This window comes from Streptomyces inusitatus (assembly GCF_014651115.1).
Classification (GTDB): domain Bacteria; phylum Actinomycetota; class Actinomycetes; order Streptomycetales; family Streptomycetaceae; genus Streptomyces; species Streptomyces amakusaensis.
Map to the genome: position 1 here is coordinate 114663 of NZ_BMWG01000019.1, position 46078 is coordinate 160740.

Here is a 46078-nt window from a genome sequence, read left to right on the forward strand (position 1 = left end):
TCACCGTGATCCCGTCCCGCTCTCCGGCGAGCGCGAGTCGCACCTCCGCCATGACCGGTTCGCCGTAGCCGAAGACCTGTTTGCCGCCGAGGGTGAGGGTGAGCCCGGAGGGGTTGTCGCTCGGACGGAAGGAGGTCTCGGCAGCGGCGAGGGCACTGTCCTCAAGCGCGGAGTTGACCATCCAGCCGGAGCTGCCGCCGGGAATGATGTGCTGGTAGAAGCCGTGGCGCAGATGGCGCAGCTCGTTGTCGGTGAACTGGAAGCGGAAGTTGCGCCAGTACGCTTCCTCGCCCTGGCTGTAGTTCTGGGGGTAGTTCATCCAGGACAGGTCGCCGTAGCCCTGGTCGGGGCCGAGCGGGGCCGGGGGCTGGGCCAGGTGCTTCTGCCAGGAGTGCGCCAGGTTGAAGCCGTGGCCGATCTCGTGGACGTAGCAGAAGAGTTCGTTCGCGTTGCCGATCCAGCCGAAGCCCTGCATGGACTGGTGGAAGACGGCCATGCCCTGGCGCTGGACGCCCCCGAGGTAGTCGAACATGACCCCGGCGACGGTGGGTTTTGTGTAGCGGGTGGCGACGAACGCCCAGAACCGCCACTGCGGGACGTCCTGGTAGACGCTGGAACTGGCCGTCATCGCGGCATGCAGCTCGGCGTCGGACCAGGCGAGGTCGGCGCCGGCGGTGTCGGCCGTGATCGTGTTGGCGTTTCCGGCGTCGCGGATCTCGATCCCGGCCTCCGCGTAGGCGGAGGTGACGGTGAGGGTGCGGTTGCGGTAGCCGGGTGGGTTCCAGCCCTGGGCGGTGTCATACCTCTGGAAGACCTGTGTGCCCACCACCGAGTCCGTCTCCAGCTCGACGGTGCGCAGCCCGGTACTCGCGTACGAGCAGTCGAATTGCAGGACGCGGTTGTTGCCGGGGGCGTCGAGGACGAGGGCGGCGTTCGCCGCGTTCGCGGTGGCGGCGACGCGGGGGATGGTGAGGGCGAGACGGGTGACCCAGGTGTCGCTGGACCATTCCAGGCCGGTCTGGGCGAGGGTGTAGGCGTTGGCGGTCTGGTCGACGCTGAGTGCGGCTCCGGTACGGAAGGAGTTGACGCAGACACCGTTGGTGAAGAAGTCGCCGCTGATCGTGGCGAGGGAGCGTTCGCCCTCCAGGTCGACGCGCAGTTCGACACGGTCGGATCCACTGGCTCCGGTGTAGCGGCCGGTGACCGGCCGCAGCGGGGTCCGGTACTCGGCGGGGAGGGCCGCGAGTCCCGGCACCCCGAGCTGGTGCAGTTCCCCGGAGGCCAGTACGCCGGTCTTCCAGTTCAGCAGCAGGCCCTTGGCACCCTTGACCAGGAGGCTCTGCCGGGTTCCGTCGGCGGCGTTCTTGTAGGCGATCACATGGTCCAGGTCGGAGCGGAACTCCTCCGGCAGCGACGCCCAGCCCGCGCAGCCCGACGCGTCCGGCCCCTCGGTGATCAGGGCGTCGCGGACCACGCCGGTGATCCAGTGCAGGGTCAGCACCCGCGGGCCCTTGAAGAAGTACGTCTGCCAGTTCCCGTCGGCGGCGTTGGGTGCCTGTAACAGCGCGTCGATCTGGGAGCGGAATCCGGCCGGGAGGGCGCTGCCCCAGTTGTGCTCCTCCGTCCAGGCTCCCTCGCGCTGGACCCCGCGGTCCCAGTGGAGCCGTTCGGAGCGGTCGCCGCGGAAGAAGAGGGTCAGCCAGGAGCCGACCGAGACGGGCAGCATGAAGGCTCCGTCACTCGACTGCCGGTAGGGCGCGCTCCGGGCGGCGAACCCGGAGTGGAACGAGGTCAGCTGGCCCGAGGACACCACTCCCTGCTCACTGATCAGCACCCCGTCCGAGCCCCGGCCGAACAGGACCTTCCACTCCCCCGCCGGGTAGGTCACCGCCCACTGGTAGCCCGTCGTCTTGTACCGCATGAACGCCATCAGGCGTCCCCCCTTCTGACCGCGGAGCCCGGTGTGCTCCGTCGGCCCGGGAGTCTGGCAACGGGACACTCGACTAACCACACCACCGACCGGGAAATGTCCGGTTCCGCCAGCTCCGCCCCGCCGCTTCCCCGCGCGGCGCGTAACTCGCAACGCAGCAGGCCAGATACACGCGGGCCGCCCGGAAAGCCAGTGGCTCCGGCCACCGGAGAGCACCCTCGTCAGGGGCCGGATCCAGGGCTGCCGGCGGGCCCGTACCGTACCGCCTGCTCTCGCTCGATCCGGTCGGCGACCGGCTTCGGTGAGGTCTTCCGCCCGCCCTTGCGGCAGTGCTCCACCGAGCGTCGCCGGGCGACGCCGAGCCCTGCGCACGGCCTTGGGCGTGAACGACCCCGCGCGGGCGGAGACGACGGTGCCGGAGATACGGCGGTCGATGGTCGAGGGCGCGGTGCAGGTGCCCTTCTTCCATCCGGGCTGGGCCCACAGCCGCCACTCCATGAACACCACCGGGGTGCCCGGGGTGACGGCGAGCGGCGGCACGGTCGGCCTCGACCACTGGAACGTCCACGAGCGAGCTGCCCAGCTCACCACGAGCGTGGTCTACGACCGGGCCGGAACGGGCTGGAGCAGCGCAGTCGGGCTGCCCCGCAGCTCCGCGGAGGTGACCGACGAGCTATGTCAGCTGCTTCGGCAGGAGTGTGGGACCGCCGGCAAACTGTGAGCTCGGTGGTCTCCTTGACCAGAGGCAGGAGGTCCGGCGCCGAGGACGATCCGGGGGTGGAGGAGGACACGGTGGCCGCCCCCTCCGAATCGGCACGGGCGAGATGGGCCCCGCTCAGCCCGATGGCGGTGACGCCCGCGCCACCCGCGGCGAGAAGGGAACGACGGCTCATACGAGGTTTGTGGTCTGTCATGGGCCGCAAACTAGCGGCCGTTCCTGGGAGAACGCGGGGAGGTGCGGGGAGAGGTACGGGCGGTGGGGCGGGTTTCGGACCCCCGGTTCCTCCGTCCCGGCCGATGACGGGCGGCGAGGCGGTGTTGACGGTCCGTCTGCCGCGGGGACGCGGTTTCACCCCGGCCGGTGTCGGGGGAGTTCACGTCGGCTGGGGCCGGTCGTGCCGAAGCGGGTGCGGTACTCGGAGGGGGTGGTGCCCAGGTGACGGGCGAAGGCGCGGCGGAGGGTCTCGTCGCTGCCCAGGCCGCTGGTGCGGGCGGCTGAGGTGACGCTGTGCCCGTCGAGGAGGAGTTGTTGGGCGCGGTCGAGGCGGACGCGTTCGAGCCAGCGGGCGGGTGTGGTGCCGAGTTCGGCGCGGAAGAGCCGGCTCAGGTGGCGGGGGCTGACAGCGGCGCGCGCGGCCATCGTGGGGAGGCTGTGGTCGGCTCCGGGGTCGGCGAGGATGTCGGCGATCAGTGAGCGCAGGAGGTCGCCGCGGGCCGGCGGGGTGGCGAGGGCGGTGGAGAACTGCGATTGCCCGCCGGGGCGCTGCATGAAGACCACCAGCTCGCGGGCGACGGCTCGGGCGGTGTTCGGGCCGTGGTCCTCCTCCACCAGGGCGAGGGCGAGGTCGATTCCGGCGCTGATGCCGGCCGAGGTGAGAAGGCGTCCGTCGCGGATGTGGATGGCGTCGGGCTCGACGTGGGTCCGGGGGTAGCGGCGGGCGAGCGTCTCGGCGTGCCGCCAGTGGGTGGTCGCGCGGCATTCGTCGAGCAGGCCCAGCTCGGCGAGGACGAACGCGCCGGTGCAGACGGACGCGACCCGTTCGGCCCGCTCGGCGAGGGCGCGGACCGTGTCGAGCAGCTCGTGCTCGATCGGTTGCCGGGCGAGCCGGTCGCCCCCGGCGACGATGAGGGTGTGCGGCGCCCCGGCTTCGGCCGCCGTCACGGTACCGGTCAGCGTGAGTCCGGCGGAGGTGGTCACCGGGCCGCCGCCGGGCGAGACGAGTACGAGCTCATAGGGCGGGGCGAGACGGCCCGCCTGGTGGAGCACCTCGGAGGGGCCGCTGACGTCGAGCATCGTCACGCCGTCGAAGACGACGAAGGCGACCCGTCGCACTCCCGGCCTCATGTCCGGATCTGTGGGTCTTCTGGCTGTGAGGACATGGCATCAGCGTACGCCGCCGCAGGACAGTGGAGGCGTATCACCGATCCGGCGGAAGAGCCGTTCCGGCGAGCAGGCGGAGGTTTTCATGAGCGAGACGATCGCGGGAGTGCGGATCCCGGACAGCGCCCTGGCGCGCGAAGCGACCGAGCTGGTACGGGAGGCGGCTGAGCCGCTGCTGTTCCACCACTCGCGTCGGGTGTTCCTCTGGGGTGCGCTGCGCGGGCGCGAGCAGGGGCTCGGCTTCGACCCGGAACTGCTCTACGTGGGCGCGATGTTCCACGACCTCGGGCTCACCGGGCGCTACCGCCGCACCGATCAGCGCTTCGAGATCGACGGCGCCGACGAGGCCCGTCGGTTCCTGCGTGCCCACGGCATCACGGGCGAGCCGGCCGACCGGGTCTGGAGCGCCGTCGCCCTGCACACCACCCCGGAGGTCCCGCTGCACATGGCGCCGGAGATCGCCCTGGTCACGAGGGGAGTGGAGCTGGACGTCCTCGGTATCGGCCACACCGCGGTATCGGATGAGCAGCGGGCCGCCGTCGTGGCGGCCCATCCTCGCCCGGACTTCAAGAACCGGATACTCGCCGCCTTCGCCGAAGGCGTCCAGGACCGCCCGGACACCACTTTCGGCAACGTCAAGGCGGACGTGCTGGCACACTTCGTGCCCGGCTTCGTACGAGGCGACTTCGTCGAGGTGATCAAGGACTCCCCCTGGCCGGAGTGAGGGGCTCTTCTCGTCGCAGCTCCGGCGGGAGCGGGCGCGGACGCGGACGCGCTCTCGCCAACCGAGTCCCGGTGGGGCCAAAACTCAGTTTCGCGGAGTGATGAAGGCGTCGTTGACGACGTATCCGTCCAGCCCGTGGAGTTCGCCGTATGCGATCAGATCGCTGGTGCGGTTGATGAACCCGCGCCCCGAATAGTTGAGCGAGGTGTTGCAGAGGACGCTGAATCCGGTCAATTCGCCGAAGGCGGTGAGGAGACCGGCCATTCCCGGGTTCGCCGTCGGGTCGATGGTCTGGGTACGAGCCGTTCCGTCGACGTGGGTGACCGCCCGCAGTTCGCCGGACTCGACCTGGCTGAAGTAGAGCATGTAGGGATCGGGGACCCCTCCGCCGAACCAGCGGCCCGCGTCCCGCTCCAGACAGATGGGGGCGATGGGGCGGTAGCTCTCGCGTTGCTTGATCTTGTTGAGTCTGACTGTCGTCTCCTCGGTGAAGGGAGCGGCCAGGATCGAGCGGTTGCCGAGCGCGCGGGGGCCGATCTCCCAGCGGCCCCGCGCCCAGCCGATGATGTTGCCGTCGCGGAGATAGCGGGCGACCTCGCCGTGGCTCAGCGGGCGGACTGTGTAGCGCTGCGGGTCGAACTCCACGTCCTCGACGAATTCACCACCCGTGTAGACGTCCCAGTCCAGGTCGGCCGACCCGGTGTAGAAGTGCTGGGCGTCGATGGCGGTCCCGATCGCGGAGCCGCTGTCGTTGGGGCACGGTGGGACGAAGACCGCGGGGAAGAGCCCGCACTCGCGCCAGCGTCGATTCCACTCGCAATTGAGCCCGCAGCCTCCCGATATGAGCAGGGGGAGCCCCTCCGTCAAATGCTGTTGGGCGTATGCGTGGAACCGGTCGAAGATGGCGTTCGACAGACGGGCGGCGAGGCTCTTGTACGTGTCCGACTCCACACCGATGTTGTGGAAGGGGGAATCCATCATCCGGTCTTTCAGACTGCCGGTGATGACTTCCTTCTGGCCGAGGATGAAGTCGATGACTTCCCGTTCCGCCCGGGTCGCCGGTCGGTTCTCGGCGAATCCGGCCAGGGCCATCTGCTTGCCCGCGTCCTGGAAGCGGACGAATTCCTGGTGCGGGCTGAACTTGGGGTCCGCGAGCGCGAAGCCGTAGGAGTACTTGTTGCCGGGGTAGTTGAGCACCTCCTTGAGATGGGTCACCTTCCCCCGCTCGTCCATGCGGTAGAACGAGCCGATGTTCCCCTCCCACACCAGGCTGTAGAAGGGCTGGTCACGGCGGAATGCTGACATTCCATAGGACGTCATGATGTGGGAGCGCTCATGCGTGGAGGAGAAGACGCGGACATTTTTTCCGAAGAACCGGCCTGCCTCGTCCGAAATCGCGGATTCGCCCACCCCGAAGTACCCGGCACGCGAGGGCTGGTCGGTGGCCTGGGTCCCCTTGATCCAGCCGCTCATGGCGATGACGTCCGGCTGTTTGTCCAGCCGGTCAGCCGCTACGGCGAATGCCTCGGCGGTGAGGTTGCTGTAGCGGAGGAACGAGTCTTTCTCCGCCTCCAGGGAGAAGAGCAGCTTGCCGTCCTCGATGGCTGCTACCGCCCCGTCATGGCCTTCCTTGAGGGAAAGAATCAGCATGATGGTCCGTTTCTCTGTGGATTTCTCAACTGCCTTTGGAAAAAGGTGGCTCAGGGGGCGATTCCGAGAGGGCTTTCAGGGCGAGTCGATGCAATCGCGGGTTGGCGGACAGGGCGCCGGTGCCGCTCTGGGGCGAGACGCCCAGGAGGTCGGTGCAGACGCCGCCGGCTTCCTCCACGAGGATCTGTACGGCGGTGATGTCCCAGGGGTTCACGACCGGTTCGGCCGCGATGTCGAGAGTTCCCTCGGCGACCATGCAGTGCTGGAGGAAGTCCCCGAAGGCACGGTCCTCCCAGCACGCTTCCGCCAGGCGCAGATACGCCTCACGTGAGTGGAAGACGTCCCAGGTACGGGTACTGGTGGTGGACAGATAGGCGTCGGCGAGACGGGTGTTGCCCGATACCCGCAGGGGCAGGGGGACGCTGCCGGCCGGCCCGCGCCGCAGCCAGGCCCCGTGTCCGGCCGCCGCCCACCAGCGGCTGTGCAGGGCGGGGGCGCTGATCACACCGACGGTGGGACGGCCGTCCTCCAGCAGGGCGATCAGGGTCGCCCAGACCGGTATCCCGCGCAGGAAGTTCTTGGTGCCGTCGATGGGGTCGACCATCCAGGTGCGCCCGGCCGTGACGGTGCCGCCGGTCTCCTCTCCGGCGAAGGCGTCGTCCGGGCGGGCGGCGCTCAGTGCCTCGCGTACGGCTTTCTCGACGGCGTTGTCCGCGTCGGTCACGGGCGTACGGTCCGGCTTCTCCTGGATCCGCAGGTCGCGGGCTTGGAAGCGACGGCCGGTGATGTCGTCGGAAAGATCGCCGAGTCGCAGGGCCAGTTCGAGATCGGCATGGTGTGGCATGGGGCCCCTCACTGCACGGCTGGTGGCTTTCGAGGTACCGGGGGGTGCCGGATCACTTCGCGTGCAGTTCGAGCATGTGGTACTCCATGACCCGTACTTCCTCGATCCGGCGCACGCGCCGCAGCAGTTCGACCCGCATTCCGGCTTCCTCGGCGAAGGCGTCGAGCCGTTCGCGGTCCCCCAGGTCGGCCGTGCCCAGCAGCAGCCGGCCGCCGTCGGCCAGATGCTCATGGGCCCCGGCGATGTACCGGGCCTGGCCCTGGTAGCCCGGGTCGAAGACGGCGGAGTGCAGATCGGTGGAGAGTGAGAAGCCGTCCTCCACATAGGTCCAGGGGACGTTCCAGAAGATGGTGTCGAAGCGCTCCGTGGGCCCGAGCGCCGTGTACATGTCGCTGTGGAGGACGCGTACCCGGTCGCTCACACCGTGCCGCTCGGCGTTGGCGGCCGTGTTGGCCACCGCCTTCTCATTGATGTCCAGGGCGGTGACGGAGACACAGCCGGCCAGCGCGGCGGTCACGGAGATGACGCCCGTGCCGCAGCCGATCTCCAGGAAAGAGCCGCCCCGGGGATAGGGCACGGTCGAGGCCATCACCTCGGTGGCGGCGCTCAGGGTGCCCGGGAAAACGCCTCGGTGCAGGGTCCACTCCCGCCCCAGCAGGGTGAAGGAGTCCGGCAGGTCGTCACCCACGAGGGCGTGCCGCAGGACCTGGGCCACGGCCTCGGGGGACTCCTTGAAAGTCATGGTCTCTCCCTGCTTTCGGTGGTGTCGCTCATCGGGACGGGTCGGCCGCGTACCGCACGAGTGCTTCGCGGTGACGACCGATCTTGTGGAAGGCTTCGGCGTACTGGTCGATGAGCTTGGTGTCATCGGGCCAGTTGGTGAAGGTGGGCAGGGACAGCGCGTGCCGCTCGACGTGTTCGGCGTGCGAGCCGGTCTCCGGTGTGATGCCCTTCTTGGGTGTTCCGGGGAAGAGGGGGTTCTCCGGGCGGGCGTAGAGCGGCAGGGTCGACAGCCGGGGGCTGGAGGGGGCGCCCACTTCCATGCCTTCGGCGCGCAGCGCCTCGATGAGGACGGAGCGTGGGACGCCGCCCAGCGCCTCGGGCCGGTAGAGCGGTTTGTAGCCGTACCAGGCGCCCATGTCGACGTGGTCGGCGATGTGTACCGGCTCCAGATAGGTCACGTCGCCGAGTCGCTCGCCGAAGTGGCGCAGACAGCGGTGCCGGGCCTCCTTGCGTGCCGGGAAGGCCGCGAGCGCGTGCCGGGCGACGATGGCGTTGAACGGCGACATGCGCAGCTTGAGCCCGAAGCCGGTGACCCAGTGCGCGCGCAGGTCCTCGTCGAGGACGGCGTCCCGGGAGCGGTCCCGGTAGTGCCCGAGGAGAGTGGCGCGGTCGTGCACCTGGGGGTCGCTCGTGACGAGGATGCCGCCCTCCCCCGCGTAGACGGCCTTGTTGGCCTGGAGGGAGAAGACCGCGGCGTCGCCGAAGGTGCCGACGGGCCTGCCCTTGTAGCGGCTGCCGTGGGCGTGGGAGCAGTCCTCCAGAACGCGCAGTCCGTGGCGCTCGGCGATCCGCAGGATCGCGTCCATGTCGCAGGGGTGGCCCCACTGGTGGACGACCGTGATGACCTTGGTGTGCTCGGTGAGCACGGCTTGAAGTGCTTTGGGGTCCAGGCCGCGGGTGTCGGGGTCGATGTCGGCCAGGACCACGTCGCCGCGGAGCGCGAAGACGGGGCTGAGCGCCGCGTGGTAGGTGAGTGCCGGTCCCACGACGTCCACGCCTTCGCGCACACCGAGTGCGAAGTAGGCGGCGAGGAGGGCGCTGGTACCGGAGTTGAAGGTGACCGCGAAGCGGGCTCCGCCGTCCAGAAAGGCGAGGAATTCGGCCTCCAGCCGGCCGATGGGACCGCTGTTGCCCTTGATGGAGATGTCGACGTTCCGCTGCCCGGCCAGTTCGGACAGCTCCGCCTCGTCGGCGGGGGGCGGCCAGACCTCGTGGGGCAGCGGCTGTTCGACGGCGGGTGCGCCTCCGAGGAGGGCGAGTTGTTCGGCGCTGGTCATATGTCCTTCCTGTTTCAGGCGCACCGGTCGGCGAGTTCGCTCCGGGCGCGTAATCGGTCCCGGTAGATCCCATCGATCGTGCGCACGACGGCGAGCTGACGCTGGAGGTGGTCGTGGCGGTAGTCGCGGTCGTCCAGGTGCCCCAGATAGTGGGCGATCATGGAACGTACGGTGTCGGTCTTGGGGCCCGCCCAGGTGCGGCGTTCCAGGGGCAGCCCTCCGATGGAGTGCAGGACGGCGATCCCGGGGGCGACGTTCAGCGCACCTTCCGTACCGAGCACGCAGAGGTGTTCGACCTTCTCGTAGTTGTGGCGTGAGATGCGCAGCGAGCCCACCAGCCCCGTGGAGGGATAGCTGCACATGAGGCTGACGAGATCCTCCAGCCGGCGATCCCGCATCTCCTGGTAGTGGTGCACGAAGGCGGAGCTCACCCGGGGCGGTTCGGGTTCGGGGAACATTCCGCCGAGCACGTCGATGAGGTGGTAGCCCATGTCGAGGAGCACACCGCCCATCGCCTGCGCCCGGGATGCGCGCCAGCCCGTGGTCGGATGAGCCAGGTTGAGGTGGTAGTCGTAGGAGAACCAGTAGGGCTCCCCGATCCGCGCGAGATTGTCCTGGGCGAACCGGAACACGGGGTTGAAGTTCCGTTGGAGCAAGGTGAAGACGCTGCGGTCGGCCCGTTGTGCCAGGTGTATCAGTTGCCGGGCTTCCTGCTCGGTGACGGCGAACGGCTTTTCCTTGATGATGTGCCTGCCGTGTGCCAGGAGCTTCGCGCAGACCGGGAAGTGCTCACTGTGCGGCACGGTGACCACCGCGGCGTCGAAGTCGACTCTTTCAAGTGCCTCGCCGAGGTGATCGTAATGGGGGAATCCCCACTCGTCGGCGAGCGATGAGGCCGCCGGGGCCGGGTCGACCCCGCCGACGACATCCGCGCTCTCCCGTACGATCGGCAGATACTCTTTTCCTTGGTGTCCGGCAAATCCGACCATCAGCACTCGCGATCGCGGACGCATATTTTTCAGTCTGTTGCCGGGCATGCGGAATACCCCTCACAGAATATTGTTCAAGGATGTTTCGGGCAGCCGGGAAAGCTCTCGGAGACCCCGTCGAGATCTTGGCCGCAGGCGGTTCAGAGAGAGCTGCGGGTCTTTCTGGAATCATCGGTGAGCCAGAGGTGCGCCGCGGTCACAATGTCCTTGATGAAGGTGCTTCCGCTGCGCTGCGTGTTCTCATCGAGCAGTAAGGTTTCCCCCGCCGCGATCCAGGCGAACTCGGTGTGCTTGTCCCGTTCGAGTTCGGGTGACGAGAGGTCCCCGTCCACCTCGACGACATAGTCCGACTCGATGTGCCGCAGTCCGTTCGCCGTCCACTCCTTGTGCGCGACCCGGGCGAGAACGCGGCGCAGTCGCCACCCGGTCTCCTCCGCCGTCTCCCTGTGGAGCGCGTCCAGGAGGGACTCCCCCTCCTCCACAGCTCCGCCGACGATGTCCCAGCACTCGGGGAAGAGGCGTCGGCCGGCCGAACGGCGCTGGACGAAGATCCGGTCGTACGGGTCTCGGATCAGCGCGCCGACCATCAGTCGGGGTTCGGTCGTCTCGGCCATGTCAGCCGTTCACCGAGCCCGGCGGTCCGAAATCCTCAGCGGCCGGCATCCGGGCGACACCGCCGATGGATAAGCGATTCATTCCTCCCCCATTTCACCTGCACATAAAATCCACATGTGCCACACATCGGGTAGAATGCTGAAGCAGTCAGAATTACCACTGACTCGCGCTATCGTACCTAGATTTCCACCCCATACCACCTCCCCCTTAGGGGGAACGTGCGTTCACATAAGACTCCCACTCCCCCGGGCGGGCCCTTCGTTCACCGGCGGCGCGCGATCAGGAAGACGTAGCCGATCTGCGGGAGCGCGCCGAACCGGGGAAGGGAGCGGGTGAAGCTGAAGAATTCGTGATGAGGGTCGCCGGCGGAGGGTGCGACACCGTCGAAGGCATCGGCGAACGCCTGGTAGGTGCGCCGGACATGCTCTCCGATGTCGTTGAACTCCACCACCTCCAGACCGGCGCGGTCGAGGGCGGTGCGCAGCTCCGCCGGTTCGGGCAGCGAGGGGGACTGGAACGCCCGGCAGGTCCGGCGGACGAGTTCCGCGGTGTCCCCGGTCACCGGCGACCGCAGGAGTACGTCGGTGATGACCAGCGGGCTGCCGGGGCGCAGGGTCCGGGCGATCTCGGTGAGGGCGGTGGTCCGGTCGCCGATGTGCATCATGGACTCGATCGCCCAGGCGCCGTCGAAGGACGCGGTTTCGAAGGGCAGCGCACGGGCGTCCGCGTACCGGAAGTCCACCCGGTCGGCGAGCTCCGTGGCGTCCGCCCTGGTCCGGGCGAGGTCGATGTCCTCGTCGCTGACCGAGATTCCCGACACCCGGGCGCCGGTGGCCCGGGCGATGCGCAGTGCGGGCCGTCCTGTTCCGCAGCCGACGTCCAGCAGACGCCGGCCGGGTGCGGCGGCCAGCCGCTCGGCCACGAGGTCGGTGAGCCGGTCGGTGGCCTGGTCGAGCGAGCGGCCGTCCGCGGCGCCGTCCCAGTACCCGACGTGGATGTTCCCGTCGACGGCCGCGCCGTCCGCGGTCTCGGTCCGCTCGTCGGAGAGCCGGTCCGCGTCCGGTGACGACGGGACGGTGTGGTGCACGGATGGGTCGTCGGTCATTGAGGTCTCCCGAGCATGAGGGTGTGTCAGTCGGTGAGGAGGCCCGTCCGCCGCGTTTCGCCGAGTGAGCGGTCATGGGAGCCGGCGACGGCGCGCATGCCGTCGGCGAGGGCACGGGCACGGGTACGTCGTTCCGGCTCGGGTGGGGGCCGGGGGCGATGCCGGACACCGTGGCGGTCGGCGAGAGAAGAGTGGGGAGAGCGAGAGCAGGGAGAGCGAGAGGAGCGGGCGGGAGGAGCGGGAGGAGACTGACCCGCGGTGCGGTGGGACACCGCGATCGATGGACCATCCTCCTGGAGGACGCGCGGTTCGTCCAGGGTGCCCCCTCCTCGCCGGAACGGTGTCGGCGATACACCCGGCCGATGCCGCTTCCCGGCCGTACAGTCGTCACCGTCGTCCGTCCGCCCCTTGTTTCCGAGGAGATCTCGTGGACCAAGAACCCGTGTTCGTACTCGACCCCCAAGGCGGCGATCGCCATGGCGAGGACGCCGGACTCCGCGCGCGCGGCCCCCTCACCCGAGTCGACGTCCTCGGCGTGGAGGCGTGGTCGGTCACCGATCCGGTGCTGCTGCGACGGCTCCTGCTGGATCCCCGGGTCTCCAAGGACGCCCGGCAGCACTGGCCCGCCTTCCCCGAAGAGATCGTCGGGGTCTGGCCGCTCGCGCTCTGGGTGGCGGTGGAGAACATGTTCACCGCCTACGGCGAGGAGCACCGGCGGCTGCGGCGCACCATCGGCCCGGCCTTCGCCGCCCGCAGGATCAACGCGCTGGCACCGGTCGTCGAGCGGCTCGTCGGGGAGCTGCTGGACGACCTCGCCGCCACCCCGCCCGGTGAGCCGGTGGATCTGCGGGAGCGCTTCGCCTATCCGCTGCCCATCGGGGTCATCAGCGATCTCGCCGGCCTTCCGGAACCCGTCCGGCCCCGGTTCCGCCGTACCGTCGACGTGGTCTTCTCCACCAGCCACAGCCCCGAGGAGACGACCGCCGCGGTACAGGATCTCTACGCGCTGCTCACCGACCTCATCGCCACCAAGCGCGCCGCGCCCGGGCAGGATCTCACCTCGGCGCTCATCGCCGCCAGGGACACGGAGGGCGAGGGAGAGCCCCTGACGGAGGCCGAACTCCGCGACACCCTGCTGCTGGTGGTCAACGCCGGCTTCGAAACCACCGTCAACCTCCTGGACCAGGCCATCACCGCGCTCCTCACCGACCCCGGGCAACTCGCCCACGTCCGCGCCGGACGGGCGGACTGGAAGGACGTGGTCGAGGAATCGCTCCGCCACGAAGCCCCGCTCGCGCATCTGCCGATGCGCTTCGCCGTGGAGGACATCCCCCTCCCCGAACACGGTGTGACCATCCGCCGGGGCGAGGCGATCCTGCCCTCCTACGCCGCCGCCAATCGCCATCCGGAGCTGCACGGCCCCACCGCCGACGACTTCGACGCCACCCGGAGCGACAAGACCCACTTCTCCTTCGGGCACGGAATGCACCTGTGCCTGGGAGCCTCCCTGGGCCGTCTCGAAGCCGAGATCGCCCTGCGCGCCCTCTTCGAACGCTTCCCCCGCCTCGCCCTCGCCGTACCACCGGACGAACTGCGCCACAAGGAAAGCTTCATCTCCAACGGCCACAGCGAGCTGCCCGTCGTCCTTCACCCGCGGGAGACGGAGCCCTCCGGCTGACAAAAGCGAGGGACCTGTTCAGCGCATATGGGTGCCGCCGTTGATGTCGAAGGTGGCGCCGGTGACGTATCCGCCCTCCTCACTCGTCAGATAGGCCACCAGGCCGGCCACCTCCGACGGCCTGCCCATCCGGCCGACGGGGATGTGCCGGGCAGCCTCGGAGACCACCGACGGACCGAGCCCTACGACCGCCGGGGTGTCGACGGCGGCCGGGGCGACCGCGTTGACGGTGACGCCGTACGCCGCCAGTTCCCGGGCGAACACCTTGGTCAGCACGAGGACGCCCGCCTTGGCGGCGGAGTAGTGCGCACCGGCGAGGGTGCCGCCCTGCTGGCCGGCCAGGGAGGAGAGGTTGACCACCCGGCCCCAGCCGCGGTCGCGCATCGCGGGCGCGCACAGCCGGGTCAGGGTGAGGACGCTGCGCAGATTGGTCGTCAGCACGGCGTCCCACTCGTCGAGTTCGATGTCCCAGACCGAGCCGGGGGTGGTGCGGGCGGCGTTGTTGACCAGGATGTCGGGCGCGTGCCAGGTGGCGGCGGTCTCGCGCAGCGCGGCGCGGACGGCGTCCGTGTCGTCCACGTCCGCCCGCAGCGGCAGCGCGGTGCCCGTGCCGCCGGGGTCGAGGGTGTGGGACAGCCCGGTGACGGCGTGGCCGTCGCGGTCCAGCAGGGCCACCCGGTGGCCCGATTCGTGCAGCCGGGTGGCGATCGCGGCGCCGATGCCGCGTCCCGCGCCGGTGATCAGCGCCACCCGGGGTTCGGCCGTCGTCATCGTCGGCTCCCCCCTCAGATGACCGGGTTGGGCGGCAGCGGGGCTCCGAGCAGGGCGCGGCCGTAGATCTCCTTGCTGGTCTGGACGCTGAGCGCGGCGTGCCGGGACGCCGTCTCGATGTCGCGCCAGGCCCGTTGCAGGGCCGAGCCGTCCGCGAAGCTGCCCGCGCCCGCGGTGTCCAGCAGCAGGCTCATGGCGTCCCGGGCGCAGCGCATGGCGTGGGCGGCGTCCATGCGCAGCCGGGCCCGCTCGGCGAGCGCGGGGCGGTGGCCCGCGCGGGCGTGGGTGTCGATCTCGTCGGCGGCGCGGCGCAGATGCAGCCGGGCGGTGTCGGTCAGTGTCGCGGCGTCCGCCAGATTGAGCTGGTGGGCGGGGGCCTCGGCGACCAGCCGGTGCAGTGGGGAGAGTGCCGGTCTGCCCCGGGCCGCGGCGTCCAGCACTTTCTCCAGGGAGGCCGCGGCGATGCCGACGGCCGTCGCCACCAGGGGCAGGTTGATGGAGAGATGGAAGGTGATCCGGGGTTCGCCCGGGTGGCGTCGCCGGTAGACGCCGTCGGCCATGGCGGTGAAGGAGATCGTGCGGGAGTCCGGTACGTACACCTCGTCCGCGACGGCCGTGTGACTGCCGGTGCCGCGCATGCCCGCCATGTGCCAGGTGTCCTCGACGGTCAGGGCCGAGGTGGGGACCACGGCCATGTCGCGCTCCGGCTCGCCCCCGGTACCGGGCCGGGCGAAGCCGAGCAGGGTCCAGGGCGCGTGGCGGATGCCGGAGATCCAGGGCCAACGGCCGCTCAGGGTCCAGCCGTCGCCCGTGCGCCGTGCTGTTCCGGAGGGGGTGGCGGTGCCGCAGACGACGGTGTCCGGGTCGTCCCGCCACAGGGTCTCGCGCTCGGGGTCGGGGAGCTGGGAGGCGAAGAGGGCGCCGCCGTAGGCGATGCCCGCGGTCCAGGAGGCGGACGCGCAGCCCCGTGCCAGTTCCTCGCACACGTCCACCGCCGTACGGGCGCCGGCGCCCTGGCCGCCGTACGCCGCGGGGGTCCCGAGGCGGAGCAGGCCGGCCCGGCGCAGGGCGGTCACGGTGGTTTCGGTGAGGGCTCTTCGCTCCTCCGTGCGGACCGCCTCCGCGGCGAGGAGCGGGATCAGCGAGCGGGCCGCCTCGACCGGTGTGAGGCCCTCGGCGGTGTCGGGGGGAGCGGTGCCCACAGTCGTCCCTGCGCTTTCGTCGTGCCGCCCCGGTGCGGAGGCAGTCGGGGCGGCGGCTCGGTGTGCTTCGGGTCTTCGGGTCTTCGGGGTCAGTAGGCGACTGTGTTGGCCAGCTCCTCGCCCGAGGCGAAACGATTCAGCTGTCGACGGACGAGGTCTTCGAGACGCGGCCACATCGCGGAGGTGAGCGCGCCGACGTGCGGAGTGATCAGGACGCCGGGCGCTTCCCGGAGCGGATGACCGGCCGGCAGCGGTTCCGGGTCGGTCACATCGAGCGCGGCCGTCAGCCTGCCGTCGCGCACCTCCGCGAGCAGGGCGGCCGTGTCGACCACGGCTCCTCTGGCGACGTTCACCAGCAGCGCTCCGTCCCGGGCGCGGGCCAGCAGCTCCGCGTCGAACAAGTGACGGGTCTCGGGGGTCAGCGCGGTGGTCAGGACGACGATGTCCGCGCCCGCGACGAGCCGGGGCAGCCGGGCCACGGGATGCACGGGCCCGCGCGGGGAGTCCCGGCCGGTGCGCGCGACACGCGTCACGGCGCAGCCGAAGGGGGTGAGGAGGTCCTCCAGGGCCGAGCCGATCTCTCCGTACCCCACGACGAGCACCGATCGTCCGTGCAGCGACGGGGACACCCCGGGCCGCCACACCCCGAGGTCCTGGGCGCGGGTGAACTCCGGTATCCGTCGCAGCGAGGCGAGGACGAGGGTCAGCGCCAGCTCCGCCGTACTGCGGGCGTGCACCCCGCGCGCGTTGCACAGGACGACCCGGCCCGGCAGCCGCCGCAGCCGCGTCTCCAGCCCGTCGGTCCCGGAGCTGAGCGCCTGGACGGCTTTGAGGCGCGTCATCCTGGCGAGCGGTCCGCCGATGACGTCAAGGTTCTGGACGAGGGGCGGTACGTAGAACTCCACGGCCGCCGGGTCCGACGGGAACGGCGACCGACCGTCCCAGTGGGCGTAGCGCAGTCCGCCGGGCAGACCGGTGAGGCTGGTGAACTCGGTGGGGAGCCAGACCTGCCGGGCGTCCGGGGGCGCGTCGAAGGGCACAGTGTTCAACCTTGCCGTTCGGGGTACGGGTTGTGCGCCGGCGCACTCGGCTGTGCGCCGACGGCTCAGCGTATCCCCGCGCGGCCTCGGGCAGACAGCCCCAGCAGGACGCGGTCGCCTGATGCCGGTCCTGGTCGCGTGTCAGTGCTCATGGCCTGCCCTCGGCCGCAGACATGGGAAGTACTGGCGCGGCAACCACAGGGTCTCCCGGGGAGGCCTGGGACCACAGTTCGCCGCCGATCTCGGCGACGGGCTTGTCACTTCCGTGCACAGATTGAGCCATTCCTTCCTGACCCGCAGCAGGCCGACACTCCAGCGGCTCGTGTAGTCGTCCGCCCAGACCAACAGGCACAAGTGTCCACGCGCTTCGGGTGGGATCGTCCAGCCGCCGAACTGCTGCGAATACTTGCAGTCCACGTCCACCCCGGCGATCCGGTAGTCCATGTCGGTTCCGTCCCGGAACCCGAACTCACGCTGGATGGCGATCTCCACCTGGGTCCCGAAGTGCACCTTTTCCGTCTTGAAAGGGGCTCCCAGTCGTAGCGGCCGGTCCGAAGGCCGTCGAGCGCCCGGTCGATGGCGTCCCGGAGGACACGCCCCATGCACCCAGGCGTTACGCAGGGCACGGGCGTCGGGCGCGGCACCGGTGGCCATCTCGTGGAGCAGGCAGCCGAGGGAGTACAGGTCGCTCCGGTGATCAACCACCAGACCGGAGAGTTGCTCAAGCGAGCGGCAAGCGGGCAGCGGGCCGGACGAATCGAGGAACCCGTTCAGGTACTCGCCACTGCCGCTGCCCGGCAGGCCATGGATGCCCAGGCCTGGATCGGTGAGGACCACCCGTCCGTCGCTGCGCAGCACCAGAGCCGACGGACTGAGGTCCAGGTGGAGCAGCTCGTTCCGATATAGCCTCTGACCTGCTTTCTCTTTCCAGCTACCATTCTTGACCACTCACTGATAACACAGTGGCTCAATTGTCAAGAGTTGTGGATCAACGGAAGACCTTCGCCGCGTCCGACGGGGCCGGTGAATGTTTCGAGCGCGCTCCACACCTCCTCGGTCACCTCGTCCACCGACCGGTCGGCGCAGTCGATACGGCGCACGGTGAGCTGCGGCCGGGTCTCGGACAGCCACTCCAGAACCTCGGCGTAGTGCAGCCGCGCCGCCGAGAGGAAGGCCGTGGTCTCGTGCATCTCGCCGTGGCGGGGGCGTTCCCGGGTGCGGTGCAGCGCCTGTGCCACGGGCAGGTCGAGCCACAGTACGGCGTCCGGTGCCGTGACGCCGAGCCGCTCCGTCAGCCGGTCGAGTATCTCTTGCGGCTCCCTGGTTCCCAGCCGGAGCATCTCGGTGCCGAGTGACCAGGGATCGTCGTCGCCGGTGCAGGTACGGAGCCAGTCGCGCACCAGGCGCGCGGCTTCCGGGCGCTGCTTCCGCCACCAGGCCGACACCTGGGCGCTGCCGTCGTCGTCCCTCTCGATGTGCGCGAACAGCGGCAGATAGACGAGTGGGTCGATGAGTGGGTGGCGGTCGGCGAGCAGGATTCCGCTCGGGGTCGCCGCCCGGGATTCCGCCGGGCCGTACAGGGACAGCTGGAGGTAGAGGACGGCGACCTTGAGCTGGATTCCGCCCAGCGCGTCCGCCGCGGCGGAGGCCTCGGCCAGTGCCGGGGAGAGGGCGGGGAAGGGAGTCCGGGGATCGGTCCCGGTCGGGATGGTGTGAAGGGTTGTGACGCCTTTCCGTTCCCGGACGCGGTGCACGGCCGTGGTCTTGCCGGAGCCGTCGACGCCGACGAGGGCCGCCCGCATCTCACTCACCGTCCCGTGACTGTTCCAGGTGCCACAGGCGGAAGGCGGTCCGCGTCAGCGGTGGGAGGAAGGCGAATTCGCGCTGGCTGTGGCCGACCGCGTAGAGCGCCAGGCGGGTGATCAGGAACTGTCGCAGTGCGAACCGGTAGCCGTGACGCCAGTCGCATCCGGCGACCAGCGCCGCAGCCCGGGGTGAGACCGCGGCCACCGCTTCCGTGTGCACGGCGAGGAATTCGTCCACCTCGGCCGCCGTGGCGTCGGGACCGGCGGTGAACGCCAGCAGTTCCACGACGTCGCGCTGTGGCACGCCGACCGTGGCGAGTTCCCAGTCGTACGCGATCGTCCGGCCGTCCGTCACCGCGATGTTGCGCGGGTTGAAGTCGTTGTGGACCAGGGTGCGGGGCAGGGGCTTCGACTCCTGTGTCCAGACGCCGGAGTCCTCGATGATGCCGAGGAGGATGTCGCGGCGGGTGGCGTCGAGGAGTTCCGGCTGATCGGCCGCGGCCTGGCGGACCAGTGCCTCCCACAGCTCCCGGGTCTCGGCGGGATGGGCCGTGCCCGGTACGCGGTGCAGCCAGCCCTCGGCGAGCAGTTCGCGGTCCCGTCCGAGCCAGTGTCCGTGGACCGGGGCGATGGCGCGCAGCGCGGCGCGGATCCGGTCGTGGGTCCAGTGGCCGCCGTCGTCCCGGAAGCGTTCCATCAGGATGATGTGGGCCTCGCGTTCGTCGTCGTCCAGAAGGCCGTAGCAGCGTGGAAGCAGCGCTGTCAGAGCGTGTTCGGTACGCCGGTACACCGACAGCTCACGGCGGTGGGCGTCGGCGAACTCGGTGTCACCGCCCCAGCGCCGCCAGGCCCGGGCCGCGTCCGGGCCGCAGAGGGAGAGCAGTCGCGCGATGCCGGCGACGATCTCCTCGCCGCGTGCTTTGACCTTCGCCACCAGCTCCGCCGTGGCCGGGGATCCGCTGCCGTCGGTCCAGTCCACCGTCAGCGGGAAGACTCCGGTCAGCTTGCGGTGTTCGCCCAGCGCGCCGAGTTCGCCGGAGATTCCGTCGCCGTACAGCTGTGGGGCCGGGGCGACCGAGGTGACATGGAGCCGGGGATCGCCGAGGCCGCGCGCGAGCAGTGGTTGGAGCAGTGCCGCGTCCAGGTCGCCGGGCCGCAGCCAGTCGACGCGCCGGGCGCGGCCGAGTCGCTGGTGCGCCTGGGCGAACTGACCGCCGGCCAGGGCGGCCAGGGTGGACACGTCGAGGGCGAGGGCGAAGCCGGCGACGATCTCGGCGAATCGGCGGACACCGCCCGCGCCGGCGCAGCCGAGGGCGGAGAGCAGATCGCGCTGGTGCGGCAGAGCCGTGCCGCCGCCGACGGTGCCCACGATCAGATTGGGGAGCAGGATCGTGGCGATCAGATCGTCGCCGTCCGCCTCCATCGAGAAGATGGAGACTCCTGACTCGTGGACGCAGGCGACGTCCTGGCCGGTCGCCAGGAACAGGGCCGCCACGATGTTCGCCGCGTTGACGCCGTGCCCGGTCATGCCGATCTGCTGTGCTCCGAGGAGCGCTGCGGCATGGCCTTTGAGGAGGGCCTCGGGAGTGGTCTTGAGCACTGCGGCCACGACGTCCCGGCGCAGTCGGCACTCGGCGGTCACCCGGGTTCCGCGGCCGATCAGGATGCCTCCGGCGGTCGCCTTCTTGTCTCCGCTGAGATTGCCCTCCAGCAGTATGTGCCGGGGGCGGGGAGTCTCGTCGGCGCCGGGCCGGTCGGTCAGCCAGCGGCAGATCTGCCAGGTCGCCGCCGTGGTCATGTTCTGCCCGGCCGCGTCCTCGGTCTCGAAGACGAAGCGCACATGGAGATGGCGGCCGATCTGGTGCGGGTCGACATCGATCAGCCGGGTGTACCGGGACACCAGCCGTACCTGCTCCTCCAGCCGGCCGCGCTGGCCGTGCAGCCAGGTGGTGAACCGCCGTGCGGCGGTGATGTCGTCGAACTCGAACGCGGGCGCCCGGGTCATCTTCTGCGACAGGACCGCCGTCGTCACCCCGCCGGAAGCGGTGAGGGCTCGCGCGCCGCGTGAGGCCGAGGCGACGAGCGCGCCCTCGGTGGTGGCGAGGGGGGCCACGATGCTTCCGCGTGCCGCGTCCCCCGTGAACAGCAGGGGGCCCGCGATGCCCACGGGCACTTCGACGGAGCCGATGAAGTTCTCCACATTGCCGACCAGGTTCCGCGCGTTCAGACCGGTGGTCCGCAGCGACGGCAGATCGGCTCCGCTCTGTTCGCGCAGCCAGTCCAGCCGCTGTCGGCGGGCGTCCTCGGAGTACTGTCCCCGGCCGGGGACGGTCTCGGTCATACGGAGCCGCCCTCGTGCGCCACGGCGGACACAGTGGTCACGGCGGTCACGGCGGTCACGGCGGCCGTGATCCTCGCCCACGCCTCCTCGCCGGGCAGGAAGACCCGGTCCTTGACCCGGGGCGGACGCTGCCCGGCGCGTACGGCGTGCTCCCACTCCCGCTGGAAGGCGTCCCGGTGGACAGTGATCACCTCCACCGGTTCGATCAGCCCGGCCCGCCGGCCTGCCCGGTAGCCGTGCGACTGCTGGGACAGCCGTTCGTCCAGGGCGGCGGCGAGCACCGGCACCGGCGTGCCCGCGAACGCCACGGCGACCTGGTAGCGCCCGCCCTCGCCGCTTCCGTCGGAGTCCAGACGGTAGGTGGCGTTGCGGATCTCGGCGCCGGTGTCGTGGCAGGCGTCGCGCAGGGCGCGGACGGCCGCGGCCTCGGTCAGGCTCTCCCCCGCGGCGGACCGGACGGTGTTCCGTCCGGCGTACTCGACGCGTGGTGTGCGGCCGACGCGGCCGACGACCCGGACCACATCGGTCACGGCGCACCGGTACATGCCGCCGATGTGGCTGAACACCAGGTGGTAGTCGCGGTTCTCCTCGATCTCGGTGGCCGACAGCGCCTGGCTGTCGGCGGTGATCGGGCGTTCGGCCGGGACGAATTCGTACAGACACCCGGGCAGATAGAGCGGTGCGCCGGTGGGGTGCCGGTCGACCGGTACCGCGGCGGGGCCCTCGCAGGACGCGATCGGGGCGGAGAAGAGCTGGACGCCCGGGCCGTACAGTTCCCTCACCCGGGGGAGGTAGAGGGAGGCGAGGGCGCTGTTCCAGACGTGGACGGCGGCCAGGCGCGGCCACAGATGGTGCGGATGGACCGTGCCGAAGGTCCTGGCGTACCGCTCGATCTCGTCGGCGCGCTCGGGGTTCGGTTTCGTGTGCGGGAGGCCGCCGAGGGTTCCGGCCCTGATGTCCTGGGCGATCCGGGGCCACAGCTGGGACAGTTGGTAGGGCAGCCCGGCGACCATGGCCGGGTTGACCCCGATGAGCAGTTGGATGTCCTGCTCGGCCGCGAGGCGCAGCTTGTGGTAGCTGCGGTCCCAGGGGTTGGCCCCGGCCAGCCGCTCGGGTATGCGGCTCCAGGGGGCGTCGTTGCCCGGCCCGATGGCGGAGTCCTCCCCGAAGCGGCGGTAGTCGACCTGGCTGGCGCCGATGTGCGGCTGTCCCTCCGGGGTCCGGGCGATCGGCGCGGTCGGGTCCTGCCACAGGTTCAGCACCCGGTGGGGCTCGGCGAGCACCTGGGGCAGGGTGTGCAGCAGCGGAGCGAAAGCGGCGTAGTAGAAGGGGAGGAAGGTGTGCCGCATGTAGGAGCGGGTGACCGGGATGTGTTTCTCCTTGCCGGTGGTTCCGCTGGAGGAGAAGTAGACGACCGGGTCGTCGTCGGTCAGTACCTTCGGCTCGCCCCGCATCGCCCGCTCGATCCATGGCATCAGCGACTCATGGGTGCGGATCGGGACGGCCCGGCGCAGTTCGCCGATGGTGCGCACCGCGGAGAGTCCGTGTTCCCTGCCGAATGACGTGTCCGCGTTCTGTTCCAGGATCCGGGCGAGCAGCTCGTGTTGTACCTCGTCGGGGCGGTTCAGGCTGTCCAGCAGTCTGCGGTGCTCCGCCCGTATTCGTTCGGCCCGCATGTCAGTGGCCTCCTTGACGGTTCGATGTCAGCACGCCGTACAGGCGCAGACGGTCTCCGTCGGAGCCGTCGCGGGTGATCCGCGCCTGGACCGAGCCGGCGCGGAGGGGGTCGAGGACGCCGCGGAACTCCTCGGCGTGGAGGGTTTCCCGGTGGTTCAGCCGGAGGGTGTCGCCGGGCCCGATCAGCTCGCGCAGCGTCGCCTCGGCGATCAGATGGTGTACATGCACCAGGTACTCGCCGGTGGTGACTCCGCCGGTCGCCACCGTCGCGTCGATGGTGTGCCCCGAGGGTGTTCCCGGGACGGTGACGGTCAGCGGCCCGGCCGGGGTCTCGATCGGCGCCGGTCCCTGGAAGGCGCGCAGCAGGCGTGAGAGCGGTCCGAGCGCTCCTCGCCGGGCGGGGCCGTACCAGGCGAGGTCCCCTTGGGCGGTGGTGTGCCGGGGCGGATGCCGGGCGGCGGCGCCGGCGGGGTCGCCGGCGAGGAACACCGTCCTGGTGAAGGTGCGGTACCAGCCGTCGCGCAGCTCCGGGGGGATCGTCCGGGTGAAGTCCACGACGCCGCCCGCGAAGGAGGTCGGATCGAGGTCGCCCACCACCACGGCGACGCCCAGTCCCCAGTACACCGGTCCCGTGCCCAGTCCTTCGCGGGCCGCTTCCAGACGGGCCCGGGCCGCGGCGGCCAGCAGTTCGGCGCCGGTCGGCCGGGCGGGCGGTGTCCGGTTCATGGGTAGATCGCCCGGAGCGCGGGGGTCAGTGGGGCGGGAGGTTTGCCCCGTACGTACGCCGTCGTCAGCCGGTACGGGTCGACATAGCCCTGCTGGGCGCGCAGCCGGGAGAGTGTCCGTGCGAGCCGGTGTCCGGCCGCGCCGTCGCTGTCGGCGGCCGGCTGGTCGAGCAGCCGGGCGGCGTGTCCCACACAGCGGCGCAGCAGCCGCATCCGGAACGGCTGGGCCGAGCGCCGGTGGAGTGTTCCGGTGAAGTACAGCCGCATCCCGAGCCGGTACGCGGCCCTGGAGGCGGTGCCGGGGGCGCTGGAGAGGTCGGCGAGCGTCGTCCCGTGCCAGCCGCCGTATCTGCTGGAGCGCGCGCCGCCGTCGATGGGCACCCGGCTGAGTGCCAGCCGGGCCACCCGTGCCCCGAACTCGGACAGCACCCGTTCCAGCAGCAGATAGTCGGCGGCGAGCCCGTCGTCGAAGACGAGGAGGAAGGTCCGGCCGGGGCGGATCATGGGGATCAGGTCGCGCAGGATGGGCAGCAGGTAGTTGGGGTGTCCGTCGCTGTCGATCAGCTGCCGCAGCGGTATGCCCCAGCGGGTGCCGTCGAGGTGGACGGGGCCGCCGAAGCGCCGGTGGTCGATCAGCAGTCCCCGCCCGGCCAGCGCCTCGACCGCCGTCCTCGCCGGGAGGGCCAGCGGGCGGTCGTCGGTGAGGCCCTCGGTGTCGACGCCCAGCAGATCGAGCTGGGTGCGCCAGAGGCTCAGCGTGCGCCGTCCGGCGGGGTGGATCCAGCCGTCGTCGGCACGGGACAGATAGTCGCCGATCGCCCGGCGGTCGGGCTCCCGGCGCTCCGCGTGGAAGCGGATGTACCGCTCGCCGATCCGGGTGTCCGATTCGCCGCTCCAGTCGGTGTCCGGCTCGGTGAGGTCGAGATAGTGCCAGAAGGCCGTCGACTGGGTGGTGATGCTGGCCGCCCGGTTGTTGCGGACCAGCCGCACCGGGGTGCTCCGGGCGGTGGCCTTGACCAGTATGTCGGTCCAGAGCAGGCCTTTGACATGGGTCGGTGTCAGAGGTTTCGTCGGTGTGATCGTGACCGGTGCCACCACGAGTTCGGGGGTGCTCGCGGTGTCGGTCGGCGGAGTTCTCCGTAACGGCGTCGGTGGCGGTGGGTCGGGGGACATGGGGTGCTCTCCTCCAGAGACGGCGGTTTCCGGCACGATCGGGCTACGACGGGCACAGGGGTTTGCGTCCGAAGGCCACGAGCGCCTCCCGGGGCATCGTCACCGACCATGTGGCGCTGTCCTCGTCGAAAGCCGCCCGCGCCTCGCGGAATACGCCTGCGGCGTCCTCGAAGCGGAAGACGGCGCGGGCCATTTCGAAGGTGCGGCGATGCGCCTCGTCCGCGCCGAATTCGCAGTAGAGCTTCTCCAGTCCGTACATGTCGGCCAGATATCGGCCCAGTTCGCGTTCCGCGTGCTGCCTCGTCGGGCCGGAGACCAGGAAGGAGTCGTCCATGAGCGTGAGGAACACCTTCTCGAATCCGGCCGACCTCAGAATGCGATCGGCTTCGTCCCATGCGAAGTGCGGGTAGTCGTGGCCGGTGGTCGCGTAGACGTCGACCACTTTCTTGAACCACGATTCCACCGGTGAACCGACCAGGAAATCGTGGAGGACGAAGACTCCACCGGGTTCCAGGACGCGGAACGCCTCCTCGGCCACGGTGCTCCGCTCCGTCGGCGGAATGTGGTGGCTGCCGTAGGCGAGCAGCACACCGCCGACCGACGCGTCGCGGAAGAGCATCGACTCGGCGCGCTGCCGCAGCGCCGGAATCCCCTGTGCCCAGGCCTGTTCCACCATGAAAGGGGAGGCGTCGCAGGTGGCTATGACGACGTCCTCGCGCCCCTCCCGTGCGACGACGCGACTCACGAGTCCGTCGCCGCCCAGCAGATCGACCAGGACGCGGGATTCCGCGGCGCTGTTTCCCGTGACGATGTCGACCAGTTGGCTGATTCCCCGGGCCCGGGTCGCGGTCGAACGCTGGGCCACGACATAGCTCTCGCCGCGGCCACCGCTGCCGGAGTCTCCGAAATCGTCGGTGTGGGCACTGGGTCGCGCGGCTCGGCGCCTTTGCTCCTCCACTCGGTCCATGTCGAGGCTGGCATGGATCTCCGGGTGCAGCGCGGCCAACGCCCGGGCCTGAGCACCAACGTCCGTCCCCATCATTCGATCTCCCAGAGTTCTGTCGAGCCGGTCGGTGTGAATCGCGCGCCTTTCTCGGAACCGGATCACTCTCTTCGTCCCCTCGCCCTCCTCACCCCCAATAGATCTTGCTCTCGGCGGATCGGAACCGGAGCGTGGTCAAGGCCGCGAACACGGCGGTGAAGCCGAGCAGCGCGCCGAGCGGAACGGCCGCATCGGCCAGGCCGCCCCGCTCCAGTACGACCATGTGCAGCCCGCGCACGGCCCAGTGGGTGGGCAGGGCCGGTGCGACGGAACTCACCCAGTTCGGCAGGGCCGGCAGCGGGACGAGTGCGCCGCCGAGCGCCGCGAGTACGAGCCCGCAGAGCCCGCTGACCGAGTTGAGCTGCTGGGACGTACGGGAGACGGCGGCCAGCAGCGCGCCGAAGACGCTCAGGCACAGCGCGGTCGCCAGCAGCACCAGGACCAGGGCGGGCCAGGAGCCGGAGACCCGGAAGCCGAGCAGGGGCACCGCGACGGCGAACAGGCCGAGCATCTGAACCAGGGACATGATCACCCAGGGCGCCACCTTGCCCACGACGATGTCCAGTGTCGACGCGGGGCTGGCCCTGAGCCGGTCCCAGGTGCCCCAGGCATGGTCGCGGAAGAACGCGAACCCCGGCCGCCCGACGCCGAGCGCGGCGAAGGCCACCGCCATGCCCGGGACGGCGAGCTCGGCCCCGCCCGTACCGTCGGCGCTGGTGGTCGGCACGGCTGCCGCGAAGAGGCCCTGTGTGAGCGCGGCGAGCACGATCGGCAGCAGGATCCCGAGCAGGGTCGAGCCGGGCATGGTGCCGATGATCCTCAGTTCGTGGCGCATGATCACCGCGCCGCCGAGGCCCCTCATGAGAGCGTCTCGCCGGAGGCGTAGCGGCGTCCGGTCAGGGCGAGGTAGACGGTCTCCAGACTGGGCTCCACGATCTCCACCCCGCGCAGCCGCCCGGCGTCCTCGCCCAGGGCGAGGACCGTCGTGGCGATCGTGGCGGCCGGGTCCCGTGTCGTGACGCGCAGCACACCGCCGTCGCGTTCGGCGAAGCCCTCGTGGCCCCGCCCGTCCGCCGCGAGGGGCGCGGGCCCGGCGAACCGGAACTCCACCGTGGGGGTGGAGTGTCCCGCCACCAGCTCCCGGACGGATCCTCGGGCGATGACGGTCCCGGCTTCGAGGAGGGCGACCGAAGCCCCGAGCGTCTCCACCTCCTGGAGATAGTGGGTGGAGTAGACGACCGCCGAGCCGTCGGCCGCCAGTTCGCGTACGACGTCGAGAAGGCGGGCCCGGCTCTCGATGTCCGCGCCCGCGGTCACCTCGTCGAGCAGCAGCAGTCTCGGCCGGTGCAGCAGCGCCATCGCGGTGTGCGCCCGCCGCTTCTGACCGCCCGACAGCTCGCCCACCGGCCGGTCCAGCAGGGTCTCGATGGACAGGGCCCGCGACACCTCGCCGATGCGCGCGCCCAGCTCCCGGCCGCGCAGACCGGCCAGTTCGCCGAAGAGCCGCAGATTACGGCGCGTGCTCAGCGGCGGGTACACACCCAGGTCCTGCGGCACCAGACCGGTCATCCGCCGTGCCGCCCCGGGATCCGCCGCCGCGTCGACACCGGCGACCTCGACCGAGCCGGAGTCCGCCCGGCGCAGTCCGGCCACGATCGACACGAACGTGGACTTGCCCGCGCCGTTCGGCCCGAGCAGGGACACGATCTCCCCGGCGGCGACCCTCAGATCGACACCGTCGAGCGCCGTCAGATCGCCGTAGGACTTGCGCAGCTCCCTCACGTCGAGCACCGGGGAGACCGCGGGCACGGCGGACACGGCGGACACGGCCTGTTCCGGGGAGCCTTCCGGCGCCGGGGGTCCGGTGTTCTCCGCGGCCGGGGCGGACGGGCCGGCGGTCATGGCCTGCCTCCGGGCGGGAGAGGCGGGCAGACCTGGGAGCCCGCCGCGCGGACACCTCGGGACGGGCGGAGGTCGGCGACCGCGAAACAGCGCCGGAGCCACCGGTCGCCGCCGTCGTAGCGCGGCTGGAAGCCGGTGCGGCCGTGCACGGCGGCACGGTTGTCCACGATCATCAGGTCGCCCGCTTCCAGCACGGCGCCCACCAGCACCGCGGACATGGCGCCGTGCAGTTCGCCGAACGCCCGTGCCGCGGTGTCGCCCGCCGGTTCCATCGCGTGGAAATCGGCGATCAGCTCCGGCTCGGAGTCCGGCCCGGACAGGACGGGCAGCGGGGGCGAGACGGCGTCCCCGCCGGCCCGGCCGAACGAGCTGCTGTGGCGGATCCGGAACAGCGGCCTGCGCAGCACCGAGACACACCCGGCGGACAGCCGGGGCAGCGCCCGTGTGATCGCGCCTGAGGTGGTGACCGCCCGGCGCTCATGGTCGGCGCGCAGACACAGCAGGGTGATGAAGTCCGGCTTGAAGGGGTGGAAGCCGTCCTCGGTGTGCAGTTCGAGCATCACGCTGCCGCTGTTCTCCTGCCGCCGCTCGGCGCCCCTCACCGGGACGATGTCCTGGACGAGGTGGCCCGACTTCTCGTCCGCGTAGGCGATGACATCGCCGAGCCAGGACACCGCGGCGAGCTGGGCCAGGGTCGCCAGCGGGAGCCGCGACCAGTCCGTGACGGCGCCGTCGGCGGGCGTCGGGGGCAGATCGTCGTCGATCGGCGCGTTCCGCACGATCAGCGTGCCGTACGGGTTGCCGGCTCTCCGGAACCGGCTGAGCACCCTGGCCAGCCGGGGCGGGAGCCAGCGTGCCGCCAGCTCGACGTCCATGAGCAGGTCGGGGTCGTCGAGCAGCGCCGGGCTCAGCGGGCCCGTGCGCGGCAGCCCGTCGGCCAGCTCGGCGGCGGCCTTCCGGAACTGCGCCGTCTCCTGCTCCGTCAGTTCGAGCGTCACCTCCTCGGCACCGCCGATGAAGGGCTCGTGGTACGTCGGCAAACCGTCCTCCTCAGGATCTGGTACGCGGTCGTCGGCGGATCAGGAGTCCGCGCCGTCCATGGCGTCGGCGAGGCTCTTCGGGCGCATGTCGGTCCAGTGCTCCTCGATGTGGGCGAGGCAGGCCTCCCGGGAGTCCTCGCCATGGGCGATCCGCCATCCGGCCGGGACCTCCACGAAGGACGGCCACAGCGAGTACTGGCCCTCGTCGTTGACGAGCACCAGATAGGTGCCGTCGGGGTCCTCGAAGGGATTGGTCATGGGTGGGCTTCCTTCCTTCTTCGGTTTTTACGGCGGTGGTCGCCGGGCGATCAGGCGTCGCCCAGCCGTTCGGCGAGTACGCGGCCGATCCGGGCGAGCGGTGCGGGCCTGCACATCTCCTGATGGGTGCAGTCCACGGCGTACCGCTCCACCCGCCCGGTGACGGTGGGTTCCCAGGCGGCGGCCGTCACCAGCTCCGGCGGGCGTTCGTCGGCGGTCGCCGTGAAGTGGAGCAGGCTCCCGTCGAACCGGCCGGGCAGATGGGTCGCCGAGATCCTCGCGTTGTTGGAGAAGACCTCGGTCAGGGCCACGAGACGGCGCTCTTCGAGATCCGCCAGGGGCCCGCCGCCGTTCCGCAGGATCTCGACGGCGTCGGCGAGCCGCGGCGGTTCGCCGTCCTCGCCGTCCTCGGCTTCCCGGGGGTGGCCCGCGAAGTCGAGCAGGGTCGCGAGGACTTCCCGCTCGTCCGGGAGCGGGACCGCGGCCCCGGGGTCCCTCGGATAGGAGTCGAGCAGGGCGAGCAGGGCCACCTCCTCGCCCTCGTCCTGGAGGCGGACCGCGACCGCGTGGGCGGCGAGACCGCCGAAGGACCAGCCCAGCAGGTGATAGGGGCCGGTGGCCCGGACCGAGCGGATCTGTGCGACGTAGTCGGTGACCAGGTCGTCCATCGTCTCCGGGTACGCGTCCGGCCTCGCGATGCCCCGGGACTGGAGCCCGTACACCGGGCGGTCGGGGCCCAGCAGCCGGAGCAGACCGGTGTAGCACCAGCTCAGACCGCCGGCGGGGTGGACGCAGAACAGCGGCGGGAGCTCTCCGGAGGCGCGCAGCGGCAGGAGTACGTCGAAGGCGTCGCCCGAGACGCCGAGGCGCAGGCGTTCCATGAGGCGGCTCACCGTGGGCGCGGCGAAGAGGTCGCGGACCGACAGCTCGCGGCCCGTCGTCCGCGCGATGCGGCTCACCAGCCGGATCGCCGCCAGCGAGTCGCCGCCGAGTTCAAAGAAGTCGTCGTCGATGCCGGTGCCGACCACTCCGGCGAACTCGGCGAACAGACCGCAGAGGATCTCCTCCTCGGGTGTGCGCGCGGGCCGCCCCAAGACCGCGGAGCGCGGGCCGGGCTTCGGCAGGGCCCGCCGGTCCAGCTTGCCGCTGGAGGTCAGGGGTAGGGCGTCCAGCACGACGAAGGCGGCCGGAACCATGAACTCCGGCAGCGCCCGGGCGGCGTGGGCCCGCAGGTCGGCCGGGAGCGGGCGGGCGTCCGGCGCTCCGACCACGTACGCCACCAGCCGGTGTCGTCCCGGCTCGTCCTCGCGCGGCAGGACCGCGGCCCGGGCGACGGTGGCGTGCCGGGTCAGGACCGCCTCGATCTCGCCGGGCTCGACGCGGAAGCCGCGCAGCTTCACCTGGTCGTCCGCGCGTCCGGCGAAGCGCAGAACCCCGTCACCGGTCCACCGCGCGAGGTCCCCGGTCCGGTACATCCGCTCCCCCGGCGCGCCGAACGGGCAGGCCACGAACCGTTCCGCGGTGAGGCGTCGCCGGTTCAGATAGCCGTGGGCGAGCTGGACGCCGGCGAGATAGACCTCGCCGACGGCGCCCGGCGGCACCGGGCCGAGGCCCGCGTCCAGCACATAGACGCGTGTGTTCCGGACGGGGCGGCCGATGGGCTCCGGGCGACCGGTCGCCTCCACATCGGTGTCCGTGCCTGAGCCTGTGGCCGGTCGGCGCTCGCAGGTCCAGGAGGTCGCGTGCACGGTGGTCTCCGTCGGGCCGTACAAGTGGTGCAGGGCCACGTCCAGCAGGTTCAGGGCGCGGTCCCGCAGATCCGCCGGGAGCTTCTCCCCGCCGGTCAGGATCCGCCGCAGGCTCGTGCAGCCGGCGGCGGCGGGTTCGTCGAGGAAGGTCCGCAGCATCGGCGGGACGAAGTGCACGGTCGTCACCGCCCGCTCCTGGATCACCCGGGCCAGATAGGACGGATCCCGGTGTCCTCCGGGATCGGCGACGACGATCCGGGCACCGGTGGTCAGGGGCCAGAAGAACTCCCACACGGACGCGTCGAAAGCCGTCGGCGCCTTGTGGAGCACGGAGTCGTCGGGTCGGAGTCCGAACTCGGCCTGAATGCCGAGCAGCCGGTTCACCACCGCCGCGTGCGGGACGACCACACCTTTGGGCGTGCCGGTCGAGCCGGAGGTGTAGAGCACATACGCGGGGTGCGAGGGCGTCAGCGGCCCGCCCCGGGCCGCGCGGCCCGGATCGGTCGCGGGGAGGTCGCCGGGGTCCCTCACCAGGCCGGGGTCGTCCAGGACGCAGACCGGCCCGGCGTCGTCGAGCATGGCGCGGTTCCGTTCGGCCGGATGGTCCGCGTCGACGGGCAGATAGGCCGCGCCCGCCTTCAGTACGGCGAGCAGGGCGACGGCCAGTTCGGCGGAGCGCGGCAGCGACACCGCCACCACTCGCCCCGGCCCGGCTCCGCGCTCGATCAGGGCGTGGGCCAGCCGGTTCGCGCGCGCGTTCAGCTCGCCGTAGGAGAGGGCGACGCTCCCGGCCACCGCCGCGATCGCGTCCGGGGTCCGTGCCGCCCACGCCTCGAAGAGTTCCGGCAGGGTCGCCGGGGACAGGGGCCGCGCGGTGTCGTTCCACTTCACGAGGGTCCGCTCGCGCTCGTCCGGGGTGAGGGTGCCGAGCCGCCAGATCCGCTCGGCCGGGTCGGCGGTCGCGGCGTCGAGCAGCCGCTCGAACCGGGTCGCCAGATCGTCCGCCGTGTCCCGGTCGAAGAGGTCCGTGCTGTATTCGACGGTGCCCTCCAGACCGCCGGGCAGCCCGTCCCCGGTGTGCCGGTCGGCCAGTCTGAACAGCAGGTCGAACTTGGCCGACCGGGACTCCGTCCGCTCGGCGCGGGTGCGCAGGCCGGGGAGGGCCGGTGTCAGCTCCTCGGTGTGGTGCAGGGTCAGCATCACCTGGAAGAGCGGGTGCCGGGACGCCGAGCGGGGCGGGTTGAGCACCTCGACCAGATGCTCGAAGGGCACGTCCTGATGCGCGTGGGCGGCGAGACCGGTCTCGCGCACCCGCTCCAGCAGGTCCGCGAAGGCCGGGTTCCCGCTGGTGTCGGTGCGCAGGACCAGGGTGTTGACGAAGCAGCCGACGATGTCGTCGAGCGCGTCGTCGGTGCGCCCCGCGATCGGGGTGCCGATCGGGATGTCCTCTCCCGCGCCCTCCCGGGTGAGCAGCGCCGCCAGCGCGGCCTGGACGACCATGAACAGGCTCGCGTTGCGGGCCCGGGCCAGCGCGACGAGCCGGGCGTGCAGATCCGGTCCCACCCGCAGCGGCACGGAGCCGCCGCGGTGGCCGGACATCTCCGGGCGGGGCCGGTCCCGCCGCAGCTCCAGCTCGGTCGGCAGCCCTTCCAGCGTGTGCCTCCAGTACTCCACCTGGCGGGAGAGCACGCTGTCCGGGTCGTTCCCGTCGCCGAGGAGCCGCCGCTGCCACAGTGTGTAGTCGGCGTACTGAACGGGCAGCGGCGTCCAGGCGGGGGCCCGGCCCGCGCTCCGGGCGGTGTAGGCGTGGGACAGATCCCGGGCCAGCGGACGGTTGGACCAGGCGTCGCCCGCGATGTGGTGGAGCACGAGCATCAGTACGTGCTCGTCCGGCCCCCGCTCGAACAGCACGGCGCGCAGGGGCGGTTCGGCCGCGAGGTCGAAGCGGTGGCCCGCGACGGCCGTGAGCGCGGCGGCGAGCCCGGTATCGGCGACCGGCCGGACGGCCAGCTCGACGGGGGCGTCGGCGGGGTCCAGGACGCGCTGGCGCGGCAGGCCGTCGGTGTCCGGATAGACCGTGCGCAGCACCTCGTGTCTGGCCGTCACATCGTTCAGCGCGGCGCGCAGCGCGATGATGTCGAGGTCTCCGGTCATCCGCAGGGCGAACGGTGTGTTGTAGGTGGCCGACGGGCCCTCCAGCCGGTGCAGGAACCACAGTCGGTGCTGGGCGAACGACAGCGGCGGTTCGGCCGGCCGGTCGTCGGCGGGGCGCAGCGGCGGTCGCCGGGAGGCGTCCGTGCGGGACGCTTCGACGCGGGCCGCCAGGCCGGCCGCCGTGGGGGCCTCGAACACGTCCCGCACGGAGAGTTCAGCGCCGAGCACCGTCCGGATGCGTGACACCAGGCGGGTCGCGAGCAGTGAGTGCCCGCCGAGGGCGAAGAAGTCGTCGTCGATCCCGGCCCGCGCGATCCCGAGGACGTCGGCGAGGACGCCGAGCACGATCTCCTCGGCGGGTTCGCGCGAGGCGCGGCCCCCGGCCCCGTGGGAGCCGGGGCCGGGGGCGGGCAGGGCGCGGCGCTCCACTTTCCCGCTGGGGGTCAGCGGCAGCGCATCGAGGACGACGATCGCGGCGGGCACCATGAAGCCGGGCAGTGTCCGGGCGGCGAACTCCCTGAGTTCGCGCGGGTGCGCCCGGGCGCCGGGCGCGGGCACCACATGGGCGGTGAGGCGCTGGTCGCCGGGCCGGTCCTCGCGAACGGTCGCGACCGCCTGGGCGACCGTGGCGTGCCGGGCGAGAGCCGCCTCGACCTCGCCGAGCTCGACGCGGAAGCCGCGCAGCTTCACCTGGTCGTCCGCGCGTCCCACGTATTCGAGCAGTCCGGCCGCCGTCCAGCGGGCCAGGTCGCCGGTCCGGTACATCCTGGTTCCCGGTGCGCCGAACGGGTCGGCGACGAAGCGTTCCGCGGTCAGGCCCGGCCGGTTCAGATAGCCGCGGGCGAGCTGTACGCCGGCGAGGCAGACCTCCCCCACCACGCCGGGGGGCACCGGCCGCAGCCGGGTGTCGAGCACATAGGCCCGGGTGTTGGCGATCGGCCGGCCGATCACCGGCCGGGCGCTGTCCCGTACCCGGGCCCCGACGGCGTCCACGGTGCACTCGCTCGGCGCGTAGTAGTTGTGGACCTCGACGTCCGGGTACTCGCGCAGCGTCTCCCACAGCGCCGGGCCCGTGGCCTCCGCGCCGAGCAGTATCACCCCCGGCCGGTGCCCGGGGCCGTCCAGGAGTCCCAGCGCCGTCAGTTCCCGCAGCAGCGACGGTGTGATCCCGAGATAGTCGATGCCCCGGTCGCGTACGTACGCCAGGAGCGCGGCGGCGTCGCGGCGGGTCTCGTCGTCCACGATGTGCAGTTCGTGCCCGGCCACGAGGCCGAGGAGCTGTCCCATGCTCGCGTCGAACGACAGAGAGGCCGTGTGGGCCACCCGCAGCCGCCGCCCGGCCGCCCCGGTCACTGCGGCGGCCGGGGCGAAGACGCGGTCGCGGTGGCTGGCGTACAGATTCGCCAGCCCCAGATGGGTCGCGACCACGCCCTTGGGTACGCCCGTCGATCCGGAGGTGTAGACGACGTACGCGGCCTGGTCCCCGCGCACCACGGGTGAACCGGCCCGCGCGCCGGCGTCCGGCCGGCCGTCGGCGCCCGTACGGTCGTGGGCATCCGGCCTGTCGTCGGCGTCCAGCAGCATCAGGGGTGTGCGGCTCCCGTCGAGCCGTCCGGCGAGCGCCTCCTCGGTGACCACGACGGCCACGGACGCGTCGGCGAGCATGAACGCCAGGCGTTCCGAGGGGTAGTCGGGGTCCAGGGGGACGCACACCCCTCCGGCCCTCCAGACGGCCAGGACGGCGGCGATCATGTCGGCCGAGCGGCGCACGCACAGCCCGACCAGGGTGTCGGGCCCGACGCCGCGCGAGGTCAGCCGCCGGGCGAGGCCGGCGGCCCGGGCGCGCAGTTCGGCGAAGGTCCACTCCGTCCCGTCGGCGACCACGGCCACGGCCCGCGGGGTGCGCGCGGCCTGTGCCTCGAAGGCCTCGGGAACCAGTACGGACGGCGGTTCCCCGACGGTACCGCTCCACTGTGCCAGCACCCGGTCCCGCTCGCCCGGCGCGAGGATCTCCAGGGCGCCGAGCAGCCGTCCCGGGTCCGCGGCCACGGCGGCGAGGACCCGGACCACCCGGTCGAGGATCGCCTCCGCGGTCTCCCGGTCGAAGAGGTCGGCGCGGTGGTCCAGCCGCAGCCGCGGCGGTCTGCCGGGCATCACCATGAAGTTGAGCGGGTAGTGGGTGACGCCGTGGCTCCGGTTCGCGGTCACCCGCAGCCCTCCGCCGTTCGCGGCGGCGGCCGCTCCGGCGTCCCCGGCCGGGAGATTCTCGTACACGGTCACCGTGTCGAAGAGGTCGCCGGTGCCGAGGGCGCGCTGAATGGCGGCCAGTCCCGTCTGCTGACAGCCCATCAGGCGTGTCTGGTCCTCCTGGAGGCGTGCCAGCATCGCGGCCAGCGGCTCTGCCGGGTCGAGGCGGACCCGGACCGGCAGGGTGTTGGCGAACAGGCCGATCATCCTCTCGACCCCGGGCACCTCGGGCGGACGCCCGGACACCGTGGTGCCGAACACCACGTCGTCCCGTCCGGTGAGCTGGCCGAGTACCACCGCCCAGACGCCCAGGAACACCGTGCTCAGGGTCAGGCCCTCGCGGCGGGCCAGGCCGTCCAGCGCGGCGGTGAGGCCGTCGGGCAGCTCGCGGTGGACCGTCCCGGGGATCACGGACATCCGGGACGGGTCCGGCGGACCCACCCTGGTCGGTTCGTCGACGCCCTTCAGCAGCTCGCGCCAGACGTCCTCGGCGGCCGCCCGGTCCTGGGTGTCCAGCCAGACCAGATAGTCGCGGTACCGGGCCGCCGGCGGCATCCCGTCCGCCCGGCCGCCCCTGGTGTAGAGCCGGAACAGCTCCCCCAGCATGAGCTGCGCGGACCACCCGTCCAGCACCAGATGATGGGCGGTGACGAGGAAGAGATGGCGGTCCGTTCCGAGCCGGACGAGGGTGAACCGCAGCAGCGGCGGGCGGGCCGGGTCGAAGCGGCGGAGCCGGTCCTCGGCGGCGATCCGCTCCGCCTCGGCCTCCCGTCCGGAGGGGTCCGTCGCACCGAGGTCGATCTCCTGCCAGGGCAGCGCCACCTCACGCGGAATGATCTGTACCGGCTCATCCATTCCCTCGTGCCAGAAACCGGCCCGCAGGCTCGCGTGACGCCGCAGCAGCGTCTCCGCGGCCGCGCGCAGCGCACCGGTGTCGAGCTCCCCGTCCAGCTCGAAGGCCAGTTGCAGGGTGTAGACGTCGAGCGCCGACCGGTCGTAGAGCGCGTGGAACAACAGCCCTTCCTGCAACGGCGCCAGCGGCAGGATGTCCTCCAGCTCCGACGGTGTCCCGGTCATCGTGTCCTCCTCCATTCGGCTTCGAGCCGCTCAAGTCCTTGCTGGCTCAGCCGCACCAGCGGTACGTCGGACGGGGTGAGTCCGCCCGCGGCGGGGCGGGTCGCGTGCGCGGCCAGCACTTCCAGGGCGCGCTCCCAGGCAGCGGCCAGATCGCGCGGGCCCGCCTCGCCGAACCGGTCCTTCGGCAGGCTCCAGGTAGCGGTCAGCCGGGGGCCGCCCGGACGGTCCACCGCGGCGGCCCTCATCTCGATCTGATACGCCGACCGCCCGCCGGGCCCGTCCGGCCAGGGTCCGGACGGGATCCCCGGGAGCCGCCCGAGGTAGTGGAACGCGACCCGGGGTGCGGGCAGGACCGCCAGGACCGGTGCGGTGCCGGGGTTGAGGTGGCGCAGCAGACCGAAGCCCGCTCCGCCGTCCGGCAGGGACCTCAGTTCCTCTTTGACCCGCTTCAGGGCCGATACGGCGGCGTCCCCGCTCTCCCACAGCTCCCGCCGGTCCGCTCCGCCGAGGTTCAGACGGACGGGATGGGTGACGGTGAAGCGGCCCAGGGTGCGGGAGAGGTCGATGTCCTCGGCGATGCCGGTCCGGCCGGGCCTCCGCACATCGGCGACCACGAAGTCTCCCCGGGCGGCCCCGGTGGCCCCGGTGGCCCGCCCGCGTCGCCAGTCGGCCACCGCCAGGGCGAACGCGGTCAGCAGTACGTCCTCGGTGTCGGCGCGGAAGGCTTCTGGCACGCTGGTGAGCAGGGCCCGCGTGCACTCGGCGGACAGGGTGGTCGTGAGGGTGTCCGCCTCGGCTGCCGGGTCCCCGCCCGGCTTCTCGCCCGGCTCCCGGGGGCCGGTGTCCGGCTGGGAGAGGAGCCAGGTCCACCGTGCCAGCTCGTCGACGCGCCGGGCGTCCTGCGCCTGGGCGCGCAGATGCTGGGCCCAGCGCCGGAACGAGGTGCCGACCTCGGGGAGTTCGGGCCGGCGGCCGGCGGCGGCCGCCTCGCAGGCGGTGGTGACGTCCTGGAGGAGTACGCGCCAGGATCCGGCGTCCGCGACGAGGCGGTGCAGCACCAGCAGCAGGCTGCCGGGCCGGTCCGGCCCGGCGTCGAACCAGACCGTCCGGAGCAGTGCCCCGGACTCCGGCGCGAGGCGGGCGGCGGCCGCGCGTTCCCCGGCGGCGAGCCGGGCCTCGTCCGGCGCCGCGCCGATACGGTGGAGGAGGTCCGCGGCCCGGACCGTTCCGGGCGGTGTCACCTCCGCCGACCACTCGTACCCGTCCGTCCGGCCCGTCCCCGGGCCCTCGCCGGGAACACGGTTCAGACGCATCCGCAGTACGTCGTGGTGGTCCAGGACCGCCTGGAGGGCCGCCTCCACCTCCCCCTCGGTCAGCCCCGCGGGAACCTCCACGGCCATCGCCTCGTACCGGGTGCCGGGATCCGGGTCCCGTTCGCGCAGCTCGTGCAGGGCCGGTGTCAGCGGCACCGTACCGATGCCCGCCCGGCGCGCCCCGGCACCGGCACCGGCACCGGCACCGGCCGGCGGCCCGTCGGGCGTCTGGGCGGCCGAGGCGAGCGCGGCCACCGTTTTGTGCCGGAACACCGCCTGGGGGGTGATCGCGATGCCCGCCTCCCTGGCCCTGCTGACCAGTTGGATGGAGACGATGCTGTCGCCGCCGATGTCGAAGAAGTCGTCGTCGACGCCGACGGCCGGCAGACCGAGGACATCGGCGAAGATGTCGCACAGCAGCCGCTCCCGCTCGGTGGCGGGCGGGCGGGACGGCGGGAGGCCGGGGAGTTCCGGCGCGGGCAGCGCCCCGCGGTCGACCTTGCCGTTCGGCGTCAGCGGCAGGGCGTCGACGGTGACGACGGCCGAGGGCACCAGATACTCCGGCAGTCTCTCCCGCAGCCGGGCGCGTACGGACGCGCCCAGGGCCGCCCCCGGCGCGCCCCCGGCCGGATCGTTGGTGAAGCCGGGTGGCACGGGCCGGTCCGGCGCACCGGGGACCACCGGCCGGTATCCCCCGGTGACCGGGGTTCCGGCACTGTCCGGGGCGTCGGCGACCAGGGCGTCGAAGCGGTCGTCGCCCTCCTCGCCCGACCAGGTGATCTCCACCCGGAAGCCGAGCCGTTCACCCAGTTCGCACAGGGTCTCCGGGTCGACGGGCGCGGTGTGCGCCACGGTGGCCCCGCCCGTCAGCCGGGCGTTGGGGATTCCGGTGACCCTCAGCCGCTCCGGCCTGCGCGCGGTCAGCAGCGCGGCGAACTCCTCCGCCCCTTCGGCCGTCTCCTTCCAGCGCAGTACCGGCGCGTCGTCGAACGAGCGGGCCGGTGACGGCAGCGGTGCGCGGCGCAGGACGACGTCGTACCGGTAGCGGGAGAGCTCGTTGTGGTACCGGCCGCGCTTGAGCCGCACGTCCACGGCGGCGATCTCGGGCAGGGTCTCGGCGACGGCCGGGAAGAAGTCCGGGTCGACCAGCAGTTCCCGTTCCGGCGCGGTGCTGCCGGTGGCGGCCCGCAGCGTCGGCAGCAGCCGCAGATTGCGCACATCGCCGAGGAAGAGCGCGCCGCCGGGCACCAGCAGCCCCATCGCCTTGCCGATCACCTCGGTCAGATAGCCGGCGTCGGGGAAGTACTGGGCCACGGAGTTGAGCACCACGGTGTCGAAGAAGCCCTCGGGCAGCCCGGTGATGTCGTCCGCGGGCCGCACCCGCAGCTCCACCCGGGGGGCGATCTCCGGCTCGTCGGCCAGCCGGGCCGCCAGGGCCCCGATCGCGACCGAGGACAGATCGGTGCCCCAGTACCGCTCGCACTCCCCGGCGAGCCGGGACAGGATCAGGCCTCGGCCCACCCCGATCTCCAGGACGCGCCGGGGCCGCAGCTCCCGGATCCGGTCGACGGTCGCGTCCCGCCACTGCCGCATCTCGCTCTCCGGGATCGGCAGCCCGTCGTAACTGCTGTTCCAGCCGGTGAAGTCCTCGCCGAACGGAGCGGGCGCGGACTGCCCGTACAGCGTGTCGTACAGCTGCCGCCACTGCGCGAGCGTCCGGCTGCCCGTCTCCTGCGACTCCTGTGACTCCTGCGGTCCGTCGGCGGTGTCCGGGGCGGCCTCGGGAGTCTCCGGCTCCGGCACCACGTATCCCACCAGCCGGATTCCGCCGGGCCCGTCCTCGCGGACCGCCGCGACCGCCTGCGCCACCCGGGGGTGGGCGGCCATCGCGGACTCGACCTCGCCCAGCTCGACCCGGTGTCCCCGGATCTTCACCTGCTGATCGGCCCTTCCGGCGAACTCCAGGTCGCCCGCGGAGTTCCACCGCGCGAGGTCCCCGGTCCGGTACATCCGCTCCCCCGGCGCGCCGAACGGAGCGGCCGTGAACCGCTCGGCGGTCAGGCCCGGCCGTCCGAGGTAGCCGCGCGCCAGGCCCGGGCCGGCGAGGTACAGCTCGCCCACCACCCCCGGCGGCACCGGACGCAGCCGGGCGTCCAGCACCTGGGTCCGGGCGTCGGGGAGCGGGGTGCCGATGGGCGGGATCCCGTCCTCGCCGGACAGCGGCCCGCTCATCGTCGCGCAGACCGTCGACTCCGTCGGCCCGTAGGCGTTGACCATGCGACGGCCCCGGCTCCAGACGGCCGCCGTCTGGGGCGGGCAGGCCTCACCGGCCACGATCAGGGTGGTCACCGGCGTCAGCTGATCGGGGGTCATCACCCCGAGCGCCACCGGCGGCACGGTCAGATGCGTCACCCCGCGCTCGGCGACCAGGGCGGCCAGGTCCGGTCCCGGCAGCAGCCTCTCGGAGGGTGCCACCACGAGCGTCGCGCCGGTCAGCAGTGCCATGCACAGCTCCCAGAACGCCGCGTCGAAGCCGGGCGAGGCGAATTGCAGGACTCTGGCGCCCGGCCCGGCGCCGAAGGCACGCCGCTGGGCCGCCACCAGGGCGGCCACTCCGGCATGGGTAACCGTCACGCCCTTGGGTGTGCCGGTCGAGCCGGAGGTGTACAGGACGTAGGCGGGGTTCGCGGGCGTCAGCGGGCGTACGCGGTCGGCGTCCCCCGGGTCGCCGACCGGACGCCCGGCCCGGGCCCTTTCCGCTTCCGTTTCCGCTTCGGCTTCGGCTTCGGCTTCGGCTTCGGCTTCGGCCAGGTTCAGCCTGGGCAGTTCAGCGCCGCCGGGCAGTTCGCCGTCGCCGGTGCCGGGGCCTCCGGTGCCGCCGGTCAGCAGCAGTGACGGCCGGGCGTCGTGGAGCAGGAACGCGAGGCGCTCGGCCGGGTGGCCGAGGTCGAGCGGGAGGTAGGCCGCCCCCGCCTTGAGGACCGCGAGTATCGCCACGACCAGATCGGCGGAGCGGGGGAAAGCCAGCGCGACGGTCCGCTCCGGCCCTATGCCGCGCGAGATCAGCAGATGGGCCAGCCGGTTCGCCCTGGCGTTGAGCTCCCCGTAGGTCAGCGCGCCGGTTTCGGACAGTACGGCCGTCTCCCCGGGCCGGTGGGCGGCCTGACGCTCGAACAGCGCCGGGAGAACGGCCCGCGGAATCGGGTCCCCGGCGGGGCCCGCCACCCGGGCGCGCTCGGCGGGGGTGAGGATGTCGACCTCGCCGATGCGCCGCGCCGGATCGCCGCTCACCGCCTCCAGGAGTCGGATCCACCGCGCCGCCAGGGCCTCGACCGTCCGCCGGTCGAACAGGTCGGCGCTGTACTCCACCGTCCCGCGCACTCCCCCGAAGGAGCCGGCGGGCGCTCCCGGCGGCGCGGGGCGTTCCGAGAGACTGAAGAACAGGTCGAACCGCGAGGTCCCCGAAGCGGCCGGCTCGGGTGTCACCTCCACTCCGGCCAGCGACAGACCCGCCTCCGGTGTGTTCTGGAGCACCAGCGCCACCTGGAACAGCGGATGGCGGTTGGGGGAGCGGACCGGGTTGAGCACCTCCACCAGCTGTTCGAAGGGCACGTCCTGGTGGGCGTAGGCGCTCAGCGCGGTCTCCCGCACCCGTGCGAGCAGTTCGCCGAACGACGGGTCGCCGGAGGTGTCGGTCCGCATCACCAGCGTGTTGACGAACAGTCCGATCGCGTCGTCGAGGACCTCGTCGCGACGCCCCGCGACACCGCTGCCGATCGGCAGATCCGTACCGGCTCCGAGCCTGGTCAGCAGGGCGGCCAGACCGGCGTGGAGCACCATGTGCAGGCTGGTCCCCTCCGCCCGGGCCAGGCCCGCCAACGCCCGGTGCAGCCCGGGGCCCAGATCGAAGCCGAGGGTCCCGCCCCGGTATGTGGAGACGGCGGGGCGGGTGCGGTCCGCCGGGAGCGCGAGCTGTTCGGGCAGCCGCGCCAGCGCCCCGGTCCAGTACCCGATCTCCCGGGCGAACAGGCTGTCCGGGTCGTTCTCGTCCCCCAGCAGCGTGCGCTGCCAGAGCGTGTAGTCCGTGTACTGAACAGGCAGCGGGGTCCATGCCGGGGCCTCGCCCCGGCACCGCGCGGCGTAGGCCGACGCGAGGTCCCGTGACAGCGGGGCCGTCGACCAGCCGTCCCCCGCGATGTGGTGCACCAGGACCACCAGGACGTGTTCGCGCTCGCCCAGGACGAACAGCTCGGCCCGCAGCGGCAGATCGACCGCGAGATGGAAGGGGTAGCGCGCCGCTTCCGCCACGGCCTCGCGGAGCCCGGCCTCGTCGGTGTGCCGGACGATCAGTTCGGGGCGCGCGTCGGCCGTACGGAGGACGAGCTGACGGGGCACCCCGTCCGTCGCGGGGAACACGGTGCGCAGGCTCTCGTGCCGTGCCACGACGTCGGCCAGCGCGGCCCGCAGCGCGCCCCGGTCCAGCCCGCCGCGCAGCCGCAGGGCGAACGGCATGTTGTAGGTCGCGCTCGGCCCCTCCAGACGGTGCAGGAACCACAGCCTCTGCTGTGCGAAGGAGAGCGGCACCACGGCGGGCCTGGGCATCGGACGCAGGGCCGGGCGCGGCTTCTCGTGCCGTGCCTCCGCCTCGCTCAGCAGCTCGGCGAGCCCTGCGGCGGTGGGCGCCTCGAACACGGCGCGGACGGGGAGTTCGACGCCGAGGACGGTCCGGACGCGGCTGAGCAGCCGGGTCGCCAGCAGCGAGTGCCCGCCCAGGTCGAAGAAGTCGTCGTCGACACCGACCGCCGCCACCCCGAGGACCTGCGCGAAGAGGTCGCACAGTGTCTGTTCCCTCGGTGAGGCGGGCCTGCGCGAGCCCGAGAGGGATCCGAGGTAGGGGGCGGGGAGCGCCGCCCGGTCGAGCTTTCCGTGAGCGGTCAGGGGAAGCCCGTCGAGGACCATCACCGCGGTCGGCACCATGTAGTCGGGCAGCCGCTCCCGCAGCGACAGGGTGAGCGCGGCGACGAGTTCGCCGCGTCGGCGCGAGGCCGAGGGGTCGTTCGCGAGCGCCGCCGAAGACGTGTCCGACGCGGTCACAGCCGGACGGTGGACGCCGTCGAGCGCGCCCGGCAGGGGGTGCAGGAAGAGGACGTCGAGGCGCTCGGCGTCCTCGCCCGAGCGGGTCACCGCGACCTGGTAGCCCATCCGCTCGCCCAGTTCGTGGAAGGCGTCGGGGCCGAGCCCCGGTGGCGTGGACCGCTCCGCGGCCCCGAGCGCGGCGAGCAGATCCGCCGGTGCCGCTCCCTCGTCGAGGGCGCGCAGTGCCGCGGCCTCGTCCGCCAGCCGCTCGTCGGGGACGCCGGTCACCCGCAGCGCCGGTACGCGGTACCACGCCAGCTTGCGTTCGAGGGCGGCCGGACCGCTGATGTCGTGACCCCAGCGCAGCTCCGGGGCCCCCGCGAGGGACCGGAGCCGGTGTACCGGCCGCTTGTGGAGCACAACGTCGTACCGGTAGCGGCTCAGCTCATTCACGTAGGCGCCGCGCTTGATCCGGAGGTCGACACCGGCGATGTCGTCGCGCCGCGCCGCGAGCGCGGTGAAGAACCCGGGGTCGAGGAGCAGTTCCTTCTCCAGCGGCATGGACTGCTCCACCGCGCGGCGTACCACGGCGGCGTCGGCGGACGCCGTGGCACGGCGCAGTTGCACCGCCGTGTGCAGGCAGCGCAGCAGCCGCAGGTCGCGCACATCGCCGAGGAACACCGCCCCGCCGGGCCTCAGCAGCTCCAACGCCGTATCGATCACACGGGTGAGATAGCCGGCGTCGGGGAAGTACTGGGCGACCGAGTTGATCACCACGGTGTCGAAGTGGCCGGGCGGCAGGCCGTCGGCGTCCGCGGCGGACTGGACGCGCAGTTCCACCCGCCCGCCCAGGCCCTGTTCGGCCGCCTGGGCCCGGAGCCGGCCGACGGCGTCCGCCGAGATGTCGGTGCCCCAGTAGGTCTCGCACTCCGGCGCGAGCCGCGAGAGGAGCAGGCCGCTGCCCACGCCGATCTCCAGCACCCGGGAGGGCCGCAGCTCGCGGATCCGCGCGACGGTGGCGTCCCGCCACTGGCGCATCTGCTCGACGGGTATCGGCGTTCCGTCGTAGCTGCTGGTCCAGCCGGCGAAGTCCTCGCCGAACGGGGGCGGCTCCGCGCCGGCGCGCCCGTCGCCGTAGAGGGAGTCGTACACGTCCTGCCACTCGCCGAGCTGGGCCCGTGCCACCTCGTCGTCCCGCTGTTCGCCGACCGCCGGGACGACATAGGCCACCAGTCGCGCATCGGACGGCCGGTCCTCCCGGGCGACCACGGCGACCTGTGACACGGCCTCGTGCCGGGACAGCACCGCCTCGATCTCGGCGGGTTCGATCCGGTGTCCGCGGATCTTGATCTGCTCGTCCGCGCGGCCGGTGAAGACCAGCAGTCCGTCCGTGTTCCACCGGGCCAGATCCCCGGTCCGGTACATCCTGGCTCCCGGGCCGCCGAACGGGTCCGCCACAAACCGCTCCGCCGTCGGTCCTGGCCGGTTCAGATAGCCCCGGGCGAGCTGCGCCCCGGCCAGATACAGCTCCCCGGTGACACCGGGCGGCACCAGTCTCATCCGCGTGTCGAGGACATGGGCCCGCGTGTTCGGGACGGGCCGCCCGATCGGCACCGGGCCGTCCCCGATCGCCGCGCCGGGCGGCACCCGGTGCACGACACAGCCCACCGTGGCCTCGGTCGGCCCGTACTCGTTGACCACCGCGGCCCCCGGCCGCGACCTCCGCCACGGCCCGAGCTGCTCGCCGGTGAGCTGTTCACCGCCCACGACCAGCTCCGCGACCGGCGCCGGTGTCCCGGGCCGGGTGTCGAGCAGCGCGAGATGGCTCGGGGTCGCCTTGAGGAAGGTGTACGGACCCGGGGCGGAGGCTCCCTCCGACACCTCTCCGACCAGCACTCGTCCGCCGGCCGTCAGCGGGACGAACAGCGCCGTGACGGTCAGGTCGAAGGAGACCGGCGAATGCAGCAGCACCGTCCCGGCCGTGCCCGGGTACGCCTCGCGGGCGAAGTCCAGGTAGGCCGCGAGCGCCCGGTGTTCGACGACCACGCCCTTGGGGCGGCCCATGGAACCGGAGGTGTAGATCACATACGCGGGGTGGCTCGATCGCAGTGCCGTCGTCCGGTCGGTGTCCGACGGATCGCGCTCGGGCTGTTCCGCGACGGCCCGCGCGGTCTCCGCGCCGTCCGTCCCGATCCAGCGCACACCCTCCTGGGGCAGGTCCGTGACCAGCGCGCTCAGGGTGAGTCCGCAGCTCACGCGGGCTTCGCCGAGCATGGGGCGAAGCCGCTCGGCCGGGTGGGCGGGGTCGAGCGGCAGATACGCGGCGCCCGTCTTGAGGACGGCCAGCAGCGCGACGACGAGGTCGGCCGAGCGGGGCAGGGCGACCGCCACGACATGCTCGGGTCCCGTTCCCCGGGCGATGAGCAGATGCGCCAGACGGTTGGCCCGCGCGTTCAGCTCGGCGTAGTTCAGTTCGGTGGTGCCGTCGGTCACGGCGACCGCGTCCGGCGTACGCGCCGTCTGTGTCTCGAAGGCCCGCGGCAGCGGTGTCGGCCGGGTCTCGGACTCGGTGCCGTTCCATGTCACCAGCAGCTTTTCGCGCTCGGTGGCGTCGGTGAGGCCGAAGGCGCTGATCGGCAGGTTCCGTCCGGCCGCCGCCGCTTCCAGCAGCCGTACGAACCGGGCCGCCAGGGCTTCGGCGGTGCCGGGGTCGAAGAGATCCGTGCTGTACTCCAGCACACCGTCGACCCGGTCCGGGCGGCCGTCGCCGGTGTACCGGTCGGTGAGGCTGAACAGCAGATCGAACTTGGCCGCGTCCACTTCGGCGACATCGGGGGTGACCCGCACTCCGGGCAGGGTGAATTCGGGGGCGGCGTTGTTCTGGAGCGTCAGCATCGTCTGGAACAGCGGGTGCCGGGCCGCCGACCTGACCGGGTTGAGCACCTCGACGAGGTGCTCGAAGGGCACGTCCTGGTTCGCGTAGGCGGCCAGGTCGGTTTCGCGCACGCGCTCCACCAGGCCGGCGAAGGTCGGGTCTCCCGAGGTGTCGACGCGTATCACGAGCGTGTTGACGAAGAACCCGACGAGGTCGTCGAGCGACTCGTCGGTGCGCCCGGCGATCGCGCTGCCGAGCGGGATGTCCGTGCCCGCGCCGACTCTGCTGAGCAGGGCGGCCAGTCCGGCCTGGAGCACCATGAAGAGGGTCGCACCGCACTCGTGCGCCAGTTCGGCGAGACGGCGGTGCAGCTCCGGCTCCAGGGTGAACAGCGTCTTTCCGCCGCTGTGGCCGCTCACGGCGGGGCGGGGCCGGTCGGCGGGCAGGTCCAGTTGCCCGGGCAGTCCGTCGAGGGCGCGGACCCAGTGGGCGAGCTGAGTGGAGATCAGACTGTCCGGGTCGTCCTCCCGGCCCAGCAGCTCCCGCTGCCAGAGTGTGTAGTCGGCGTACTGAACAGGCAGCGGGGTCCACTGCGGGGCCCGGCCCGCCCGGCGCGCCGCGTAGGCGTCGGAGAGATCCCGGGCGAACGGGACGTTCGACCAGCCGTCCCCGGCGATGTGGTGGATCACCAGCAGCAGCACATGCCGGTCGCTCCCGAGCGCGAAGAGGTCGGCGCGCATCGGCGGCTCACCGGTCAGGTCGAACCGGTGGCCCGCCGCGTCGGCGAGTGCTTCGTCCAGTCCGGCGGCGTCGATCCGGTGGACGGGAAGCCGGACCAGCGCCTGGTCCGGGGCGAGGACGACTTGACGGGGTGTTCCGTCGGTGTCCGGGAAGACCGTACGAAGGGTCTCGTGCC

General features: G+C 72.0%; 28 protein-coding genes (1 of these 28 running past the window's edge). 3 read left to right on the forward strand and 25 right to left on the reverse strand.

Going from position 1 to position 46078, the window contains the following annotated elements; all coding sequences use genetic code 11:
* Positions 1 to 1930: the 5' portion of a YfgM family protein gene (locus IE247_RS34825; RefSeq protein ID WP_190125491.1), read on the reverse strand. 809 nt of this gene lie to the left of the window's left edge; only the first 1930 of its 2739 coding nucleotides appear in the window; it begins with the start codon at positions 1928 to 1930; the stop codon falls past the left edge of the window.
* 382 nt (positions 1931 to 2312) lie between these two features.
* On the opposite strand from IE247_RS34825, the gene IE247_RS24885 reads away from it, so the two are divergent.
* A complete protein-coding gene (locus tag IE247_RS24885; RefSeq protein ID WP_190125492.1) occupies positions 2313 to 2651 on the forward strand; it encodes a hypothetical protein in 339 nt (112 codons plus the stop codon).
* A gap of 348 nt (positions 2652 to 2999) precedes the next feature.
* On the opposite strand, the gene IE247_RS24890 is transcribed toward IE247_RS24885, so the two are convergent.
* Positions 3000 to 3995, reverse strand: a complete 996-nt coding sequence (locus IE247_RS24890) for a GlxA family transcriptional regulator (RefSeq protein ID WP_190125493.1) — start codon at positions 3993 to 3995, stop codon at positions 3000 to 3002.
* A gap of 121 nt (positions 3996 to 4116) precedes the next feature.
* Here IE247_RS24890 and IE247_RS24895 point away from each other — a divergent pair, with 121 nt between their 5' ends.
* Positions 4117 to 4755 (forward strand): HD domain-containing protein, encoded by a 639-nt coding sequence (locus IE247_RS24895; protein ID WP_190125494.1) that lies wholly within the window; start codon positions 4117 to 4119, stop codon positions 4753 to 4755.
* Positions 4756 to 4839: 84 nt separating this feature from the next.
* Here the strand turns inward: IE247_RS24895 and IE247_RS24900 are convergent, their stop codons facing one another.
* The 7 genes from IE247_RS24900 to IE247_RS24930 form a co-directional block, all read right to left on the reverse strand.
* Positions 4840 to 6405: a carbamoyltransferase C-terminal domain-containing protein gene (locus IE247_RS24900; RefSeq protein WP_190125495.1), complete on the reverse strand. Its 1566-nt coding sequence runs from the start codon at positions 6403 to 6405 to the stop codon at positions 4840 to 4842.
* Between the two features lie 25 nt (positions 6406 to 6430).
* The gene (gene hisN / locus IE247_RS24905; RefSeq protein ID WP_190125496.1) at positions 6431 to 7249 is read right to left on the reverse strand and encodes a histidinol-phosphatase; all 819 of its coding nucleotides are present in this window, start codon (positions 7247 to 7249) and stop codon (positions 6431 to 6433) included.
* Between the two features lie 52 nt (positions 7250 to 7301).
* Positions 7302 to 7991 carry a class I SAM-dependent methyltransferase gene (locus tag IE247_RS24910; RefSeq protein ID WP_190125497.1) on the reverse strand — a complete coding sequence of 230 codons (690 nt, stop codon included), beginning with the start codon at positions 7989 to 7991 and terminating at the stop codon, positions 7302 to 7304.
* 28 nt (positions 7992 to 8019) lie between these two features.
* Complete coding sequence (locus IE247_RS24915; RefSeq protein WP_190125498.1) at positions 8020 to 9309, reverse strand: DegT/DnrJ/EryC1/StrS aminotransferase family protein; 1290 nt, start codon at positions 9307 to 9309, stop codon at positions 8020 to 8022.
* 14 nt (positions 9310 to 9323) lie between these two features.
* Positions 9324 to 10322, reverse strand: coding sequence for a Gfo/Idh/MocA family protein (locus tag IE247_RS24920; RefSeq protein WP_229869338.1), 999 nt, complete (start codon positions 10320 to 10322; stop codon positions 9324 to 9326).
* A 116-nt stretch (positions 10323 to 10438) separates the two neighbouring features.
* Positions 10439 to 10912 carry an NUDIX hydrolase gene (locus tag IE247_RS24925; protein ID WP_190125499.1) on the reverse strand — a complete coding sequence of 158 codons (474 nt, stop codon included), beginning with the start codon at positions 10910 to 10912 and terminating at the stop codon, positions 10439 to 10441.
* A 263-nt stretch (positions 10913 to 11175) separates the two neighbouring features.
* Positions 11176 to 12018, reverse strand: a complete 843-nt coding sequence (locus IE247_RS24930; protein ID WP_190125500.1) for an SAM-dependent methyltransferase — start codon at positions 12016 to 12018, stop codon at positions 11176 to 11178.
* A gap of 427 nt (positions 12019 to 12445) precedes the next feature.
* Here IE247_RS24930 and IE247_RS24935 point away from each other — a divergent pair, with 427 nt between their 5' ends.
* Positions 12446 to 13696, forward strand: a complete 1251-nt coding sequence (locus tag IE247_RS24935; RefSeq protein WP_190125501.1) for a cytochrome P450 family protein — start codon at positions 12446 to 12448, stop codon at positions 13694 to 13696.
* A gap of 18 nt (positions 13697 to 13714) precedes the next feature.
* Here the strand turns inward: IE247_RS24935 and IE247_RS24940 are convergent, their stop codons facing one another.
* From IE247_RS24940 to IE247_RS25015, 16 genes are all read right to left on the reverse strand, one after another.
* A complete protein-coding gene (locus IE247_RS24940) occupies positions 13715 to 14467 on the reverse strand; it encodes an SDR family oxidoreductase (protein ID WP_190125502.1) in 753 nt (250 codons plus the stop codon).
* A gap of 14 nt (positions 14468 to 14481) precedes the next feature.
* Positions 14482 to 15669, reverse strand: coding sequence for an acyl-CoA dehydrogenase family protein (locus IE247_RS24945; protein WP_190125503.1), 1188 nt, complete (start codon positions 15667 to 15669; stop codon positions 14482 to 14484).
* 89 nt (positions 15670 to 15758) lie between these two features.
* Positions 15759 to 16709, reverse strand: coding sequence for a 2-hydroxyacid dehydrogenase (locus tag IE247_RS24950; protein WP_190125504.1), 951 nt, complete (start codon positions 16707 to 16709; stop codon positions 15759 to 15761).
* Between the two features lie 141 nt (positions 16710 to 16850).
* Positions 16851 to 17657: a NaeI family type II restriction endonuclease gene (locus tag IE247_RS35155; RefSeq protein ID WP_506005040.1), complete on the reverse strand. Its 807-nt coding sequence runs from the start codon at positions 17655 to 17657 to the stop codon at positions 16851 to 16853.
* Positions 17658 to 17683: 26 nt separating this feature from the next.
* Complete coding sequence (locus tag IE247_RS24960) at positions 17684 to 18520, reverse strand: hypothetical protein (protein WP_190125505.1); 837 nt, start codon at positions 18518 to 18520, stop codon at positions 17684 to 17686.
* Entirely contained in the window at positions 18513 to 20855 is a 2343-nt protein-coding gene (locus tag IE247_RS24965; protein ID WP_190125506.1) for a hydroxymethylglutaryl-coenzyme A reductase family protein, read from the reverse strand. Before IE247_RS24965 ends, IE247_RS24960 begins: the two co-directional genes overlap by 8 nt.
* Entirely contained in the window at positions 20852 to 22531 is a 1680-nt protein-coding gene (locus IE247_RS24970) for a GH3 family acyl-acid amido synthetase (RefSeq protein WP_190125507.1), read from the reverse strand. Before IE247_RS24970 ends, IE247_RS24965 begins: the two co-directional genes overlap by 4 nt.
* Position 22532: 1 nt before the next feature.
* A complete protein-coding gene (locus IE247_RS24975) occupies positions 22533 to 23258 on the reverse strand; it encodes a DUF6182 family protein (protein WP_190125508.1) in 726 nt (241 codons plus the stop codon).
* Positions 23255 to 24430 (reverse strand): hypothetical protein, encoded by a 1176-nt coding sequence (locus tag IE247_RS24980; RefSeq protein WP_190125509.1) that lies wholly within the window; start codon positions 24428 to 24430, stop codon positions 23255 to 23257. Before IE247_RS24980 ends, IE247_RS24975 begins: the two co-directional genes overlap by 4 nt.
* Before the next feature lie 43 nt (positions 24431 to 24473).
* Positions 24474 to 25469 (reverse strand): class I SAM-dependent methyltransferase, encoded by a 996-nt coding sequence (locus IE247_RS24985; protein WP_190125510.1) that lies wholly within the window; start codon positions 25467 to 25469, stop codon positions 24474 to 24476.
* A gap of 91 nt (positions 25470 to 25560) precedes the next feature.
* The gene (locus tag IE247_RS24990; protein WP_190125511.1) at positions 25561 to 26334 is read right to left on the reverse strand and encodes an ABC transporter permease; all 774 of its coding nucleotides are present in this window, start codon (positions 26332 to 26334) and stop codon (positions 25561 to 25563) included.
* Complete coding sequence (locus tag IE247_RS24995) at positions 26331 to 27374, reverse strand: ABC transporter ATP-binding protein (RefSeq protein ID WP_190125512.1); 1044 nt, start codon at positions 27372 to 27374, stop codon at positions 26331 to 26333. Before IE247_RS24995 ends, IE247_RS24990 begins: the two co-directional genes overlap by 4 nt.
* A complete protein-coding gene (locus IE247_RS25000) occupies positions 27371 to 28414 on the reverse strand; it encodes a TauD/TfdA family dioxygenase (RefSeq protein ID WP_190125513.1) in 1044 nt (347 codons plus the stop codon). The genes IE247_RS24995 and IE247_RS25000 overlap by 4 nt, the downstream gene beginning before the upstream one ends.
* Before the next feature lie 39 nt (positions 28415 to 28453).
* Positions 28454 to 28672, reverse strand: a complete 219-nt coding sequence (locus tag IE247_RS25005) for an MbtH family protein (protein ID WP_190125514.1) — start codon at positions 28670 to 28672, stop codon at positions 28454 to 28456.
* Positions 28673 to 28722: 50 nt separating this feature from the next.
* Positions 28723 to 35898: a non-ribosomal peptide synthetase gene (locus IE247_RS25010; protein WP_190125515.1), complete on the reverse strand. Its 7176-nt coding sequence runs from the start codon at positions 35896 to 35898 to the stop codon at positions 28723 to 28725.
* Positions 35895 to 46078: non-ribosomal peptide synthetase (locus tag IE247_RS25015; protein ID WP_190125516.1), on the reverse strand; the 10184-nt coding region annotated here is incomplete at its 5' end. The genes IE247_RS25010 and IE247_RS25015, both read right to left, overlap by 4 nt.

Bases quoted from the DNA above. Each gene is read 5' to 3' on its own strand.
- IE247_RS24890 (WP_190125493.1), bottom strand. From the start codon at position 3,995: ATGAGGCCGGGAGTGCGACGGGTCGCCTTCGTCGTCTTCGACGGCGTG.
- IE247_RS24895 (WP_190125494.1), top strand. From the start codon at position 4,117: ATGAGCGAGACGATCGCGGGAGTGCGGATCCCGGACAGCGCCCTGGCG.
- IE247_RS24900 (WP_190125495.1), bottom strand. From the start codon at position 6,405: ATGCTGATTCTTTCCCTCAAGGAAGGCCATGACGGGGCGGTAGCAGCC.
- hisN (WP_190125496.1), bottom strand. From the start codon at position 7,249: ATGCCACACCATGCCGATCTCGAACTGGCCCTGCGACTCGGCGATCTT.
- IE247_RS24910 (WP_190125497.1), bottom strand. From the start codon at position 7,991: ATGACTTTCAAGGAGTCCCCCGAGGCCGTGGCCCAGGTCCTGCGGCAC.
- IE247_RS24915 (WP_190125498.1), bottom strand. From the start codon at position 9,309: ATGACCAGCGCCGAACAACTCGCCCTCCTCGGAGGCGCACCCGCCGTC.
- IE247_RS24920 (WP_229869338.1), bottom strand. From the start codon at position 10,322: ATGCGTCCGCGATCGCGAGTGCTGATGGTCGGATTTGCCGGACACCAA.
- IE247_RS24925 (WP_190125499.1), bottom strand. From the start codon at position 10,912: ATGGCCGAGACGACCGAACCCCGACTGATGGTCGGCGCGCTGATCCGA.
- IE247_RS24930 (WP_190125500.1), bottom strand. From the start codon at position 12,018: ATGACCGACGACCCATCCGTGCACCACACCGTCCCGTCGTCACCGGAC.
- IE247_RS24940 (WP_190125502.1), bottom strand. From the start codon at position 14,467: ATGACGACGGCCGAACCCCGGGTGGCGCTGATCACCGGCGCGGGACGC.
- IE247_RS24965 (WP_190125506.1), bottom strand. From the start codon at position 20,855: ATGACCGAGACCGTCCCCGGCCGGGGACAGTACTCCGAGGACGCCCGC.
- IE247_RS24970 (WP_190125507.1), bottom strand. From the start codon at position 22,531: ATGCGGGCCGAACGAATACGGGCGGAGCACCGCAGACTGCTGGACAGC.
- IE247_RS24975 (WP_190125508.1), bottom strand. From the start codon at position 23,258: ATGAACCGGACACCGCCCGCCCGGCCGACCGGCGCCGAACTGCTGGCC.
- IE247_RS24980 (WP_190125509.1), bottom strand. From the start codon at position 24,430: ATGTCCCCCGACCCACCGCCACCGACGCCGTTACGGAGAACTCCGCCG.
- IE247_RS24985 (WP_190125510.1), bottom strand. From the start codon at position 25,469: ATGGGGACGGACGTTGGTGCTCAGGCCCGGGCGTTGGCCGCGCTGCAC.
- IE247_RS24990 (WP_190125511.1), bottom strand. From the start codon at position 26,334: ATGAGGGGCCTCGGCGGCGCGGTGATCATGCGCCACGAACTGAGGATC.
- IE247_RS24995 (WP_190125512.1), bottom strand. From the start codon at position 27,374: ATGACCGCCGGCCCGTCCGCCCCGGCCGCGGAGAACACCGGACCCCCG.
- IE247_RS25005 (WP_190125514.1), bottom strand. From the start codon at position 28,672: ATGACCAATCCCTTCGAGGACCCCGACGGCACCTATCTGGTGCTCGTC.
- IE247_RS25010 (WP_190125515.1), bottom strand. From the start codon at position 35,898: ATGACCGGGACACCGTCGGAGCTGGAGGACATCCTGCCGCTGGCGCCG.